The following is a 56,081-nucleotide window of genomic DNA, read 5'->3' on the forward strand; positions in this document are numbered from 1 at the left end:
TTCGTCGTGGTGTGCACCAGTCCGACGGTGAGCATCAGATCGTGCGCGGCGTCGAGGATCCGGACGCGGGTCGGCTTCTGCTCCATGCGTGCTCCAATCAAGCTTGACGAAGGGGTGAGTGTCCGCTCACTCTAGTGGTGAGTGAATACTCACCCACCCCTTCGCTCCTGGAGTGTGCGCGATGGAACTCACCGTATTCGGTGCCACCGGCGGTATCGGACAGCAGATCGTCCAGCAGGCACTGGACGCCGGCCACCGGGTGACGGCGGTGGTACGCGATCCGGCCCGGCTGACGGTGACCGGCGCGGGGCTGACCGTCGTCCGGTCCCGGCTCACCGACCCCGAGGACGCGGAACCGCTGCGCGCCGCGGTGGCCGGCCGGGACGCGGTGCTCTCCGGTCTCGGCGCGCGCTCCGTCAAGGACGCGGGCATCGCCGCCGTGCTCACCAGGCCGGTGCTGCGGGCCATGGAGGCGGCGGGTGTGCGCCGGCTGCTGGTGGTCAGTGCGGCCCCGCTCGCGCCGGACACCGGACAGGCCTCACTGCTGGACCGAGTGGCGCTGGGCGCGATCGGCGTCGTTCTCAAGAAGGTCTACACGGACCTGCGGGTGATGGAGGACGAGATCGCCCACAGCGCCACCGACTGGACATCGGTCCGCCCACCGAAGCTGACCGACAAGCCGCTGACCGGCACCTACCGGACCGTCATCGGCGGCAACCCGCGCGGCGGCCGATCCATCTCCCGCGCCGACGTGGCCCACGCCATGCTGGCGATGATCGACGACCCTGCGACCGTCCGGCAGGGGGTGGGGGTGGCCTATTGAGCCCACCGCCACCAGTTGTTCAGCGCCCGCCTACAGCTTCACGCCCACGGTCACCGGCTCGTTGACGAGCGTCACGCCGAACGCCCGGTGCACCCCCGCGACCACCTCGCGGGCGAGCGCCAGCAGGTCCTCGGTGGTGGCGCCGCCGCGGTTGGTGAGGGCCAGCGTGTGCTTGGTCGAGATCCGGGCGGGACCGGTGCCGTATCCCTTGGTGAAGCCGGCCTTGTCGATCAGCCAGGCCGCCGAGGTCTTCGTGTGGCCCTCCCCCGCCGGGAAGGCGGGCGGAGCGGCGTCCGGGCCGAGACGGTCCCGCACCCGGGCGCGGAAGGCGGCGAACCGGCGGTCGTCCAGGATCGGGTTGGTGAAGAACGAGCCCGCCGACCAGGTGTCGTGGTCCTCCGGGTCCAGCACCATGCCCTTGCCCGCGCGCAGCTTCAGTACGGTCTCCCGGACGGTCGCCGCCGGCACCCGGTCCCCCGCCTCGACCCCGAGGACGCGCGCCGTCTCCGGGTATTTGACCGGGGCGGAGAGGCCCCCGGCGTCCTCCAGCTCGAACCGGACCCTCAGCACGACGTAGCGGTCGGGCTCGGCCTTGAAGCGGCTGTGCCGGTAGGCGAACCCGCATGCGGTACCCGCCAGGGTCACCGTCCGGCCGGCGGTGCGGTCGTAGGCGACGACCTCGGTGATGGTGGAGGAGACCTCCTGGCCGTATGCGCCGACGTTCTGGATCGGGGTGGCGCCCGCCGAACCGGGGATCCCGGCCAGACACTCGATGCCCGCGAGTCCCGCCTCGACCGTACGCGCCACCGCGTCCGTCCACACCTCGCCGGCCGCCAGCTCCAGCGCCGTGCCGGACAGCTCGAAGCCCCGGGTGGCGATCCGCAGCGCGGTGCCCGCGAAGCCCCGGTCGCCGATGACCAGATTGGATCCGCCGCCGATCACCAGCAGCGGGGTGCCGCTCGCGTCGGCCGCGCGGACGGCTTCGATCACCTCGGCGTCGCTCTCCGCGGTGATCAGCCGGGTCGCGGGGCCGCCGAGCCGGAAGGTGGTCAGGGGGGCGAGGGGGGCTTCGTGGAGTTCCTGCACGGGCCAAGCGTACGAGAACGTCCCCGCCGGTCGGGGCGGGGCCGTTCTGTGATGAGCCGGGTCGCTCAGGCCACGACGAGCTCGCGCTCCTCGTCCGTTCCGGCCACTTCGTCGTGCGCCGCGCGCCGGCGCGGGATCAGCAGCGCCACGAGCGCCGCGACCGCGACCACCGCGGCGCCGATCCACAGGGCGGGGACCGTGCCGTCGGTGAAGGCGGCCGGCGACTCGTAACCGCCCCGCGCGGCGAAGACCGCGCCCAGGACCGCGACACCCAGCGCGCCGCCGACCTCGCGGAGCGCGTTGTTGGCACCGGACGCGATGCCCTGCTCGGCCGGGCGGACGCTGGACATCACCACGCTGGCGGCCGGGGCGAAGTACAGCGCCATGCCGACACCGCCGAGGATCAGCCCGGGCAGCTGGGCCGCGTACGACACGTCGGTGCTGGTCACCAGGGCGAAGTAGCCGAGTCCGGCGGCCTGCAGCGCCAGACCGGCGGCGACGACCGGGCGGCCGCCGATCCGGTCCGAGAGGATGCCGGCGAACGGCGCGACGATCAGCGGCATGCCGGTCCAGGGCAGCATCCGCAGTCCCGCCTCGGTGGGCGAGTAACCGGAGACGCCCTGGAAGAACTGGCTCAGCAGGAAGATCGATCCGAACATGCCGAGGAACATCAGCAGGCTGGCGACGTTGATCCCGAAGAAGGCGCGGTTGCGGAAGAGCCGCATCGGGAGCATGGGGTGCGCGTGGGTGAACCCGTGATGGATGAAACCGGCCAGCAGAGCGGCGCCGGCCAGCAGAGCGGTGAGGATCGTGGGGCTGCTCCAGCCGTCCGACTGGCCGTTCACCAGCCCGTAGACGATGCCGAAGAGACCTCCGCTGACGAGCAGCGTGCCGGGCACGTCGAGCCGGGCGTTCGGTGCGCGGGACTCGTCGAGGCGCAGCCGGGCGAGCGGGAGCAGCAGCAGGCCGATCGGCACGTTCAGCCAGAAGATCCACTGCCAGGACAGGTGCTCGGTGAGGCTGCCGCCGATCAGCGGGCCGCTGGCGACGGCCAGACCGGTGACCGCACTGAAGATGCCGAGCGCGGCGCCCCGCCGGGCGGCGGGCACGGCCGCGGTGAGCAGCGTGAGAGTGAGCGGCATCATGATCGCGGCGCCGACGCCCTGCACCGCGCGGGCGGCGATCAGCGGAGCGATCCCCGAGGCCAGCGCCGCCGCGGCGGAGGCGCCGGTGAATATGGTGAGGCCGGTGAGGAAGAGCCTGCGGCGGCCGAACCGGTCACCGAGGGACGCGCCGAACATGAGCAGGACCGCGAAGGTGAGCGTGTAGGCGTTCACCGTCCACTGAAGGTCGTCCAGCGCCCCGCCGAGATCCTTGCGGATGGAGGGCAGTGCCGTGGTGACGACGAGGTTGTCGAGAGCCGCCATGAATCCGGCGACGCTGGTGACGATCAGAGCCCAGGTGGCGCCTCCGCGCCGGGCCGCTCGCTCGTTCATTGCTCCCCCTGTGGGTTAGTTATCGATGACTAACTTTTTTGGTCATACGCGTACGGCCCCATTTAGTGCGATGGCGATCACTTCTTCGGCCGCGACGATTCGTAGCACCCGGACCAGACCGGGGCATCCGCCGGGAAGCCGAGTGACACCAGCGTGTTGATGAGCATGCCGTAGGCAAGGAAGGTGGTGGTCCCGTCCGTGTCGGCGCCGAGGACCAGATGGACCGTGTCGTACATCTCCGTCCAGGCGGCTCGCACCGCCGCACCGAACTCGTGATCGCCGGATGCCTCGGCGGAGGCCACCGCGACGTAGGTCTGCATCTGCATCAGCAGCTTGCCCGGATCGTCCGCGATCAGCGACTGATACGCCTCGCTCATGGCGTGCAGGGCGTCATCGCCCTCCAGCCCCTCGGACGCCTTGGCCAGGACTGCCGTGGTCTCTGCCATGCAACGACCGGAAGCTGCCAGGAAGATGGCCTCCTTGTTCGGGAAGAGCCGGAAGAGATACGGCTGCGACACACCCACCCGTTTGGCGATCGCCTCGGTGGAGGTGCCGTGGTAGCCGCCGCGCGCGAATTCGACCATCGCCGCGCGGATGACGCTCTCGCGTCGCTCTTCAGCGCTCATCCTGACCATGCGAGGAGGTTAGTGGCTAATTACTAACTTCGTCAAGACGTCCCCGGACGCCGCCCCCGGACGCCGTCGAGGGGCGTCCCGGCGGGACGCCCCTCGCACACACCCGCCCGCGGTCAGGCCAGCCGGACCACCGCACGGGACATGCCCAGCACCTTCTTGCCCTCGCTGACCGCCGTGAGGTCCACCCGCACCAGATGGTCGTCGAGCTTGGCCGCGACCTTCGCGCTGACCTCGATCAGCGCCCCCTTGTCGTCGTTGGGGACGACGACCGGCTTGGTGAAGCGAACGCCGTACTCCACCAACGCACCCGGATCACCGACCCAGTCCGTGACCACCCGAACCGCCTCGGCCATCGTGAACATCCCGTGCGCGATGACATCGGGCAGCCCGACCTCGACCGCGAACTTCTCGTTCCAGTGGATCGGATTGAAGTCACCCGACGCCCCCGCGTACCGCACCAACGTGGCGCGGGTCACCCGGAAGGACTGCGCCGGCAGCTCCGTGCCGACCTCGACACTCCCGTACGAAATCCTCGCAGTCATCGTCACGCCTCCCCGGCCGCTCGCGACACCAGTTTCGTCCACGCGGTCACGACGTGTTCGCCGGACTCGTCGTGCACCTCGCCACGGATGTCGATGATGTCGTTGCCCGCGAGCGACTTGATCGCTTCGATGGTCGACGTGATCGTCAGCCGGTCCCCCGCCCGCACCGGACGCCGGTACACGAACTTCTGATCGCCGTGCACCACCCGCGCGTAGTCCAGCCCCAGCTGCGGATCGTCGACCACCGCGCCCGCCGCCTTGAACGTGATCGAGAAGACAAAGGTCGGCGGAGCTATCACATCCGGGTGACCGAGCTTCCTCGCCGCGTCCTGATCGACGTACGCCGGATTACTGTCACCCACCGCTTCGGCGAACTCACGGATCTTCTCCCGGCCGACCTCGTACGGCGTGGTGGGCGGATACGTCCGCCCTACGAAGGACTGATCGAGCGCCATGGGCTCACTACCTCCTGAAGAGTTGTGCCGGGACACAGATGGGTTGTGCCGGGACACAGGAGAACACGTCGCACGCGCCGGACCGCGAAAACGACGCGAGGCCGCCCCCGAAGACGGGGACGACCTCATGCCTGTGCCTGTGGAGAAAGCGCCAGGTTCAGCGCGTTTCGCGGTGCGCGGTGTGCGAGTTGCAGCGCGGGCAGTGCTTCTTCATCTCAAGACGGTCCGGGTCGTTACGCCGGTTCTTCTTGGTGATGTAGTTCCGCTCCTTGCACTCCACGCAGGCCAGCGTGATCTTCGGGCGGACGTCGGTGGCAGCCACGTGAGTGCTCCTTGGACGGATGGACGGATGAACGCAAAAAAGAGTAGCCGATCGAAGGACCGACCCCACAATCGGCTACCGTGTGTAGCGGTGACCGGACTTGAACCGGTGACACAGCGATTATGAGCCGCTTGCTCTACCGACTGAGCTACACCGCTTTGATACGGAGTCCCTCACCCGAAGGTGAGGGCTACCGCACCAGAGCCCCAATACGGAATCGAACCGTAGACCTTCTCCTTACCATGGAGACGCTCTACCGACTGAGCTATTGGGGCGAGCGATGAAGACATTACACGCTCTGTCGCCGATCGCCCAAATCCTTATGAGGTGCCCACCAGGCACCCCCCTCCCACCTACCTCCGAGGCACCGGAAGGCACACCGGTACGACTATTTCGCCCCTCCTCGAACCCCGTACCCCCGCCCCCTAGGCTCGCCTCACGCTGCGTGACATCGCCCGTCACGCCCGGCCACAGCATCCAGGAGCGCGATGCCCGACAGCCAGCCGCGGCCTCCCGAGGGAGTCACCGCCGACACCACCGCGCTCCTGCTCCGCGGCGCCCGCCTCACCGACGGACGAACGGTGGACGTGCGGCTCAACAACGGCCGCATCGAAGCCGTCGGCACCGCCGGCAGCCTGACCACACCGCAGGCCCGCGGCTCCCACCTGGACCTCGACGGATTCCTGCTGCTCCCCGCCCCCGCCGAACCGCACGCCCACAGCGACACGGCCCTCACCGCCGACACCGGTCCGGCCACCGACCTCCCCGACATCCAGCGCCGCGCCACCGAGGCCGCCCTCCTCCAGCTCAGCCACGGCGCCACCGCACAGCGCAGCCACGTACGCATCGGCGACGTCCAGGGGCTCGGCCCGCTGGAAGCCGTACTCCAGGCCGGCCGCGCCCTGCACGGACTCACCGAGCTCAGTACCGTCGCCGTGCCCCGGCTGCTCACCGGCGTCGGAGGCGCCGACAGCCTCGCCATGCTGCGCGACGCCCTCAAAATGGGCGCCACCGCCGTCGGCGGCTGCCCCGACCTCGACCCCGACCCCACCGGCTACACCGAGCTCGTCCTCGAAGTCGCCGCCGAACACGGCTGCGCCGTGGATCTGCACACGGAGGGTGACGATCCCGCCCGCATCGCCCGGCTCGCCGCCATGGCCGGCGGCCTCCGCCCCGGCCTCACCCTCAGCCCCTGCGGCGGCCTCTCCCGGCTCCCGCACGACGCTGCCGTACGCACCGCGGGCCGGCTCGCCGCGGCGGACATCACGGTGACCGTCCTGCCCCAGGGCGGCTGCGCCGGCGTAGAACGCACCGGCATCGCTCCGGTGCGGCTGCTGCGCGCCGCCGGGGTACGGATCGCCGCCGGCAGCGGCGCCCTGCGCGACCGCGCCAACCCGGTCGGCCGCGGCGACCCGCTGGAGGCCGCCTACCTGCTCGCCTCACAGAGCGGACTCACCGCGCAGGACGCGTACGGGACGATCGCTGCGGCCGCGCGCCGGGCGATGGGCCTCACCGAGGTCCGCGTCGAAGCCGGCTTCCCCGCCGAGCTCATGGCCGTACGCGGCGAACGGCTCTCCGGCGTGCTGTCCCTCGCCTACAGCCGTATCGTCATCCACCGGGGACGCGTCGTCGCCCGGACCAGCGCGGTCCGCGAATACTGCGATCCGGCCGCCGCCACCCTCGAACTCCCGCGCCAGGGAAGGCCGGACACCGCACCCTGACGGAGCCCAGACCACCGTACCGGCCGATTCCGAGCGAGCCGGGCCGCTCCGGCGTACCGTCGGAATCATGCGCATTGTCATCGCAGGTGGACACGGACAGATCGCGCTGCGGCTGGAGCGGTTGCTCGCCGCGCGCAGTGACGAGGTCGCGGGCATCATCCGCGCCGCAGGTCAGGCCGACGACCTGAGAGCCGCCGGCGCCGAGCCGGTCGCACTCGACCTGGAATCGGCATCCGTGGACCAGGTCGCCGAAGTACTCCGCGGCGCCGACGCCGTGGTCTTCGCAGCCGGCGCGGGTCCCGGCAGCAGCGCCGAACGCAAGGACACCGTCGACCGCGACGCCGCGGTGAAATGCGCCGACGCCGCCGAACAGGCAGGCGTACGCCGCTATCTCATCGTCTCCTCCATGGGCGCCGACACCCACCACCGGGGCGACGGCGTATTCGACGTCTACCTGCGCGCCAAAGGCGCCGCCGACGAGGCCGTACGCGCCCGCACCACCCTCGACTGGACGGTCCTGCGCCCCGGCTCCCTGACCGACGACCCGGGCACCGGCCAGGTGCGCCTGGCCGCCGGCACCGGCCGCGGCTCGGTCCCCCGCGACGACGTGGCGGCTGTCCTGGCCGAACTGCTCGAGACCCCGGCCACCGCGGGCCTCACCCTGGACCTGATCAGCGGCTCGGTGCCGGTCTCGGTCGCGGTGAAGGACGTGGCGGGCAACTGACTCCGGGGGCGGGTCACCCGGGAAACGCAACAGCCCCTGACCAGAATTGCTGGTCAGGGGCTGTTTTCCGTGGCGGCGCCAGGGTTCGAACCTGGGTAGGCTGAGCCGGCAGATTTACAGTCTGCTCCCTTTGGCCACTCGGGCACACCGCCAAGGATTTGCTGCCGAGAGACCGCTTCGCGGCGGTGCCCGTGGCAACGACGTAAACGATACCCGATGACCAGGGGTGCTTCGCCACCCGATTGATCGGGGCTCGGAGCGCGGAGATGACTAGGCTTGCCACGGCGAGCCGGAGAACCGGCCGCACTCCCATAACGCACCCCGATACAAGGAGCCACAGGACATGGCCGACTCCAGTTTCGACATCGTCTCGAAGGTCGAGCGGCAGGAGGTCGACAACGCCCTCAACCAGGCCGCCAAGGAGATCTCGCAGCGCTACGACTTCAAGAACGTCGGTGCCTCGATCGACTGGTCGGGCGAGAAGATCCTGATGCAGGCGAACTCCGAGGAGCGCGTCACCGCGATCCTCGACGTTTTCCAGACCAAGCTGATCAAGCGCGGGATCTCGCTCAAGGCGCTGGACGCGGGCGAGCCGCAGCTGTCCGGCAAGGAGTACAAGATCTTCGCCTCGATCGAGGAGGGCATCTCGCAGGACAACGCCAAGAAGGTCGCGAAGGTGATCCGCGACGAGGGCCCGAAGGGCGTCAAGGCGCAGGTGCAGGGCGACGAGCTGCGGGTCAGCTCGAAGAGCCGGGACGATCTGCAGGCCGTGCAGGCGCTGGTGAAGGGCAAGGACTTCGACTTCGCCCTGCAGTTCGTGAACTACCGCTGATGTGACGGCTTCCGGGTGCCGCTGAAGGAGAGCGAGCGATGACGGGCCTGTTTCCGCGGACGCGGGCCGAGGTGGCGCCCGGGGCCGTGCACGTACCGGAGTGGCTGTCGCCCGAGCGCCAGCGGGAGTTGGTGAGGGTGTGCCGGGAGTGGGCGCGGGGGCCGGTGCCGCTGCGGCACACCCGGTTGCCCAACGGCGGCGTGATGTCGGTGCGGACGTTCTGCCTGGGCTGGCACTGGCAGCCGTACCGGTACTCGCGGACTGCCGACGACGTGAACGGTGCGCGGGTCGCGGCGTTCCCGCGGTGGCTGGTGGAGCTGGGACGCTCCGCGGTGGCCGAGGCGTACGGGGACGCGGGGGCGTATGTGCCGGATGCGGCGCTGGTGAACTTCTATGACGGCGACGCGCGGATGGGGATGCATCAGGACAAGGAGGAGCGGAGCGCCGCTCCTGTGGTGTCGTTGAGTCTGGGCGACACCTGCGTCTTCCGGTTCGGGAACGCGGAGGGGCGCGGGCGGCCCTGGACGGATGTGGAGTTGGTCTCCGGGGACCTGTTCGTCTTCGGCGGGCCGTCGCGGTTCGCGTACCACGGGGTGTCGAAGGTCCTCCCGGGCTCCGCCGGGCCGGAGTTGGGGTGGTCGGGCGGGCGGCTCAACATCACGTTGCGGGAGACGGGGCTCGGCTGACCGGCCCCGTTTCCGGGGCCGGTGCCGCCCGGCTCAGCGGCGCTGGCGTGAGTTCCCGAAGAGCAGCCGGTAGACGATCAGCAGGACCAGGGAGCCGCCGATGGCCGATACCCAAGTGGCGCCGTCGTAGAAGTGCTTGGAGACCGGGTGGTCGAAGAACTTCGCTCCGGCCCAGCCTCCGACGAAGGCTCCGGCGATGCCGATCAGTGTGGTGCCGACGAGTCCGCCCGGGTCGCGTCCGGGGAGCAGGATCTTGGCGATGGCCCCGGCGAGCAGGCCGAGGATGATCCAACTGATGATTCCCATGAGCAGAGCCTGCCTTCCGGACGGTCCTTTAAACGGTCCTGTTACTGGGTGGTTCTGTGAACAAGGACGTCAGAGGGGGTGCGCCGGTTGCGGGGACATGCGGTGAGGCGGCCGGCCCCTCTCGCCATGGGCAACAATGGCGCCGTGCACCCCACCGATCGGATCATCGTTGCCCTGGATGTGGACACCCGGCGGGCAGCCGAGAACATGGTTGATCGGCTGGGCGCGGAGTGTCGTTTCTACAAGGTGGGGCTGGAGCTGCTCACGGCGGCCGGGCCCGGGCTGGTCGAGCGCCTGGTGGCCGACGGCAAGGAGGTCTTCCTCGACCTCAAGCTCTTCGAGATCCCGAATTCCGTCGCCGGCGCGGTCCGCGCGGCCGGCGCCCTGGGCGTCTCCATGGTGACCGTGCACAGCATGGGCGGCACCGGGATCATGGCAGCCGCGGTGGCCGCGGCCGGTGATTTTCCGCGCCTTCGCGTGCTGGCCCTGACGGTCGTCACCAGCATGACGAGCGCCGATCTGGCGGCTGTCGGCATCTCGGCTTCGGCCGAGGATCAGGTGCTGCGGCTGGCCGGTCTGGCGGAGGGGGCCGGCTGTCATGGCGTGATCGCAGCGCCGCAGGAGGCCGGGGCGCTCCGGGGCCGGCTGGGGCCGCGTGCCCTGATCGTCACGCCGGGCGTCGTCCTCCCCGGGGAGTCCCGGGGTGACCATGCCCGCCCCGGGACTCCGCGCGCTGCCGTTGCCGCCGGCGCGTCGCATGTCGTGGTGGGCCGGGCGGTCACCCGTGCCGCGGACCCGGCGGCCGCGCTGCGGCTGGTCCGCGGCGACCTGCTCGTGCTCAATACTCCTGGCGCACGGTGAAGGGCTGGTCCGTGCGGACGATGTCCTTGCCGAGCGGCATCAGGGATACCGGGATGAGCTTGAAGTTGGCGAGGCCCAGCGGGATTCCGATGATGGTGACGCACAGCGCGATGCCGGTGAAGATGTGGCCGAGGGCGAGCCACCAGCCCGCGAGGATCAGCCAGAGGACGTTGCCGACGAAGGAGGCGCCGCCGGCGTCGTGCCGGTCGACGGCCATGTAGCCGAAGGGCCAGAGGGCGTAGCGGCCGATACGGAAGGCGGCCACGCCGAAGGGGATGCCGATGATCGTGACGCAGAGCAGGAGGCCCGCCAGCAGGTAGCCGAGGAACATCCAGAAGCCGCACAGAACGAGCCAGATGACGTTGAGGATGGTTTTCACGGGCGGGGACCTGCCATTCGCTCGAGTCGGGAGATGCGCTCCGCCATCGGCGGATGGGTGGAGAACATCTTGGACAGTCCTTGGCCGGGACGGAACGGGTTCGCGATCATCATGTGGCTCGCGGTTTCGATCCGGGGTTCGGGGGGCAGCGGCAGCTGCTTGGTGCCGGCGTCGAGTTTTCGCAGGGCGCCGGCGAGGGCGAGGGGGTCGCCGGTGAGCTGGGCTCCGGAGGCGTCGGCCTGGTATTCACGGGAGCGGCTGACGGCGAGCTGGATCACGGAGGCGGCCAGCGGACCCAGGATCATGATCAGCAGCATGCCGAGGAGGCCGGGGCCTTCGTCGTCGTCGGAGCGGCCGACGGGGATCAGCCAGGCGAAGTTGACGAGGAACATCACGACGGAGGCGAGCGCGCCTGCCACGGAGGAAATCAGGATGTCGCGGTTGTAGACATGGCTGAGTTCGTGGCCGATCACGCCGCGCAGTTCCCGCTCGTCGAGGATCTGCATGATGCCTTCGGTGCAGCACACGGCGGCGTTGCGCGGGTTGCGGCCGGTGGCGAAGGCGTTGGGCGCCTGGGTCGGGGAGATGTAGAGGCGGGGCATGGGCTGGCGGGCGGCGGTGGAGAGCTCGCGGACCGTGCGGTAGAGCGCGGGGGCTTCGAATTCGCTGACGGGGCGGGCGCGCATGGCGCGCAGCGCGAGCTTGTCGCTGTTCCAGTAGGCGTACGCGTTGGTGCCGATCGCGACGAGGACCGCGACGATCAGTCCGGTGCGGCCGAAGAAGCTGCCGATGACGATGATGAGGGCGGAAAGCCCCCCCAGGAGGACGGCGGTCCTCAGCCCGTTGTGCCGGCGGTGCACGGTACGCCCTCCAAGTGGTGCGGCAGGGGAACCCTTGCTCAGTGACTCAGTCCACTGTTCAGTGGACCCTCCCTCACTGGTCAACGCCAGGCGGGGAGAGCTGGTTCCCTGGTGCGCGCGGCCAGTCGGGTCGGCCGTACGGGGGGGTCAGCTCTGGGCAGGGACCTTCGCCATGCGCAGAGCTTCCTGCTCGGGCTCGACCTGGCTGGTGCAGTGGCCGCAGCGGGAGGCGATGGCCGGGATCTCCGTGTAGCAGTAGGGGCAGTCGCGGAGGGCGGCCTTGACGTCGAAGGGCTTGTCGGCGGTGAACCGGGACTGGATCTTGGCTACCGGGACGACCACGAAGAAGTAGAGGACCGCGGCGGTGACGAAGAAGGCGACGCCGGCGTTGATGAGCAGGCCGTATTTGAAGTGGGCGCCGTCCACGGTGAACTGGGCCTTGCTGAAGTCGCCCATGGCGGAGCTGGTGGCGAGGCCGATCAGTGGGGTGATGAAGGCGGTGCTGAGCGCGGTGACGACCGCGGTGAAGGCGGATCCCACGGCGAGGCCGATGGCCAGCGAGATGACGTTTCCGCGGAGGATGAAGTCTTTGAAGCCGCTCAGCACTGCTTGCTCCTCGATGCTCTGGTTCCTGGGTGACCGGCCTGTCCGGCGCGGGCCGGACGTCTTCCGGTGTCCCCGTGCCGTGCTCCCGCCGGCGGTCCGGTCGGACAGCGGGCGGGTGCCCGGCGCAAGACCGTAGCAAATCTCAGAAGAGGCTGCCGGACGCGAAGCGCAGGGCCAGCTGGGGGGCGCCGGAGAGGGCGATACCGGCGGCCGCGGCGAGGGTGACAGCGACGGTGAGAGGGGCCGGGGTGCGGAGCGCGGTGGACTCCGCGGGTGCGGCGGCCGGCTGCTGCTCGGGTGCGCGGAAGAGGATCGCTGTCCACTTCAGGTAGTAGTAGAGCGCGATCACGACGTTGACGGCCATGACGACGGCCAGCCAGCCGAGGCCCGCGTCGACGGCCGACTGGAAGACGACGACCTTGGCGAAGAGGCCGATGAGGCCGGGGGGCAGGCCTGCCAGGCAGAGCAGGAAGAAGGCCATCGCGAGGGCGGCGGTCGGGCGGGTGGCGTGCAGGCCGCGGTAGTCGGTGAGGCGGTTGCCGGGGCGGGTACGGGCGACCAGCGCGGCGACGCCGAAGGCGCCGAGGTTCACCACGGCGTACATCAGGGCGTACGCGACGGTGGAGCCGATCTCGTCGTTCGAGGTGTACGCGGCTGCGGCGATCGGCACCAGCAGGTATCCGGCCTGGGCGACGGACGACCAGGCGAGCAGCCGGACGGCGCTGTGGGCGCGGGAGGCGGACTGGCGCAGGGCGGCTACGTTGCCGACGGTCATGGTGAGGGCGGCTAGCGCGGCGACGGCGGGGCCCCAGGCGTCGGCGTAGTCGGGGAAGGCGATGACGGTGACGAGGATGAGTCCGGAGAAGCCGACCGCCTTGCCGATCACCGAGAGGTAGGCGGCGATGGGCAGGGGGGCGCCGACGTAGGTGTCCGGTACCCAGAAGTGGAAGGGGGCGGCGGCGGTTTTGAAGGCGAAGCCGACGAGGGTGAGGACGACTCCGGCCTCGGCGAGGGTGTTGAGTTGCGGGTCCACCTGGGCGGTGGCGATCCGGGTGAGGTGCAGGGTGCCGGTGGCCGCGTAGACGAAGCTGACGCCGAGCAGCATCACGGCTGTGGCGGTGACGGAGGAGAGGAAGAACTTGAGGGCCGCTTCGGCGGAGAGCCGGTTGCCGCGTCTGATGCCGACGAGAGCGAAGGCGGGCAGTGAGGCCACTTCGAGGGCGACGACGAGAGTGGCGAGGTCCCGGGACGCGGGCAGCAGGGCGGCGCCCGAAGCGGACGAGAGCAGCAGGAACCAGTATTCGCCGGCCGGGAGTTTGTCGCGGCCGGTTTCGTGGATGGACAGCAGTGCGGTGAGCAGTGCGCCGCCGATGACCAGGAGCTGGATGACGAGGGCGAAGTGGTCGGCCGTGTAGCTGCAGGCGCTGTTGCTGCCGGTGAGGCAGAAGGTGGCGTGGTGGCCGCTGCGCAGCGGCACCAGCATGAGGATCGCCGCCGCCAGCCCTGCGACGGTGGTCCAGCCGAGGAGCGGTTTGCGGTGTTCGGGTACGAAGAGGTCACCGACCAGGACGATCAGCGCGGTCGCCGCGACGATGGTGGGCGGGGCGATCGCGAGCCAGTCGACGGACTGGACGAGGGAGGTCATGCCTTGCCTCCAGCGAGGAGCTTCTGCACGGCCGGATCGGAGAGGCCGAGGAGGACTGCGGGCCACAGGCCGGCGAGGACGGTGAGGGCGACGAGGGGGGTCCAGGTCAGGGCTTCGTATCCCTGCACGTCCTGGATGCCGTGGGGCTGCGGGTCTTCCTTGGGGGTGGCTCCCATGCAGACGCGGCGGACCACGACCAGCAGGTAGGCGGCGGTGAGCAGGGTGCCGAAGGCTGCCACGGACATGAAGGTGAGGAAGGCGGGGCGGCTGAGGCCGTCGGCGGGGTGGAAGGCGCCGAACATGGTGAGCATCTCGCCCCAGAATCCGGCGAGCCCGGGCAGTCCGAGGGAGGCGACGGCGGCGAAGGCGAGGAGGCCGCCGAGGCGGGGTGCCCGGCCGTAGAGGGCGGCGCCGGTCGCCCCCGCGAGCGTGTCGAGGTCGACTGTGCCGTAGCGGTCCTTGAGGGCGCCGACCAGGAAGAAGAGCAGTCCGGTGATGAGGCCGTGGGCGATGTTGGCGAAGAGCGCGCCGTTGACTCCGGTGGGGGTCATCGACGCGATGCCGAGAAGCACGAAGCCCATGTGCCCGACGGAGGAGTAGGCGATGAGGCGTTTGAGGTCGCCCTTGGTGCCGGGCTTGGTGAGAGCCAGGCAGGCGAGTGATCCGTAGATGATGCCGGCGACGGCGAAGGCGGCCAGGTAGGGCGCGAAGGTGTGCATGCCTTCGGGGGCGATCGGCAGAGCGATGCGGACGAATCCGTAGGTGCCCATTTTGAGCATGACGCCGGCCAGCAGGACCGAGCCGACGGTGGGGGCCGCGGTGTGGGCTTCGGGGAGCCAGCTGTGCAGGGGCCACATCGGGGCCTTGACGGCGAGTCCGACGGCGATGGCGAGCACCGCGATGACCTGGGTGCTGTGGGTGAGGCCGCGGCCGTTGTCAGTGGCGAGTGCCACCATGTCGAATGTGCCGCTCTTCACGCCGATGAGGAGGAGGCCGAGCAGCATGACCACGGAGCCGAGGACCGTGTAGAGGATGAACTTCCAGGCGGCGGCCTGCTTCCGGGCACCGCCCCAGCGGGCGATGAGGAAGTACATCGGGATGAGGACCATCTCGAATGCCAGGAAGAAGAGCACCAGGTCGAGGACGGCGAAGGTGGCGAGGGTGCCGGACTCGAGGACCAGGATGAGCGCGACGAAGGCCTTCGGGGAGGGGCCCGCGGGCATGTTGAAGCGGCTGTAGAGCGCGCAGAGGAAGGTCAGCAGCGCGGTCAGCAGGAGGAGGGGGAGCGAGATGCCGTCGATGCCGAGGTGGATGTGGACGTGGAGTGCCGGGATCCAGCTGATGTCGGTGCCGGCCTGCATGGTCGACGGGTGGTCCCGGTCGAAGCCGAGCGCGAGGACGATCGCGGCGAGGAGGACGGCACCGGTGACGATCACGCCGTGGCGGAGCACGGCCCGGTCGGGTGACGTGCCCTTCAGCCCGGTGACGGGATCGGGCGCCGCGGAGCGGCTCGTTGAGGGGCGGTGGTCGGGTGACGGGCGGACCGGCAGGAGCGCCGCCACGGCACCGATGAGTGGGGCGGCGACGATGAAGGCCAGAAGGTACTGCATGACGGATGTGCTGATATCGATCATGGCTCACGATCCGGCGTAGGCGTTGGCAAGGGCGACGGCGGCGATCGCCAGGACGACGGAGCCGGCGAGCAGGGCGCTGAGGTAGGTCTGCAGGTTGCCGGTCTGTGCGCGGCGGACGGCGGCGCCCAGCCAGCGGGGCCCCGCGCTCGCGCCGCGGACGTAGGTGTCGATGACCTCGCGGTCAAGGAAACGGACCAGTTCGGCTGCGGCGACGACCGGGCGGACGAACAGCGCCGAGTAGAGGGCGTCGAGGTGGAAGCCGCTTGCGGCGTGCCGGTGCAGGGGGCCGAGCAGGAGCCGGCCGGGGTCGGCGGGGTCGGGGGCGGATGCGATGTTGCCGTACGCCGCGGTGTGGGTGGCGATGGCTTCCGCTTCGACGGTCGCCGGGTCGGCGTCGGGGTGGGCGGTGACGGCTGCGGTGCCCAGCGGTGGGAGGGCGGCGCCGGTGACGGCTTCGCGGTACTGCACGGCCCGCCAGGTGCCGTAGGTCATCAGGCCGCCGACCACGGCCACGCCGGTTCCCAGTACGGAAGTGGTGAGAGCGGGGGTGAGGTCGTTGCCGTCGAACCAGTCGGTGATGACGCCGGTGGTGAGGCCGAAGCCGATGGTGGGGATGGCGAGGACCCACAGGACGGCGTTCATCACGAGGGGCTGCTTGCCGTGCGCCGGGGCTTCCGCTCCCTTGCCCCGGAAGGCCAGCAGCCAGAGCCGGGTGGCGTAGGCGGCGGTCAGCAGGGCGGTGACGAGGCCGGAGACGAGGACGGTCCAGCCGGCCCCCGCGGGGGCGATGGCGCTGTCCCCGAGTGCGGTGTGCTCGGCGGCACCGAGGACGGACTCCTTGGAGAAGAATCCGGCGAAGGGTGGGATGGCGGCGAGTGCGAGCAGGGCGATGGTCATCGTCCAGAAGGCGTCGGGGACCCGTTTGGCCAGCTGGTCCATCCGGCTCATGGCGGCCAGCGAATTGGTGCCGGCGGCGTGGATGATCACGCCGGCGCCCAGGAAGAGCAGCGCTTTGAACGCGCCGTGCGACAGGAGGTGGAAGACGGCGGCACCGCGGTCGCCCACGGCCAGGGCGCCGGACATGTAGCCGAGCTGACCGATGGTGGAGTAGGCGAGGACGCGTTTGATGTCGTCCTGGGCGAGCGCGGCGAGCGCCGATCCGATCATGGTGACGGCTGCCATGACCGCAAGGACGATCATCGCGGCCGTGGACGCGGCGAAGACGGGCAGCAGCCGGGCCACGAAGTAGATGCCGGCGGCGACCATGGTGGCCGCGTGGATCAGCGCGGACACCGGAGTGGGGCCGGCCATCGCGTCGGGCAGCCAGGTGTGCAGCGGGAACTGTGCGGACTTGCCGGCGACACCGGCCAGGAGCAGCAGCGCGACCAGCGTGGGGTGGTGGAGCGCCCCGTCGTTGACCGTCTGCAGGATGCCGGTGATCCGGAATGTCCCGGCGTCGGTGGCGAGGGCGAAGAGACCGATCAGGAAGGGGACGTCGCCGAGTTTGGTGACCAGGAAGGCCTTGAGGGAGGCGGCGCGGGCTTCCGGCGTCTCCCAGTAGTGGCCGACGAGGAAGTACGAGCAGATGCCCATGACTTCCCAGCCGACCAGCAGCACCATCAGGTCGCCGGAGTAGACGACCAGCAGCATCGCGGCGGTGAAGAGGGAGACGATCGCCGCGTACGAGGGGTAGCGGGGGTCGTCCCGCAGGTAGCCCGTCGAGTAGATCTGCACGCAGCCGGCCACGATCACCACCAGTACGGCGACCAGGGCGGCGAAGCCGTCGATGTGCAGGGACAGGTCGATGGGGACGGAGCCGGTGGGCGTGAGCCTGGTGGCCGCGTCGATGGCGTGCCCACCCCCCTGGCGCACCGCGACGGTGATCGCGAGTGCCGCGGAGCCCAGTGTCGGCAGGATCGCCAGCGGGCGGGCGAGTCCGGGCGTGGTGCGGCCCAGCAGGAGTCCGGCGGCGGCCCCGAGGAAGGGCAGCAGGGGGACGAGGACGGCGAGGGTCGTCGTGGTCACGCGGCAGCCTCGGCCTTCTCCTCGTGGTCTTCGGGACCTGTGCCTTCCGCACTGTCGCGGAGTGTGTCGATGTCCGTGGTGCCCCGGCCCCGGTACACGGCGAGGACGATCGCCAGGCCGATGCCGATCTCGGCGGCGGCGATGGCGATGGTGAACAGGGTGAGCGCCTGGCCGGCGTGCAGTGTGTCGCGCAGCCAGACGTCGAAGGCGACCAGGTTGAGGTTGACGGCGTTGAGCATCAGCTCGACGGACATCAGGATCAGGATCACGTTGCGCCGGGCGAGGACTCCGTACAGCCCGGTGCAGAAGAGCAGTGCGGCGAGCACCGCGGGATAGGCGAGGTGCATCAGCGCTGCTGCTCCCTGCTGTTCTTGCGGGACAGGACGACGGCGCCGACGAGTGCCGCGAGCAGCAGCACGGAGAGTGCTTCGAAGGGCAGCACCCAGTGCCGGAAGAGGCTTTCGCCGGACACCTCGGTGGAGCCCTGGGCCGGGCCGTGCAGATCGACCCAGGTCGTGCGGAAGGCGTCGACGACGACCCAGACGAGGGAGCCGGCCGCAGCGGCGGCCACCACCAGGGCCACCCAGCGGTTCTCCGAGTCGGTGTCCGGGGAGCGGCCGATGGGCGCCTTGGTGAGCATCAGCCCGAAGAGCAGGAGGACGACCACCGAGCCGACATAGATCAGCACCTGCACCCAGGCGATGAACTCGGCCGTCAGCAGGAGGTATTCGACGGCGAGGCCACCGAGCGCCACGATCAGCCAGAGGGCGGCGTGCACCAGCTGCTTGGTCGAGACGGTGATGACGGCCGCGCCGAGGGTGGCGACGCCGACGAGCAGAAAGATGATCTCGACGCCGGTGGGCGACAGGAAGCCGGGGTGGGCCGCGGAGGCCACTGCTGCTGCGAGGGTCACGCGCCTCCCTCCGGCTCGTCGCCCGCCTGCACTTCACCGTTCTGCTGTTCGCCGGCGCGCGGTTCGCCGTTCTGCGGTTCGCCGGCCTGCTGCCGGGACTGCTCCTCGGCCTCGAGCTTGTCGGCCGTCTTGCGGGCGGCCGCGATCTCCTTCGGCTCCTCGGCGCCCGGCTCCAGTGCGGGCGGTGCGGGCACCGTCCACATCCACTCGCGGAGCTTGTCGCGCTCGTGGGTGAGCTCGTGGATGTCCGTTTCGGCGTACTCGAACTCCGGTGACCAGAACAGCGCGTCGAAGGGGCAGACCTCGATGCAGATGCCGCAGTACATGCAGAGCGCGAAGTCGATGGCGAAGCGGTCGAGGACGTTGCGGCTGCGCTCGCGCCCGCCGGGCGCGGCGGCCGGCATCGTCTCCTTGTGGGAGTCGATGTAGATGCACCAGTCGGGGCACTCACGGGCGCAGAGCATGCAGACCGTGCAGTTCTCCTCGAACAGCCCGATGACCCCGCGGGAACGCGGCGGGAGTTCGGGCTGGGCGTCCGGATACTGCGCGGTGACCGTCTTCCTGGTCATGGTGCGGAGGGTCACGGCCAGGCCCTTGGCCAGGCCTGAACCGGGGACGGGAGGCATTAGCTGATCGCCACCTTCACGATGCCGGTGAGCGCGATCTGCGCGAGAGCGAGCGGGATGAGCACGGTCCAGGCGAGCTTCTGCAGCTGGTCCTCGCGCAGCCGTGGGTAGGTCACCCGGAGCCAGATCACACCGAAGGCGAGGACAGCCGTCTTGAGCAGCATCCAGACCCAGCCGAGCCCGTCGCTGCCCCAGGGGCCGTGCCAGCCGCCCAGGAAGAGGACGGCGCTGAGAGCGCAGAGGACGACGATCCCGGCGTACTCGGCGAGCAGGAAGAGCGCGAAACGCAGGCCGGTGTACTCGGTGTACGCACCGAAGATGATCTCCGAGTCGGCAACGGGCATGTCGAAGGGCGGACGTTGCAGCTCGGCGAGGCCCGCGGTGAAGAAGACCAGGCCGCCGATGATCTGCCAGGGGATCCACCACCAGGCGAAGGCGTCGAGGATGCCCGGCAGCGAGACCGTGCCGGCCGCCATGGCCACCGAGGCGGCGGTGAGCAGCATCGGCAGCTCGTAGGCGAGGAGTTGCGCGGCGGTACGGAGCCCGCCGAGCAGGGAGTACTTGTTGGCCGACGCCCAGCCCGCCATCAGCGAGCCGAGCACGCCGACGCCCATCACCGCGAGCACGAAGAAGATCCCGGCGTCGACCACCTGCCCGACCGCGCCCTGCTGCGGTCCGATCGGGATCGCGACCAGCACCAGCAGGTACGGAAGCAGGGCGATGGCGGGCGCCAGTTGGAAGACCCGGCGATCGGCGTCGGCCGGAACGACGTCTTCCTTCTGAGCGAACTTCACGCCGTCGGCCATGAGTTGCGCCCAGCCGTGGAAGCCACCGGCGTACATGGGTCCCAGTCGGCCCTGCATATGGGCCATGACCTTGTGCTCGGTCTGCCCGACGACCAGCGGCAGCACGAGGAAGGCCAGGAAGACGATGATCAGCCGGATGGCGACGTCGATTACGTCGTTCACGCGGTATCGCCTCCGGCGGGGGTGTCGGGTCCTGGCCGGCCTTGCGGGCTGGGCTCGTCCGGGCGGGGCCCGGCGTCGGGGCCGGGCGCCGGGTCGGCCTTCGCCGTCTCCCCCGTGTCCGGGTCCGTGTCCGTGTCCGCGTCCGGGTCCGCGGGGCGCGGGGCGTCGTCGGTGGCCCCGGACGCGGGGCGGGCGTGGTGCCACGGCGCGTCCTCGCTGCGCGCGGGTCGCGCCGGAGCGGAGGCGGCGGGTGCACCGGTGCCACCGGAGTCCGTGGCCGGGGTGCTACCGGTGGCAGGCGTGCTCCCGGTGGCAGGCACGTCACCCACGGCGCCCGGCGCCCGGCTCTCCGGGGCCTCTGTGTCCGGGGCCGTGGCCTCCGGTGCCCGGGCCTCGGAGGCCGTGCCCCGGGTCGCCGAAGCCTGGCTCGCGGAGCCCTCGCTCACGCTGCGCGCCCGGCGTACCGGGCGGTCGCCCGCGGCCCGTGGCGTGCGGGCCGGGCGGGCCGGGGCCGGTGGGAGCTGGCCCTTCTGCGGGCCCCACTCGTTGGGGTCGGGGACGCCGGGCGGCAGCATCTGGCGGCGCTTCGCGCCACCGTGGGACGCGGTCGACTCGCCCGGTTCCTTCGCGCCGGGCCAGGCCTTCACGACCCGGGCCGCCAGCACGAAGTCCTTGCGCAGCGGGTGCCCCTCGAAACCCTCGGGCAGCAGCAGCGGGGTCAGGTGCGGGTGGTCGGTGAAGGAAACGCCGAACATCTCGTGGGTCTCGCGCTCGTGCCAGCTCGCGCCCGCGTAGACCCCCACGGCGGTCGGCAGCTCCGGCGCGGTGTGCGGGACGGTGGTGCGTACCAGCAGGCGGCGGACGGTGCGCCCGTCGAGCGCGACCACGTGGGCGCAGACCCGGAAGCCGGTGTCGGGTTCGTCGACCGCGCTCAGCCAGTCGAAGTACGTGCAGCCCAGAGCGTCCCTGGCGGTCTCCAGCGCGGCGATCCAGGAAGCCGCGGGGACGTCCACGGTCAGCAGGTCGTAGCTGTGCTCGGCGGTCGCTTCCTCGCCGAAGAGTTCGGTGACGGCCTCGGGCAGCCGGTCGTACGCGTTCATGGTCACCGCCCGGTTCCCGGCGCCGGCGGCGGGGTGACAAGGCCGCTGGTCAGCTGGGCGGCGGACGGGGTGGCGTAGCGCTCGCCCAGCGACTCGCGGGCGATCTTCTCCTGGAGTTTCAGGATGCCCTGGAGCAGCGCCTCGGGGCGCGGCGGGCAGCCGGGGACGTAGACGTCGACCGGGATGATCTGGTCGACGCCCTTGGTCACCGCGTACGAGTCCCAGTAGGGGCCGCCGCAGTTGGAGCAGGCGCCGAAGGAGATGACGTACTTGGGCTCGGGCATCTGCTCGTACAGCCGCTTGACCGCGGGCGCCATCTTGTCGGTGACGGTACCGGACACGATCATCAGGTCGGCCTGGCGCGGCCCCGGTGCGAAGGGGATCACGCCGAGCCGGATGAAGTCGTGGCGGGCCATCGAGGCGGCGATGAACTCGATCGCGCAGCAGGCGAGGCCGAAGTTGAAGACCCACAGGCTGTAGCGGCGGCCCCAGTTGAGGACCACCTTCATGGGCTCGGGGGCCAGCCGGGAGAGCACGCCCAGACGGCGCGGTTCGGGCAGGAACTCGGGGGTGGCGGGGGTCGTCACGTCCATTCGAGGACTCCCTTCTTCCATGCGTAGAGGAGTCCCACGGCCAGGAAGCCGAGGAAGATGAACATCTCCACCAGCGTGGTCGCCCCGTAGCCGTCGGCGGCGAAGACCGTCGCCCACGGGAAGAGGAAGATCGAGTCGACGGCGAAGATCACGTAGAGGAAGCCGTACACGTAGTAGCGGACCTGGGTGTGGGCCCAGCCCTCGCCGACGGGGTCGACTCCGCACTCGTAGGTCAGCAGCTTCTCCGGCGTCGGCACCACGGGCCGCAGCAGCCGTCCGGCTCCGAAGGCCACGGCGACGAACAGCACGCCGACGACCGCGAGCACCCCGACCACCGCGTACGTGTGGAAGTAACCCGTGTGATCCGCCGCTTGTTCCGCTGCTCGTTCCGCCGCGAGAACGGTCGGTCCCGGCACGTCCGCTCCTCGCTCCCTGGGCCCTGTCAGCCGCCTCGTCCGTCACATTCGCCACATTCGACGATCTGTACGCACGGGAGTCTAGGCCCTGTTAAAGACTCGGTAAGCAGCCGCATCCGGCATCGAGTGCGTCACGGGGCCCGGCGCGGGGTGGGGTTATCCCTACTTCGTCCCACCCAGCTGCCCCATGGCATCCGCGGCCCCGGCCCGGCAGGCTTGGCCGTATGACCGCGACCAACTCCCGCCGGCTCGACTCCGAGCAGCTGCCGCCCGTGCGCTTCGCCTTCGACCGGCACACCTGGAAGGAGATCGCCCATCTGCTGTCCAATCTACCTGCGGCGATCCTCGGATTTGTTTACGTGGTGTTCATGGTTGCGGTGGGGAGCGGTCTCGCGGTCACCGTGATCGGGCTGCCGCTGCTCGCCGCCGGGCTGCTGGGTGCGCGACAGCTCGGCAAGCTGGAGCGGGCCCGCGCGCGGGCGCTGCTCGGCGTACGGGTCGAAGAGCCGAGCCCCTTGGCCGTCAGGCGCGACGGCAATCTGCTGTCGCGGCTGTGGATGAGCCTGAAGGACCCGGTGGGCTGGCGGACGGTGCTGTACGAGTTCATCCGGCTGCCGTGGGGGGTGCTGACCTTCTCCCTGGTGATGCCGAGCCTCTTCGTGCTGTGGCCGGTACTGCCCTACATCGCGCGGGGGCTGACCAATGCCGACCGGGCGATGGTGCGCGGCCTGCTCTCCCCGTCCGACGAGCTGGAGCGCAGGATCGCGGAGCTGGAGTCGGACCGCGGGGTGGTCGTGGACACCGCGGCAGCGGACCTGCGGCGGATCGAGCGGGATCTGCACGACGGAGCGCAGGCGCGGCTGGTGGCGCTGGCCATGGGACTCGGGCTGGCGAAGGAGAAGCTGCTCGAGGATCCGGACGCGGCGGCGGTGATGGTCGGCGAGGCGCACGGCGAGGTGAAGCTGGCCCTGCAGGAGCTGCGTGACCTGGCCCGGGGCATCCATCCCGCGGTGCTGACCGACCGCGGTCTGGACGCGGCGCTCTCCTCGATCGCCTCGCGCTGCACGGCGCCGGTCAAGGTCAATGTCGATCTGACCGAGCGGCCGGCCCAGGCCATCGAGGGCATCGCCTACTTCACGGTCTCCGAGCTGCTGCAGAACATCAGCAAACACGCCCGGGCACGCTCCGCCTCGGTGGAGGTCTGGCGGTCCGCCGACCGGCTGCTGATCCAGGTCCATGACGACGGGCAGGGCGGGGCGAGCCTCGACGCCGGTACCGGCATGGCGGGGCTGGCCGACCGGCTGGGCGCGGTGGACGGGCTGTTCGTGCTCGACTCCCCCGTCGGCGGGCCGACCACGGTGACGGCCGAGCTGCCCTGGCGCGACCGCGGCTGAGCGGGGCGGTCCCGCCGGAACAGCCCGGGGTGGGGAAAACCCCCGGTCGAAGACGGTGCTGCACCTCATGGCCGCCGTCCGCCCTGCCCAGCACGATGGACCTGTACGACGGGACACACGGCGTACGCAGACCCAAGCGATCAGCCAGTCGAGCAGAAACGGACGACGCCATGGCCACGGATTACGGCATGCGAACGCGGGACCACCGGATGCCTGCGGCGCTACGTGCACCGTTCGAGGGCCGCACCTGGCGCGAGTTCGGTTATCTGATGCTGTCGCTGCCGATCAGCATCGTGCTCTTCACCTTCGGCATCACCTTGTTCTCGCTGGGCGTCGGCCTGGTGATCACCTTCCTCGGTATCCCGGTGCTGGCCGCGGGTCTCGCGATGTGCCGCGGTTTCGGGGCGCTGGAGCGGGCCCGTGCCCGGGCACTGCTGCGGGTCGACGTCGCAGCCCCCGCCCCGGTGCGCGCACGCACCGCCGGTCTGCTGCCGTGGGTGGGCGCGGTGCTGAAGAGCGGGGCCTCCTGGCGTCATCTGGTGTATTCGCTGGCGCACTTCCCGTGGGCCGTCTTCGCCTTCTGCGTCTCGCTGCCCCTCTGGTTGTACGGCTGGGCGATGTTCACCTATCCGCTGTGGCAGTGGGTCTTCCCGATGTACACCGGTCAGGGTGGCCTCCAGCTGTACGGGGACACCTCGCACCGCATCTACCTGGACAATCCCTTCGAGATCACCCTGACCAGCCTGTCCGGTCTGCTCCTCGTCCTGGCCACCCCGTGGGTGATCCGTGGTCTCAGCGCAGTCGACCGGCTGCTGGTCATCGGGCTGCTCGGTCCTTCGCGGCTGGACACCCGGGTGACCGAGCTGGAGTCGGACCGCGGGGTGGTGGTGGACACCGCGGCAGCCGATCTGCGGCGGATCGAGCGGGATCTGCACGACGGAGCGCAGGCCCGGCTGGTCGCTCTCGCGATGGACCTCGGGCTGGCCAAGGAGAAGCTGACGGCCGATCCGGAGGCGGCCGCCCGGATGGTCGACGAGGCGCACGGCGAGGTGAAGATCGCCCTGCAGGAGCTGCGTGACCTGGCCCGCGGCATCCACCCCGCGGTGCTGACCGACCGCGGTCTGGACGCGGCACTCTCGGCGGTGGCCTCCCGCTGCACGGTGCCGGTGCAGGTGGAGGTGGATCTGCCGGCCAGGCCCGCTGCCGCCATCGAGGGCATCGCGTACTTCACCGTGTCGGAGCTGCTGCAGAACGTCAGCAAGCACGCCCGGGCGACCCGCGCGAGCGTGGACGTCTGGCGGGTGGAGAACCGGATCATGCTGCAGGTCGCCGACGACGGAACAGGTGGCGCGGACACCACGGCGGGCAGCGGGCTGGCCGGGCTGGCCGAGCGGCTGGACGCGGTGGACGGGCTGCTGGTGGTGGACTCGCCGGCCGGTGGGCCGACCACCGTGACGGCCGAGCTGCCCTGGCGCGACTGATCGGGTCGGCGAGCTCGTCACTGCCGGCACCGCCGCGAGGCAAGTCGTACCCGTTACTTGCTCTCGCGCCGCCCACTCGGCGCCCGATACTGGGATGCTGGGACGGACGGGGCGGGAACTAGGGAAAACGGGGGCTTCAGCGTCGTGGAGGACAGAGTGCGGGTGGTCATCGCCGAGGATTCAGTGCTGCTTCGAGAGGGCCTGACCCGGTTGCTGACCGACCTCGGTCATGACGTCGTCGCCGGCGTCGGGGACGCGGATGCGCTGATCAAAACGATCCAGGACCTGGCGGCGGAGGCTGCGCTGCCGGACGTGGTGGTCGCGGACGTACGGATGCCGCCGACCCACACCGACGAGGGCGTCCGGGCGGCGGTGCGGCTGCGCAAGGAGTACCCGGGGATCGGGGTGCTGGTCCTTTCGCAGTACGTCGAGGAGCAGTACGCGACCGAACTGCTGGCCGGGTCCAGCCGGGGCGTCGGCTATCTGCTGAAGGACCGGGTCGCCGAGGTCCGGGAGTTCGTCGACGCCGTGGTCCGGGTGGCCCAGGGCGGGACGGCGCTCGACCCGGAGGTGGTGGCGCAGTTGCTGGGCCGCAGCCGCAAGCAGGACGTGCTGGCCGGGCTGACGCCACGCGAGCGGGAGGTACTGGGGCTGATGGCCGAGGGCCGTACCAACTCCGCGGTCGCCCGGCAGCTGGTGGTGAGCGACGGGGCGGTCGAGAAGCACGTCAGCAACATCTTCATGAAGCTCGGGCTCTCCCCGAGTGACGGGGATCACCGTCGGGTGCTCGCGGTACTGACCTACCTGAACTCCTGAAGCGGCGAGAGCGTGACGGGAGGGGGCCGTCCGGCCGCCGACGTGCGGCTCCGGCGCGCGCCCGGCGGGCCCACCGGCGACCTCATGGAGTCGCTGTCGAAGAACGGGGGGTAGTGGAAACGTGACAAAAGCGGGCAAAAAAACGTCTCAAAAAGACGTCCAGCATATGAGCCTTCCCGGGAAGGCCACCCTTACCGACGTAGGGTGGTCCCCGGTGTGCCCGGCGGGCCGGGCGCGTCGGAGCAGCCGCCTCGAGGGAGGTCCAGTTCAGTGACCAGCCAGGTCAGTAGCCCAGCCGAGCAGGCCGACGGAGCCGATGAGGCCGCAGTCGGGGAACAGCGCGCCCCGCTTGCGAGTGACCAACTGCCGGAGAATTCGCCGCCCCCGCAGCAAGCCGAGGCCAAAGAGGTACGCCGTCTCAACCGAGTGATCATCCGGTTCGCCGGGGACTCGGGTGACGGGATGCAGCTCACCGGAGACCGTTTCACCTCGGAGACGGCGTCGTTCGGGAACGACCTGTCGACGCTGCCGAACTTCCCCGCGGAGATCCGCGCCCCCGCAGGCACCCTGCCGGGTGTTTCGTCGTTCCAGCTGCACTTCGCGGACCACGACATCCTGACGCCGGGTGACGCGCCGAACGTGCTGGTGGCGATGAACCCGGCAGCGCTCAAGGCGAACCTCGGCGATGTGCCACGCGGGGCGGACATCATCGTGAACACCGATGAGTTCACCAAGCGCCCGATGGCGAAGGTCGGCTATCAGACGTCGCCGCTGGAGGACGGTTCGCTGGAGGCGTACCAGGTTCACCCGGTGCCGCTGACGACGCTGACGATCGAGGCGCTGAAGGAGTTCGGGCTGCCCCGCAAGGAGGCCGAGCGGAGCAAGAACATGTTCGCGCTCGGGCTGCTGTCGTGGATGTACCACCGTCCCACCGAGGGCACCGAGCACTTCCTGCGGACGAAGTTCGCCAAGAAGCCGCAGATCGCCGAGGCGAACGTCGCGGCCTTCCGCGCCGGGTGGAACTTCGGCGAGACCACCGAGGACTTCGCGGTCAGCTACGAGGTGGAGCCCGCCACCGCGGCGTTCCCCACCGGGACCTACCGCAACATCTCCGGGAACCTGGCCCTGTCCTACGGTCTGATCGCCGCGAGCCTCCAGGCCGACCTGCCGCTCTACCTCGGCTCGTACCCGATCACCCCGGCCTCCGACATCCTGCACGAGCTGTCGCGGCACAAGAACTTCGGCGTGCGCACCTTCCAGGCCGAGGACGAGATCGCCGGGATCGGCGCTGCGCTCGGCGCGGCCTTCGGCGGTTCGCTGGCCGTGACCACCACCTCGGGTCCCGGGGTGGCGCTCAAGTCGGAGACGATCGGTCTGGCGGTGTCGCTGGAGCTGCCGCTGCTGGTCGTCGACATCCAGCGCGGCGGACCCTCGACCGGGCTGCCCACCAAGACCGAACAGGCCGATCTGCTGCAGGCCATGTACGGGCGCAACGGCGAGGCCCCGGTCCCGGTGGTCGCACCGAGGACCCCGGCCGACTGCTTCGACGCGGCCATGGACGCGGCCCGGATCGCCCTCACCTACCGGACCCCGGTCTTCCTGCTCTCCGACGGCTACCTCGCCAACGGCTCGGAGCCCTGGCGGATCCCGGAGATCGACGAACTCCCCGACCTGCGGGTGCAGTTCGCCACCGGACCCAACCATGAGCTGGCCGACGGCACCGAGGTCTACCACCCGTACAAGCGGGACCCCGAGACCCTCGCCCGCCCCTGGGCGGTGCCCGGCACCCCGGGGCTCGAGCACCGTATCGGCGGCATCGAGAAGCAGGACGGCACCGGCAACATCTCCTACGACCCGGCCAACCACGACTTCATGGTCCGCACCCGCCAGGCCAAGATCGACGGCATCCGGGTCCCCGACATCGACGTCGACGACCCTCACGAGAACACGCGCACCCTGGTGCTGGGCTGGGGCTCCACCTACGGCCCGATCACCGCGGCCGTCCGGCGGCTGCGCGCCGCGGGCACACCCATCGCACAAGCCCATCTGCGGCACCTCAACCCCTTCCCCGGCAACCTGCGAGAGGTCCTCGCGCGGTACGACAAGGTGGTGGTGCCGGAGATGAACCTCGGCCAGCTCGCCTCGCTGATCCGGGCCAAGTACCTGGTCGACGCGATCTCGTACAACCAGGTCAACGGAATGCCGTTCAAGGCCGAGCAGCTCGCAGACGTTCTCAAGGAGGCCAACGATGCCTGAGTCCCTGAAGCTGGTCCCCAAGGCCGAGGCCAAGCAGTCCATGAAGGACTTCAAGTCCGATCAGGAAGTGCGCTGGTGCCCCGGCTGCGGCGACTACGCCGTGCTCGCCGCCGTGCAGGGATTCATGCCCGAACTCGGCCTGGCGAAGGAGAACATCGTCTTCGTCTCCGGGATCGGCTGCTCCTCCCGCTTCCCGTACTACATGAACACCTACGGGATGCACTCCATCCACGGCCGCGCCCCGGCCATCGCCACCGGACTCGCCTCCTCCCGGCGGGACCTCTCCGTGTGGGTCGTCACCGGCGACGGCGACGCGCTGTCCATCGGCGGCAACCATCTCATCCACGCGCTGCGCCGCAACGTCAACCTCAAGATCCTGCTGTTCAACAACCGGATCTACGGGCTGACCAAGGGCCAGTACTCACCCACCTCCGAGCTCGGCAAGATCACCAAGTCGACGCCGATGGGCTCGCTCGACTCGCCGTTCAACCCGGTCTCGCTGGCCCTCGGCGCCGAAGCGTCCTTCGTGGCCCGCACCGTCGACTCCGACCGCAAGCACCTCACCAGCGTGCTGCGCGCCGCCGCCGACCACCCCGGCACGGCGCTGGTGGAGATCTACCAGAACTGCAACATCTTCAACGACGGCGCCTTCGAAGCCCTCAAGGACAAGGAGCAGGCCGAGGAGGCGGTGATCCGCCTCGAACACGGACAGCCGATCCGCTTCGGCACCGAGGCAGCACCCAAGGGGGTCGTGCGCGACCCCGCGACCGGCGACCTGGAAGTCGTCGCCGTCACGCCGGAGAACGAAGCCCGGATCCTGGTCCACGACGCCCACACCGCGTCCCCGACCACCGCCTTCGCGCTCTCCCGCCTCGCCGACGCCGACACCCTGCACCACACTCCCATCGGGGTGCTGCGCGATGTCGAACGGCCGGTCTACGACACCCTGATGGCCGACCAGCTGGAGACCGCCGTCGAGCAGAAGGGCAAGGGCGACCTCGCCGCCCTGCTCGCCGGCGGCGACACCTGGACGGTCGCCGGCTAGTACCGCACCCGCCCCCTGGGCCCGGTCCTGCTGTGGTCAGGACCGGGCCCTGTCGTATGTCTCGCGGGCCGTGAGCACCTCGTCGAGCCGCCGCTCGGTCCAGCGCGCCAGCCCCCACACCTGCTCGGCGGCCTCCCGCCCCAGCGCGGTCAGGGCGTAATCCACCCGCGGCGGGATCACCGGCTTGGCGTCGCGCGCCACGAAGCCGTCGCGCTCCAGCGTCCGCAGCGTCTGGGTGAGCATCTTCTCGCTGACTCCGCCGACCTCACGGCGCAGCTCGCCGAAGCGGTACGAGCGCTCCAGCAGGGCGGCGAGCACCAACACGCCCCAGCGGCTGGTGACATGTTCCAGCACCACCCGCTCCGGGCACATCGGACGGTCGACATCGGGCTTCGGGGTGGTTACGGCCATGCCGGTACCTTACTTCAAAGTGGGTACTTTCGTTTGGTTAGCGCTCTCCCTACAGTGGTGCGCGGACCGTACAGAGAACATCCGCAGGGAGAAAAATCATGGGTATCGTCGTCACCGGAGCCACCGGAGCGCTTGGCCGGCTCGTCATCGACGAGCTGCTGACCAAGGTCCCCGCCGACCAGGTCACCGCACTCGTCCGCAACAAGGAGAAGGCCGCGGAGCTCGCGGCGCGCGGCGTCGAGCTGCGGATCGCCGACTACGACGAGCCCGCCACGCTGGCCGGTGCCTTCCGGGCCGGCGACCGGGTGCTGCTGATATCGGCCAGCGAGGTGGGCCGCCGCATCCCGCAGCACACCGCGGTGATCGAGGCGGCAAAGGCGGCGGGCGTCGCCCAGCTCGCGTACACCGGCATTCTGGGCGGCCCGGACGCCGACTTCCAGCTGGCCGCCGAGCACAAGGTGACCGAGCAGCTGATCCTCGACTCCGGGCTGCCCCACACCTTCCTGCGCAACGGCTGGTACAGCGAGAACTACACCGCCAACCTCGCCCCGGTCCTCGAGCACGGCGCGGTGGTCGCCAACGCGGGCGAGGGGCGGGTCGCCTCCGCCGCCCGCGCCGACTACGCGGCCGCCGCGGCCGCCGTGCTGATCTCGGACGGCCACCTGGGCAAGGCGTACGAGCTGAGCGGCGACACCGCCTGGTCGTTCGCCGAGTACGCCGCCGAGGTCGCGAAGGCCACCGGCAAGGACATCACGTACACCGAGGTCCCGGGCGCCGTGCACCAGGAGATCCTGGTCGGCGCCGGTCTGCCGGACGCCTTCGCGGCGATCCTGGTGGACGTGGACTTCGCCATCGGGCGTGGCCTGCTGGCCGGTACCAGCGGCGATCTGGCCGCACTCATCGGCCGCCCCACCACCCCGATCGCCGCCACCATCGCGGACGCTCTCGCCTGACCGCTCCATCCCGCGCTGCACGGTCATGGCCGGTCATGACCGTGCAGCGATACGGACATGACAGCCGGCCTCCTCTGCCGTTACCTTCGTCTGGTTGTCGGACGAGATGCAGGGAGGGCCCGTGAAGGGGACCAGCGAACGGGCAGGGTTCCTGAACGGCGTGGCCGCCTACGCGATGTGGGGGCTCGTCCCGATGTTCTGGCCGCTGCTCAAACCGTCCGGCGCCATCGAGATCCTCGCCCACCGCATGGTGTGGTCGCTGGGTGTCGTGCTGATCGCCCTGCTGGTCATGCGCCGCTGGGCCTGGATCGGCGAACTGGTGCGCACTCCGCGCAGGCTGGGACTGGTCGCGGTGGCCGCGGTGGTCATCAGCATCAACTGGGGCGGCTACATCTGGGCGGTGAACGACGGCCAGGTCGTCGAGGCCTCGCTCGGCTACTTCATCAACCCGCTGGTCACCATCGCGATGGGCGTCCTGCTGCTCGGCGAGCGGCTGCGCCCCGCCCAGTGGGCGGCCGTCGGCACCGGTGTCGCCGCCGTGCTGGTGCTGGCCATCGGATACGGCAAGCCGCCGTGGATCTCGCTGATGCTGGCCTTCTCCTTCGCGACCTACGGACTGGTCAAGAAGAAGGTCAACCTCGGCGGTCTCGAGTCGCTGGCGGCCGAAACGGCCGTCCAGTTCCTCCCCGCCCTCGGCTATCTGCTCTTCCTCGCAGCACACGGCGACGCCACCTTCGGCACCCCGGCGCACGGCGCACTCCTCGCGTCCACCGGACTGGTCACCGCCATCCCGCTGGTCCTCTTCGGAGCGGCGGCGATCCGGGTGCCGCTGTCCACGATGGGCCTGCTGCAGTTCCTGACGCCGGTGTTCCAGTTCGGACTGGGCATCCTCTACTTCCACGAGGCGATGCCGCCGGAGCGGTGGGCGGGCTTCTCGCTGGTGTGGCTGGCGCTGACCGTACTCACCTGGGACGCGCTGCGAAACGCGCACCGGACGCGGGCCGAGGCGGTACGGCTGAAGACCGAGGCGCGGAACACGGGTGCGCCCACCGCCATGGAGACCACCCGCACGGACCCCGCCGCCGCGAACCCGCCCAGCACCGAATCGGCCGGCTGAGACCGAGTCAGGTCGCGCGCAGTGCCCTCAGCACATGGGCGATCAGGTCGGCGATCCTGGCCGGATCGTGCGGTTCCCTGCGCAGGGTGTGGCGGTAGTAGAGCGGCCCGTAGAGCAGCTCCACCGCCATCGCCAGGTCGGTGTCGGCGGGGAGCGCGCCCTGCGCCTGCGCACTGCGCAGGCGTGCCGTGCACGACTCGAGCCGCGGCCCGATGAACTGCTCCTGGACAGCTCTGGCCAGCTCGTCGTCATACTGGAGCTCGGTGAGGATCCCGGCGTACGCCGGCCCCAGCGGCGGGTAGGCGAGCAACCGCACCACGGCGGTCATCTGGGCCAGCAGATCCGCCGCCAGATCCCCCGTGTCGGGGAACGGCTTGGTCCGGATGACAGCGTTGTCCACCGCCTCCAGCAGCAGCGCGCCCTTCGAAGGCCACCACCGGTAGATCGTTTTCTTGCTCACCCCGGCCCGCGCGGCGATCCCCTCGATCGTGACACGGGCGTATCCCCGTTCGGCGCAGAGTTCCAGCGCGGCCGAGAGAATGGCCTGCTGCGATTTCTCGCTGCGGCGCGCGGGGTTGGGGACCAGGGGCACCTTAGTAGTCTATTCCGGAAGCTCTGGGGCGGACTATACGTAGCGTGTTGACAGCGGAAGGTGGACGGCCGAGAATAATCGCCGGGGAAACGGTACGTGTCGTGTCGAGCCGCGTCGGGGGACGGCTTCTCGGTACGGCACGTGCCCTCCTCCCGTGCTGTGACCCTCGTGCTGTGATCCTGGGTGCCGACATCCTCAGGCCGCGATGTCCTTCGCCGTGAACCGGGCCCAGGCCGCCGAGCCGAACACCACCGCGTACAGCCCCTGCAGACCGAGGTTCCTGATCACCTGGTCCCAGTAGACCGGTGCGCGCAGCAGGTCCGCGAAGGACAGCCAGTAATGCGGGAAGAGATAGGGCTGGATGGCGTGCAGCTGCGGGATACCGTCCAGGATCTGCACGGTGATCAGCAGCCCGACCGTCGCTGCCATCGCGGCGATGCCGCTGTTGGTGAGCGTGGAGATGAACAGGCCCAGCGCAGCCACCCCGATCAGTGAGCCGGCCACGACCACCGCGATGAGCAGAGCGCGGCCCAGCCCGTCCAGGAACGAGATCTGGGTGCCGGAGATCGTCGTCACCTCGCCCAGCGGGAAGAGCAGCGCACCCACCACGAGCGCCGCGACGGCCACCACCAGGGTCGCGACCAGGCAGAAGGCCAAGGTGCAGGTGTACTTGGCGAGCAGCAGCCGGGTCCGGCCGGCCGGCGCCACCAACAGGTAGCGCAGCGTGCCCGCGCTCGCCTCGCCCGCGATCGCGTCACCTGCGATGACTCCGATCGCCATCGGCAGGAAGACCGGCAGGGTCGCCGCGAGGGCCGCGAACACCAGGAAGAGACCGTTGTTGGTGATCTGGGTGAGGAACGCGGGACCCGCACCGCCGCCGTCGACCGTCGAGCCGTTGTCGGCCTGCCACTTCACGGCGATCCCGATGAGCACCGGCATCGCGGCCAGCACCGCGAGCAGGACGAGGGTGCGGCGGCGCCGGAAGGTGATGGTCAGCTCCGACCGGAACAGCCCCAGCGACCAGCGCGGCTTCACCGCGCCGGTCGCCGGCACCGCGGCCGCCGCCGCGTGCTCCGGATCGGCTTCAGCCTGCGACATCGAAGCCCTCCCCGGTGAGTGCGACGAAGGCGTCCTCCAGCGAGGCCCGCTCGACCCCGAAGGCCCTGACCCGGACGTCCGCCCTGACGAGTGCGGCATTCAGGTCGGCCGGTTCGGTCTCGTCGGACGGAAGTTCACCGCTGACCCGGTTCTCGGCGACGACCACGTCGCGGACGCCCAGTTCCTTGAGCACCCTCGCCGCCTCGCCCGGATCCGGTGTGGTGACCATGAGACGACCGCGGGTCGCCAGGTCGCCCACCGGGCCCTGGGTGATCAGCCGTCCCTGTGCCATCACGGCGGCGTGCGTGCAGACCTGTTCGATCTCGTCGAGCAGGTGCGAGGAGAGGAACACGGTGGTGCCGTCACCCGCGAGTTCCCGGACCAGGATCCTGATCTCCCGCATGCCCTGCGGATCCAGTCCGTTGGTCGGCTCGTCCAGCACCAGCAGCCGCCGGGGCTGAAGCAGCGCCGCGGCCAGCCCGAGCCGCTGCTTCATCCCGAGCGAGTACGCCTTGGCCTTCTTCCCCGCCGCCGGCCCGAGCCCGACCCGGTCCAGCGCGGCCTCGACCCGGGCACGCCGGGTGCGGGGGTCGGCCTCCGGGTCGGCGGAGTCGTAGCGGACCAGGTTGTCGCGCCCGGAGAGAAATCCGTACAGCGCCGGCCCCTCGATGAGCGCGCCCACCCCGGGCAGCACGGTGCGGGCGGCGCGGGGCATCGGCTGCCCCAGCAGCCGGGCCGAGCCGGAGGTCGGCTCGATGAGCCCCAGCAGCATCCGGATGGTGGTGGTCTTGCCGGACCCGTTCGGCCCGAGAAACCCGAAGACGCTGCCCCGGGGGACGGTGAGGTCGAGGTGATCCACGGCCAGCCCCCCGTCGCGGAAACGCTTGGTGAGGGCGTGGGTTTCGATCACCGCCTCTGCGGTGGCGGCTGCCTGCATGGGGATCCTCGGGTCGAGGTGGCCTCACACTCCCCCGGACTCCGTCCGGGGGTACCCCCAGGCCGGGCTGGTTCTGGCTGACGTCGGCCATATCCAGCCCGTCCGGCGTGTGAGGAGCGGGGTCCGGGGCGGAGCCCCGGCTACTTCGCGGCGTCAGCGGCCCGCACCAGCGCGTCCTTGTTCACCGTCCCCACGAACACCTTGCCGTCGTCCGTGATCAGCGCGTTCACCAGCCGGGTGTGGAACACCATGCCCGAGCCGAACTTGCCGCTCACCTTGTCACCGAGCGAGTCCAGGAAGCCCTGCGCCGCGGCCGGCACGTCGCCCTTCTTCCCGGCGGCCCCGGAGCCCAGCGCCCCGAGCCCCTGGCCACTGCCCGTGTCGAGCCGGGCCACCGACGTCCAGCCCTTGCCGATGACGTTCAGACCCTTGAAGCCGTCCGGAACGGCGGGCGTCGGGTCGCTCTTCGGCGCCTGGCGGGTGTCGCCCTCGGTCACCTTCGCGCCCTTGGGCGGCGTGAACGTGAAGGCGGATGCGGCCGGTTTGCCGAAGTCGACCTTGGTGAAGCCCACGTCGATCGCGGCCTTGCCTCCCCCGCTCGGGGTGAGGGTGAACCGCAGCGGGGTGCCGGTCTTCGCGTCGACCGCGACCCGGATGGAACCGATCGTCGAGCCGGACTGCTTCGGCTTGATGAGCAGCTGGTAGGCATCCCGGCCCGCCACCTGGGCCGTGCCGTCGACGCTCACCGAGGTGGTCGGACCGGCGGCCTTCAGCGCCTCGTCGGCGAACGCCTTCGGCGTGGTCGGCAGCTTGTCGGTACCGGCCTTCGGTGTGTCCCGGGCCGGCTGCTCGGCGGACTTCTCGTGGTACGCCTGGTTCGACTTGCTGTCGTAGGCCCAGAGTTGCCGGCCGTTGTGGATCACGCTGTACTCGGCGGCGGAGTCCAGGATGGAAACCCGCTGCTTGTCGGGGCCGTCGGCCGCCACCCGCAAGGTGTGCGTACCGGAAGCGAGTTCCATCAGTTTGCCGTCCGGTGCGGCGCTCGCGCCGCCCTTGTCGCCGCTGCCGCTCGCGCCGCCCGGGAGGAACGATCCGGCCATTCCGCCGAGCGAGGGCAGACCGAGGTCCGTGCTGACCTTGACGGTGCCGGAGAGCTGCTGGGTGTCCGACGCGGCGATCTTCTCGACCAGTTGCTGTGCGGTGATCTTCGGCAGACTCGGATCGCCCGAGCTGGCGAGCGCCGGGACGAGACCGATCGTCACCGCCGCGACCCCCGCGACCGCGACCGGTACGAGATAACGCGTCGCCTTCCGGCGGCCCGCGACCAGGTCCCTGGCCTCTTCGGTGTCCTGTGCGCTGTCGTTCGGTGCCATGTGTGCCCTACCTCCGTGGTCGGCGGCGATCCGTCCGCGTGCGTGCGTCCACCCCGCGCCGCCATTCTCACCCGAATTGGTGGGGTGTGGTGCTATCCATCTCACCAAAATGCCCGCCGGTAGGCGTCAGCCCCCGGGAGCAACTCCACGTACTGCTCCGGTATGACAGCGGGCCCCCGGGGGGCCGTCCGTCCCGTAGGGGCTCACCCGTTCGGCGCGTCCCCGGTACGGTCACCCGATCGGGCGTCAGCAAGCAGCTGTCAGCCCACCCGGTGCACCACGGCACCGCAGAGCTCCTCGAGGGCGGTCTTCGCGGAACACTCGCGCAGCGGCGCCAGTGACGCCCTGGCCTCCTCGGCGTACCGCACGGTGTCCCGGCGGGCCTGTTCCAGTGCCGGATGCGTCCGCATCAGGCGCAGCGCCTCGGCGCACCGGGCGTCGTCCGTGAGGTCTCCGTCGAGCAGTTCGACCAGAGCCAGGTCGTCCGGCCTGGCATGTGCGGAAGCCTGGGCGCGCAGATGGAGTACCGGGAGTGTCGGAATGCCCTCGCGCAGGTCCGTACCCGGCGTCTTGCCCGACTCGTGGCCGTCGCTGGCGATGTCCAGGACGTCGTCGGCCAGCTGGAACGCCGTGCCGAGCCGCTCGCCGTACTGGGTGAGGATGTCCACGACCCCCTCGTCGGCGCCGGACATCATCGCGCCGAAACGCCCGGAGACCGCGACCAGCGAGCCGGTCTTGCCGGCGATCACGTCGAGGTAGTGCCCGACCGGGTCGCGGCCGTCCTGCGGTCCCGCGGTCTCCAGGATCTGGCCGGTCACCAGTCGCTCGAAGGCCTCGGCCTGGATCCGCACCGCCTCGGGGCCGAGGTCGGCCAGGATGTGGGAGGCCCTGGCGAAGAGGAAGTCTCCGGTCAGGACGGCGACGGAGTTGTCCCAGCGGGCGTTGGCGCTGTCCACCCCGCGCCGGACATCCGCCTCGTCCATCACGTCGTCGTGGTACAGCGTCGCCAGATGGGTCAGCTCGACCACCACGGCGGAGGGCACGACGCCGGGTGCGTAGGGATCTCCGAACTGCGCGGCCAGCATCACCAGGAGCGGACGGAAGCGCTTGCCCCCGGCGCGTACCAGATGCTGCGCGGCCTCGGTGATGAAAGGGACCTCGCTCTTGGTGGCGTCGAGCAGCCCGGCCTCGACGGCCGCCAATCCCGCCTGGACATCGGCCTCAAGTACCTGGTCCCGCACGCTCAGCCCGAACGGCCCGACGACGGTCACGAGGGGATCTCCTGTCTGCTGACGATCACACGGATTGTCGATGTGTCGCTGTCCGCACTCAAGTCAGCGTATCCGGTCGGCTTTCGATCACCATGAGCGCCTGCCCGCCCATCTCGAGCACAGACCGAGGGCGGCCGGTATGTTCGAAATGAGCAGATTTGAAGTGGAGTATTTCATTTGTCAGGAACCGAGCTCCGCCTCCGGACCGACTTCCCGTACGAGACGCGCCGCGAAGACGTGTGGATCCCCCTGACGGACGGCACCCAGCTGTACGCACGGATCTGGCGGCCGATCGCCGAGGAGCCGGTCCCCGCGCTGCTCGAATACCTCCCTTACCGGCTCAGCGACTGGACGGCGCCGCAGGACTGGCAGCGGCACCCCTGGTACGCGGGCCACGGCTACGCCTCCGTACGGGTGGATGTCCGCGGCCACGGGAACTCCACCGGTCTGGCGGGCGACGAGTACGACGCGCAGGAGCTGGCCGACGGGGTCGCCGTGGTCGAGTGGCTGGCCGAGCAGCCCTGGTGCACGGGCCGGGTCGGCATGTTCGGGATCTGCTGGGGCGGCTTCAACTCGCTGCAGATCGCGTCGCTGGCGCCGGAACCGCTGAAGGCGGTCGTCGCGGTCTGCTGCTCCGACGACCGCTACGACAACGACGTGCACTACATGGGCGGGTCGGTGCTGGCCATCGACATGCACGCCTGGGCGGCGACGATGCTCACCCACGTGTCGCGCCCGCCGGACCCCGCCCGGGTCGGATCGGTGTGGCGGGACATGTGGCTCAACCGGCTGGAGTCAGTCGACCCCTTCCTGCACACCTGGCTCGCCCATCAGACCCGGGACGCCTACTGGAAGCACGGCAGCGTCTGCGAGGACTACTCGTCCGTTCGGGCGCCGGTCCTGGCGGTGGGCGGCTGGCACGACCCCTACCGGGACGCCGTGCTGCGCCTGGTGGAGCAGCTGGATCCGTCCCGGGTCCGCGGCCTGATCGGGCCGTGGTCGCACCACTACCCGGACAAGGGCCGGCCGCCGGGCCCGGCGATCGGCTTTCTGCAGGAGACGCTGCGCTGGTGGGACCACCATCTGAAGGGTGAAGAGACCGGGGTGATGGCGGAACCCCTGCTGCGTTGCTGGATCAGCGAATCGCACCCGCCGGCCACCACCTATCCGGAGTTGCCGGGCCGCTGGGTCAGCGAACCGTCCTGGCCGTCCCCGCACGTCACGCCGGTCTCCTACGCCCTGCAGGGCGAGCCGATGCCGGTCAACTCGCCGCAGCACACCGGCCTGGACGCCGGACGCTTCTACCCGTACGGCAACGAGTCCGATCTGCCGCCCGACCAGCGGGAAGAGGACGCGAAATCCGTCTGCTTCGAATTCCCGGTCCGGCAGGCGCCGATCGAGATCCTGGGCCGGCCCTCGGTCCATCTGACCGTGCGCTGCACCGTGCACACCGGGCAGGTCATCGCCCGCCTCTGCGACGTGGCACCGGACGGCTCGTCCACGCTGGTCACCCGCGGCGCCCTCAACTTCTCCGCCCGGCACAGCCGCAGCCGCTCCGACGCCTGGGAGCCCGGCAGCACCGAACCCGTCGCCTTCGAGCTGAACGCCATCGGCCACACCTTCCCGCCGGGCCACCGCATCCGGCTCGCGGTCTCCTCGGCGTACTGGCCCTGGATCTGGCCCCAGCCGGACTCGGCGAAGGGCTGGACCCTCGATCCCGCGGCTTCCACCCTGGAGCTGCCGATCCGCGCGCCGGTCACCGAGGACCACATCACCTTCGACATCCCCGAGGAGTCCCCGCCGCTTCCGGTGATCCGCCCCGACCGCGCCCGCCATGACCGGCCGCAGCGCCGGGTCGTCCGCGACGTGGCGGAGCGCACCTGGCGCCTGGAGGTGGACCCGCAGTACGGAGGCACCCGGATCTATCCGGACGGCCTGGAGTACACCGAGGACGTGCTCGACACCTACACCATCCACGAGACGGATCCGCTGTCCGCGCACACCCACTCCGACTGGGCCGTCAGACTGCACCGCCCGGAGACGGGCTGGGACGTGCGGATCGAGACGCACTCCGACATCACCTGCGACGCGCAGGACTTCATCACGTCGAACGAGGTGGTGTGCCGGGAAGGGGACACCGTGGTGTTCCAACGGTCCTGGGCCAAGCGGATCCCGCGCACGGCGGGGTGACGGGAACGGGATGACCGGGCATGGGCAACGGGGTGACGGCAGTGGGGTGACGGGGCGCGGGCGGTGGGGTGACGGGCCTCGCGCAACCGCCGCCGCCGTCGACGTAACGTGTCCTTACCCGGACCCGAAAGCGAGGCAGCACCCATGCCCGAGCAGAGCCCGCTCGACCTGCCCGAAGGCGATCCCTTCGGCCCGCACAATCTGCCCTACGGCGTCTTCTCCACCCCCGAAGAGCCCGACCGGCGCCGGGTGGGCGTGCGCATAGGCGGTCATGTACTGGACGCGGGAGCGGCAGCGCTCGCGCTGGGGTCTCCGTACAGCAGGCTGCTCGCCCACCCCACCCTCAACCCGCTGCTCGCCGCGGGCCGTACCGCCTGGCGCGACGTACGGCGGGCGCTCACCGCCTGGGTCACCGTCCCGGCGCACCGCGCGGACATCGAGCCGTTGCTGCATCCGCTGGCGTCCGTCACGCTGCACCTCCCCTACGAGGTTGGCGACTACGTCGACTTCTACGCCAGCGAGCACCACGCCACGAACGTGGGCAGGATCTTCCGGCCCGACTCGGCGCCGCTGACCCCCAACTGGAAGCATCTGCCGATCGGTTACCACGGCCGCTCGGGCACGGTGGTCGTGTCGGGCACGGAGGTGGTCCGTCCCGCAGGCCAGCGCAAGGCGCCGTCCGAGCCTGCCCCGGTCTTCGGCCCCTCGGTCAAGCTCGACATCGAGGCGGAGGTCGGCTTCGTCGTCGGTGTGCCGTCCGAGCGGGGCAGGCCGGTCGCGCTGGCCGACTTCCGCGAGCACGTCTTCGGCATCCAGCTCCTCAACGACTGGTCCGCGCGCGACATCCAGGCCTGGGAGTACGTCCCGCTCGGCCCCTTCCTCGGCAAGTCCTTCGCCACCTCGGTCTCGGCCTGGGTCACCCCGCTGGAAGCCCTGGACGCTGCCCGGATCGCCCCCCCGACCCGTGAACTCCCGCTGCTGCCCTATCTCGACGACGCAACAGCCGACGAACCCGGTGGCCTGGACCTGCACCTGTCGGTGACGGTGAACGGGCATCAGGTGTCGCAACCGCCGTTCGCCGGCATGTACTGGACGGCCGCGCAGATGCTGGCCCACACGACGGTCAACGGAGCGTCGCTGCGCACCGGCGACCTCTTCGGGTCCGGCACGGTCAGCGGACCGGACCCGGACCAGCGCGGCTCGCTCCTCGAACTCACCTGGAACGGCACCGAACCGCTCGACCTGCCGCAGGGCAAGCGGACATTCCTGGAGGACGGCGACGAGGTCACTCTGGCGGCCTGGGCGCCCGGCCCCGACGGCACCAGGGTCGGCATCGGCGAGGTGACGGGAAGGGTCGTGCCGTCACCATGAGCCAGACGGAGCCGACCCTCCCCGAGGAACTCCTGCTGCTCGCCCTGGACCCGCAGCGGGGCAAGCCGTACTGCCGCAACCGTTTCCTTCAGTACGGGATGGCCGGCGCGGCCCTGGCCGAACTCGAACTCCAGGGCCGGGTCACCGGGTCGCGCGGCCGGGTGCAGGTGACCAACCCGCTCACGCCGCCCGACCCGCTCCTCGCTCAGGTGCTGGCGACCTTGCGGGCCCCGGACAAACGCCGGTTCGCCGGCGGCGTCGGCACCCGGAGCTGGATCCGGCGCACCGGTCGGCAGGTGGAGGGCCTGTACCTGGACCATCTGGTCAAGTACGGCGTGCTGCGCCGCGAGACGCACCGCTTCCTGGGCCTGTTCCCCTACCACCGCCATCCGGCGGGCCCGGACAGCTGGGCTCCGCACGCCCGGTCCCGCTTCGCCGCGGCGGAGGCAGCCGGCTTCCCGGACCGCCGGAGCCGACTGCTGGCCGGCTTCGCGGCGGCGACGGGACTGGCCCGGACGATCGCCCACGGGGGCAGGCCCTCGCGGGCGGCGATGCGGGTGTTCGTACGGGAGGAGTGGGCGCCGCAAGCGGTGCACCGCAATGTCGTGCAGGACAAGTCGAACCAGGCAGGCGGGGGCTGAAGCGGGCGCCGCACCGGGCGCCGCCGCTCAGGCCGGTTCGGCGGCGCCCGGGTCCGCCAGCACCTCCAGCACGCCCTCCCCGTAGGTCGCCAGCTTCTTCTCGCCCAGACCCGCGATCCCGCCGAGCTCGGAGAGCGACGCGGGCCGGACGGTGGCGATCTCCCGCAGCGTCGCGTCGTGGAAGATCACATACGCCGGCACGCCCTGCTCCTTGGCCTGCCTGCCGCGCCAGGCGCGCAGCGCCTCGAAGACCGGGACCGCCTCCTGCGGCAGGTCCGCGGCGGCAGCCTTCGCCTTCCGCTCACTCTTGGCGGCCCTCGCCGCCACCGGCTTCTCGGGCTCCTTGCGCAGCCGGACCTCCCGCTCCCGGGCCAGCACCGAGCCGCTGGCCGGGGTCAGCACCAGCGTGCCGTACTCACCCTCGACGGCCAGCAGGCTCTGGGCCAGCAACTGCCTGACCACGCCCCGCCACTGACCCTCGGACAGGTCGTCCCCAACGCCGAAGACCGAGAGCTGGTCGTGGTCGAACTGGATGACCTTGGCGGTCTTGCGGCCGAGCAGGATGTCGATGATCTGACCCGTCCCGAACTTCTGCCGGCGCTCGCGCTCCAGCCGGACCACCGTGGAGAGCACCTTCTGCGCGGCCACCGTCCCGTCCCAGGTCTCCGGCGGACTGATGCAGGTGTCGCAGTTCCCGCAGGCGGGGGCGACCGCCTCCTGGCCGAAGTACTGGAGGAGCCGGCCCCGCCGGCAGTCGGCCGTCTCGCAGAGCGCCAGCATCGAGTCGAGATGGGCTGCGGCCCGGCGGCGGAAGGTGTCGTCACCCTCCGAGCCCTGGATCATCTTCCGCTGCTGGACGACGTCCTGCAGCCCGTAGGTCATCCAGGCGGTCGACGGCAGTCCGTCGCGACCGGCGCGACCGGTCTCCTGGTAATAGCCCTCGACCGACTTGGGCAGGTCGAGGTGGGCCACGAACCGCACGTCCGGCTTGTCGATACCCATCCCGAAGGCGATGGTCGCCACCACCACCAGGCCCTCCTCGCGCAGGAAGCGGGACTGGTGCACGGCGCGGGTGCCGGCGTCCAGGCCCGCGTGGTAGGGCACCGCCTCGATGCCGTTGTCGCAGAGGAATGCGGCGGTGCGGTCGACGGACGCGCGCGAGAGGCAGTAGACGATGCCCGAGTCCCCCGCGTGCTCCTCCTTCAGGAAGGCGAGCAGCTGTTTCTTCGGGTCGTTCTTCGGCACGATCCGGTACTGGATGTTGGGCCGGTCGAAGCCCGCCACGAAGTGCCGGGCGTGCGGCATGCCGAGCCGCTGGGTGATCTCCTGATGGGTGGCCCGGGTGGCGGTGGCCGTCAGGGCGATCCTCGGCACGTCGGGCCAGCGCTCGCCGAGCATCGACAGGGCCAGGTAGTCGGGCCGGAAGTCGTGGCCCCACTGAGCCACGCAGTGTGCCTCGTCGACTGCGAAGAGTGAGATCCTGGCCCGGCCCAGCAGCGCGACGGTGGCCTCGACCCGCAGCCGCTCCGGCGCCAGGTAGAGCAGGTCCAGTTCCCCGGCGAGCAGCTCGGCCTCCACCGTGCGCCGCTGGTCGAGGTCCTGGGTGGAATTGATGAAGCCGGCCCGGACCCCGAGCGCGCGCAGCGCGTCCACCTGGTCCTGCATCAGCGCGATCAGCGGCGAGATGACCACACCCGTGCCGGGTCTGACCAGGGCGGGGATCTGATAGCAGAGCGACTTACCGCCACCGGTCGGCATCAGCACCACGGCGTCCCCGCCGTCCAGCACCTGCCGGATGATCGCTTCCTGCTCGCCGCGGAAGGCGTCATACCCGAAGACCCGGTGCAGAGTCTCCAGGGCTTCACCCCGTGCACCCGCCGCTTCGCGCTGTGCAGCCGCCGCTTCGCTGTGTGTGCGCTCCGCCACCGCCTCGCCGCTCCCGCTCATCGTGTCGTCCCCCGTCGTACTCGTCCCTTGCCCGTCCCGCCGGTCACTCCAGCCACGATAGGGTCCCGCACCGACATCACCCGACGCTCCGGCCACCGACCGGCTCACGAAGTGAGACGGAAGATGGGACCCGTCGTGGCAGATCTGCCACAGCGGGCCGCAAAATCCCAGTTCAGACCCCCTGCCCGGAGTTCAGCCGGTGGCGCAACACTGCTGCAACACCAGTGGTGACCAACCGTCGGTATGGTCCACCGCATGCCAGCCGAACGCATCCCTGAGCACGCCGCGCCGGTCTCCGCCGCGCGTCGGCGGCGGCTGCGCGCGGACCAGGCACGACAGCTCGCCGACCTGCTGCGCCGCCAGGTACTCACGGGCGGCTTTCCCGGTGGCGTACTGCCGCTGGAGAACGTCATCGGCGCCGACTACCGGATGTCCCGCAATACCGTCCGACAGGCGCTCGACCTGCTGCGCGCGGAGCAGCTCGTCGAGCGGCAGCCGGGCGTCGGCACCGTCGTGGTCTGCGAGAAGTACTCGCACGGCCTGAACAGACTGCAGGGGCTCGCCGAGACCCTGCTCGAGCACGGGCAGGTCACCAACGAGGTGCGCACCGTGTGTCCGGTCCCCGCGCCCGCCCCGGTCGCCGGAAGGCTGGGGGTTCCCGAGCACGCCGACGTGCTCTACATCGAGCGGCTGCGCCGCCTCAACGGACTGCCGCTCTCCCTCGACCTCACCTACATCCCGATGGACATCGGGTCCGGGCTGCTGGGCTGCGACCTGGAGAACACAGACGTCTTCCGGCTCCTGGAAAGGCTCACCGGACAGACGCTGGGCACCGCCGAGATCACCCTCGAGGCCGTCAATGCCGACGCGCACTCGGCCGCCGTACTGCACGCCCCGCGCGGCGCCGCCGTGCTGATGCTGGAACGACTCACCCACCTCTCCGACGGCCGGCCCGTCGACCTGGAGTTCATCCGCTTCCGCGGTGACCGGATCTCCATGAGCGGGCTGCTCCACCGCACCCACTGACCGCCCTCGCACCCCTTTCCAGGAGACAGCTGTGCCTCTGGTCCCCCAGCGCGGCGACGTACCCGTGACCATCGACGAGTCGAAGTGCATCGACGGCTGCACGCTGTGCGTCGAGATGTGCCCTCTCGACTCCCTCGCGATCCATCCGGACAGCGGCAAGGCGTACATGCACGTGGACGAGTGCTGGTACTGCGGCCCGTGCGCCGCCCGCTGTCCCACCGGTGCGGTCTCGGTGAACATGCCCTACCTGCTCCGGTGAAAGGCGCCGACCCCCATGCGACGTAAAGCGATTCCCTTGATCCCACTGCTGGTCACCGCCCTGCCCCTGGCGCTGGTGGCGGGCTGCGGCGGGACGGCCAACGCTGGCGACAGCCGTACGGTGAACGTCACCGTCGGATACCAGTCCAAGACCATCAACACGGTGACCGCGGGCACCCTGCTGCGCTCGCTCGGCTCCTTCGAGAAGGAACTGACTGCCCAGGGCAAGCGCGACGGCATCACCTACAAGGTCGACTGGCAGGACTACGCCACCGGCGCGCCGATCACCGCCCAGATGACCGCGGGGAAGATCGACATCGGATCGATGGGTGACTTCCCGCTGCTGATCAACGCCGCCCGCGGCAGACAGCTGAACCGCCCGACCAGGCTCGTCTCGGTCACCGGTTACAACCTGCGCGGCGGCCTCAACACCATTGTCACCAAGCCCGGTTCGAAGCTCACCTCGCTGGCGGACCTGCGCGGCAAGAACGTTTCCACCAGCATCGGCTCGGCGGCGGACGGCACACTTGTACGGGCGCTCCAGCGGGCGGGCATCAACTCCGAGAAGGACATCCACAAGCTCAACCAGCAGCCGGCCGTCGGGGCTTCCGCCCTCCAGGCGGGCAGTGTGGACGCTCTCTCGCAGTTCGTGGCCTGGCCGGGGCAGCTGGCGTTCGAGAACAAGGCGACGGCCCTGTACGACGGGGCGACGCTGAATCTGCCGACCTTCCACGGGGTCACCGCCAGTGAGAGCTTCGCGAAGAAACGCCCCGCCGTACTGAAGGCCTTCCTGCGCGCACAGATCACCGCGACCGACTATCTGCGCCAACACCCGGTGCAGGCCGCGGAAAAGGTCGCATCGGCGACCGGCCTGCCCGCCGAGGCCGTCTACCTCTACAACGGCGCGAACGGCATCGCCACCTTCGACCCGACCATCAAGCCACAGCTCGTCGCTGCCCTCAAGAAGGACGTCTCGATCCTCGAGGCCGAGGATCTGGTCGGCGACGTGGACGTCGACGGCTTCGTCGACGACCGTTATGTGAAGGCCGCTTACGGAGCCGGATACGCGAAGCAGCTCGCCGCCACCGGCCCCACGCCGCACAGCGAGGTCTGGCTGAAGGGTGCCACCCGGACCGAGCGGTTCGACTCACCTGCCCTGGCCCTCCGTTATGCGGCGCAGCACCCCGGACGGGTCCGCGCGACCTACGTACCCGACGCCACCACGGGCACCCTCTGGTTCGCCGACCACGCGGTCTGGGTACGGGACGGCGCCCAGCTGAAGCCGTTCGTCACAGCCGCGACGGCCCATTCCTACACAGCGGCTCATCCCGGCGCCCAGCAGGTCTCCTACGCCGCGGCGCGGGCGCAGGCTGGGAGGGCGTCATGAGGCGATATGCGCTGCGCGCGCTGTCGCTGGCGGTGGCGCTGGGGCTGTGGCAGCTGCTGACCAGTCGGCACATCAATCTGTGGCTGCGCTTCGAACAGTTCCCGACGGTGGTGGACGTCACCAGGGAGTTCGGTCACCGGCTGTCCAGCGACACGTACTGGACGGACCTCACCGACAGCCTCACCCGCATCGTCCTCGGCTTCGTCCTCGCAGCCGTCGCCGGCGTCACCGTCGGTACGGCCGTGGCCCGCTCCCGTACCGCCGCCGACCTGCTCGGACCGGTACTGGAAGTGCTGCGTCCCATTCCGGCCATCGCCCTGGTACCGGTGGCGATCCTGATGTTCCCCAGCAACGAGCAGGGCATCGTCTTCATCACCTTCACCGCGGCCTTCTTCCCCGTCATGGTCTCCACCCGGCATGCGGTCGGCGCACTTACCCCGGTCTGGGAGGAGGCCGTCCTGACCATGGGCGGCGGGCGCAGCCGGGTGCTGGCATCGGTGGTGCTGCCCGGCGCGCTCCCCGGAATCTTCAGCGGCCTCTCGGTCGGGATCGGCGTCTCATGGATCTGCGTGATCTCGGCGGAGATGATCTCCGGCGAGTACGGGGTCGGTTACCGCACCTGGCAGGACTACACGGTGGTGAACTACCCCGGGGTCTTCGTCGGCATGGCGAGCATCGGCCTGCTGGGCTGGCTGACATCGACGGCTGTCGAGCAACTGGGGCGGCGGTTCACGGGGTGGTTGCCGCGGGTGGAGTCCGGGGCGCGGGCCACTGACCAGGTGGCGCCGTCCCGGCGTCCCCGCGGAGGCGGGGACCGGGGCGGTGCTCCGGGGCGGGAAGGGGCCGGTAGGGGAAAGCCCCGCGCAGCGGCCCACCGCACCCCCACCGACCAGGAGGCGTAACCCATGACCACATCGCCGGAAACGGTCCTCTCCCCCGCGAAGACCACCCACCGCGGCGCCCACCTCGCCCTGAAGGACGTCACCCTGGGCCGCCCCACCGCCCCCGTCATCGACCATCTCGCCCTCGACATCCAGCCCGGTGAGATCCTCACCGTCGTGGGCCCGTCGGGCTGCGGCAAGTCCACCCTGCTGCGCACGCTCGCCGGACTGCTCCCGCCGCTCGGCGGGACCGTCACCCAGGACGGCCGCCCGGTCACCGGGCCATCCGCCGACCGGGCGCTGGTGTTCCAGGAGGACGCCCTGCTGCCCTGGCGCACCCTGCGCGCCAACATCGAACTTCCGCTGGCGATACGGGGGGTGAAGCAGCCTGAGCGCCGCGAACGCGCCGCCCACTGGTTGGACCGCGTGGGCCTTGCCGAGCGCGCCCAGCACCTGCCGCACCGGGTCTCCGGCGGTCAGCGCCAGCGCGTACAGCTCGCCCGGGCGCTGACCGGCGAACCACGCGCCGTACTGATGGACGAGCCGTTCGGCGCGCTCGACGCGCAGACTCGCGCGGGGATGCAGCAGTTGCTGGTCGATGTACTCAGCGGCACCGGCGCGACCGTCGTGTTCGTCACCCATGACGTGGACGAGGCGCTGTTCCTCGGCGACCGGGTCGCGCTGCTCGGCACCGGCCGGGTGCTCGACGTGCCCGCCCCGCGCGACCGCGGCGCTCACGACGCCGGCCCGACCGTGGCGCTGCGTCGTACCGTTCTCGACTCCCTCGGCACCCGAGCCGGCAACTGAACCGGCAACTGATCCGGCACTTGAGAGGCCCCCACCATGCAGATCCCCGAACTCACCGAAGCCGAGGAGCTGTCCTGCGACGTCCTGGTCATCGGCGGCGGCACGGCCGGCACCATGGCGGCGCTCACCGCGGCCGAACAAGGCGCCCAGGTCCTGCTCCTGGAGAAGGCCCACGTCCGGCACTCCGGTGCGCTGGCCATGGGCATGGACGGCGTCAACAACGCGGTGATCCCCGGCCGCGCCGAACCCGACGACTACGTCGCGGAGATCACCCGCGCCAACGAGGGCATCGTCGACCAGTCCACAGTCCGCCAGACGGCGACCCGCGGCTTCGCGATGGTGCAGCGCCTGGAGTCGTACGGCGTGAAGTTCGAGAAGGACGAGCACGGTGAGTACGCAGTCCGGCAGGTGCACCGCTCGGGGTCGTACGTGCTGCCCATGCCCGAGGGCAAGGACGTCAAGAAGGTCCTCTACCGGCAGCTGCGGCGGCGCGAGATGCGCGAGCGGATCCGGATCGAGAACCGGGTCATGCCGGTACGCGTCCTGACCGGCGACGACGGCCGGGCCCTCGGCGCAGCGGCCTTCAACACCCGTACCGGACAGTTCGTCACGGTGCGGGCCGGGGCCGTCATCCTGGCCACCGGTCCGTGCGGCCGGCTCGGACTGCCCGCCTCCGGTTATCTCTACGGCACGTACGAGAACCCCACCAACGCGGGCGACGGCTACGCCATGGCGTACCACGCGGGCGCCGAGCTCACCGGCATCGAGTGCTTCCAGATCAACCCGCTGATCAAGGACTACAACGGCCCGGCCTGCGCCTACGTCGCCAATCCCTTCGGCGGCTACCAGGTCAACCGGCACGGCGAGCGCTTCGTGGACTCCGACTACTGGTCGGGCCAGATGATGTCCGAGTTCGCCGCGGAGGTGGCGGGCGACCGCGGGCCGGTCTATCTCAAGCTCAGCCATCTGCCCGAGGAGTCGGTCACCGCCCTGGAGTCGATCCTTCACTCCACCGAGCGTCCGACCCGCGGCACCTTCCATGCCAACCGGGGCCACGACTACCGCACCCATGACATCGAGATGCACATCTCGGAAATCGGCCTGTGCAGTGGCCATTCCGCCTCCGGGGTGCGGGTGGACGACCGGGCCAGGACCACCGTGCCCCGGCTGTATGCCGCCGGTGACCTGGCCTGCGTCCCGCACAACTACATGATCGGCGCTTTCGTCTTCGGCGACCTGGCGGGCGGCGACGCCGCCCGCTACCGGGTCTACGAGGGAGAACTGCCGCAGGACCAGCTGCGGGCGGCGCACGAGTTGATCTACCGGCCGCTGCGCCACCCGGAAGGGCCGCCGCAGCCCCAGGTCGAGTACAAGCTGCGCAGGTTCGTGAACGACTACGTCGCCCCGCCCAAGTCGGGTGCCCGGCTCTCGCTCGCCGTCGAAACCTTCGAACGGATGCGGGCCGACCTCGCGGAGATGGGTGCGCAGACCCCGCACGAGCTGATGCGCTGCGCCGAGGTCGGCTTCATCCGCGACTGCGCGGAGATGGCCGCCCGGTCGTCACTGGCCCGTACGGAGTCCCGCTGGGGGCTGTACCACGAGCGCACCGACCACCCGCGGCGCGACGACGAGGAGTGGCTGCACCATTTGGATCTGCGCAAGTCGGCCACCGGTGCGATGGAGTTCACCGCGCGGCCGGTCGAGCCGTATCTGGTGCCGGTCGACGACTTCGCTCCGGCGGGCGGCGCGGCCCGGTTGATCGGCGAGGTCCATCCGCTCCCGGTCGCCACGGCGGGACCGCGCGAACTGGCCCCGGTGGGCTCCGGCAGCCCCGCCCTCGCGGCTCCCCCGCCGCTGCGGGGACCGGACCCGGCCGATGCGCTCTCCTCCCACACTCCCCGCATCCTCGAGCTGCACGCCCTGGCCGAGGAGGGGCCCGAGCTCGGCGATCTACGGCCGTATCTCGCCGACCCGGACCCCGCGGTCCGCGCGGCGGCGGTGGCGGCGGTCACCGAGACCGTTCCGGCAGGTGCCGGCCCGGCGCTCGCCGCCACCCTGGCCGACGAGGACCCGGCGGTCCGGGCGGCGGCCGCCGCCTCACTGCTGGAGCTGGTCGAAGTCCTTCCCGCGACGCCGGACCTGGGCACGCCGCTGGCCGCCGCGCTCACCAACGGCGACCCCCGGGTACGCACCACCTCGCTGGAGGTGCTGCGCACGCTGCGGCTGGGCGATACCGCGCTCTTCGGCGCGGCGCTCGCGGACCCCGTCATCGATGTACGGATCGAGGCGGTACGGGCGCTGGTCTCGGTGGATGCGGTCGACGACCTGGCGGGCGCGGTCGGCGACCCGTCCCGTGAGGTGCGGGTGACCGTCGCCAAGGGCCTGGGCGCCACCGCCGCCGGACCACACCGCCTCGAGCCGCTCACCCGTGACCCCGACGCACTGGTCCGTGCCGCCGCCTTCGAGTCCCTGGCGACGACCGGCTGCCCGGCCCCGCTGGCGGTCGCCGCCCGCGACGCACTGGGCGACCTGGCCTGGCAGGTACGGGCGGGAGCGGCCACCGGCCTGTCCTCGGCGGACTCAGCGCTGGCCGTGCCGGCCCTGGCGAAGGTTCTGCAGGATGCCAACGCCGATGTCCGCAAGGCCGCCGTGCTGGCCCTTCTCCGGCACACCACCGCTGAGGAGGCCCGAACCGCCCTCGCCGGAGCAGTCCACGACCCGGACGCCGACGTCCGCGCCTACGCGGGCCGGGCAACCGCGGCGTAGTCCCACCCGCAAAAGCGCCGGGCGGCCTGGTCTCCCAGGCCGCCCGGCGGTGCGATCCGCGCCGCCCCTACCGGGCGAACACGCTCGCCTGACCCGCCAGATCCAGGAAGTACTGCGGGGCGACCCCGAGCACCACCGTGACCGCGGCGCCGACCGCGATCGTGGCCATGGTCAGCGGCGAAGGAACCGCCACCGTGGGCCCTTCCACCTTCGGTTCGCTGAAGAACATCAGCACGATGACGCGGATGTAGAAGAACGCGGCGATCGCCGACGAGATCACACCGACCACGACGAGCCCGCTGGCCCCGCCATCGGCTGCCGCCTTGAAGACCGCGAACTTCCCGGAGAAACCGCTGGTCAGTGGGATACCGGCGAAGGCGAGCAGGAAGACCGCGAAGACCGCGGCCACCAGGGGTGAACGACGTCCGAGCCCGGCCCACTTGGAGAGATGGGTCGCCTCACCGCCCGCGTCCCGTACCAGCGTGACCACGGCGAACGCGCCGATCGTCGTGAAGGAGTACGCGACCAGGTAGAAGAGCACCGAGCTGACGCCGTCCGGAGTGGTCGCGATGACACCGGCCAGGATGAAGCCGGCGTGCGCGATCGAGGAGTAGGCGAGCAGCCGCTTGATGTCGGTCTGGGTGATCGCGACGACCGCTCCGCCCAGCATCGTGATGATCGCGACGCCCCACATGACGGGACGCCAGTCCCACCGCATCCCCGGCAGCACCACGTAGAGCAGCCGCAGCAGCGCTCCGAACGCGGCGATCTTGGTGGCCGTCGCCATGAAACCGGTGACCGGGGTCGGGGCGCCCTCGTAGACGTCCGGGGTCCACATATGGAACGGCACGGCGCCGACCTTGAAGAGCAGCCCCATCAGGACCATCGCGCCGCCGATGAGCAGCAGGGCGTCGTTGCCCATGGTGTCGGCGAGCGCCGGGTCGACGTTCTGCACGGTTCCGTTGACCACGTCCGCGATCCGGGCGTAGGAGACCGAGCCCGAGTAGCCGTAGAGCAGCGCGATCCCGAAGAGCAGGAAGGCGGACGAGAAGGCACCGAGCAGGAAGTACTTCACCGCCGCTTCCTGCGACATCAGCCGCTTGCGACGGGCGACGGCGCAGAGCAGGTAGAGCGGCAGCGAGAAGACTTCCAGCGCCACGAAGAGCGTCAGCAGATCGTTGGCGGCCGGGAAGACCAGCATGCCGCCGATCGCGAAGAGCACCAGCGGGAACACCTCGGTGGTGGTGAAACCCGCCTTGACCGCCGCCTGTTCGCTTTCGCTGCCCGGTACGGACGCGGCCTGCGCGGCGAAGGAGTCGACCCGGTTGCCGTGCGCCGCGGGGTCGAGCCTGCGCTCGGCGAACGTGAAGACCGCGAAGATCGCGACCAGCAGGATGGTGCCCTCCAGGAACAGGGCGGGCCCGTCGACCGCCACCGCCCCCATCGCCGCGATGTGCGCCTTGGTCGAGCCGTATCCGCCGGCCGCCAGTGCGACGACGGCGGCGAAGGACGCGGCGAGCGCGACCACCGTCAGGAACACCTGGGCGTAGTAACGGCTCCGGCGCGGCACGAATGCCTCGACCAGCACACCCAGCAGTGCGGCACCGAGGACGATCAGCGTGGGTGAGAGCTGCGCGTACTCGATGTGCGGGGCCGGGATCTTGGACGCGGGGTCGACCGCCCCCATCATCCACAGGCTGTGGACAGCTGATGCGCTCACTTCGCGGCCTCCACTGCGGGCACGGAAGGACGGGGGTCCTTCTTCTGGACATCGGACATCGTGTGTTTCACGGCCGGGTTGACGATCTCCGTCACCGGCTTGGGGTAGACGCCGAGGAAGACCAGCAGCGCGATCAGCGGCAGTACCACGACCAGCTCACGGACCTTGAGGTCCGCCATGCCCCGCACCGTCGCCCTGACCGGGCCCGTCATCGTCCGCTGGTAGAGCACCAGCACGTAGATCGCGGCCAGCACGATGCCGATGGTCGCGATGATCCCGGCGGCCGGATAGGCGCTGAACGTACCGACCAGGACCAGGAACTCACTGACGAAGGGGGCGAGCCCGGGGAGCGACAGGGTGGCGAGGCCACCGATCAGGAAGGCGCCGGCGAGCACCGGCGCCACCTTCTGCACCCCGCCGAAGTCGCCGATGAGCCGCGAACCCCGGCGCGAGATCAGGAAGCCGGCCACCAGCATCAGGACAGCGGTGGAGATCCCGTGGTTGACCATGTAGAGCGTCGCGCCCGACTGGCCCTGGGTGGTGAGGGCGAAGATGCCCAGCACGATGAAGCCGAAGTGGGAGATCGACGCGTAGGCGATCAGCCGCTTGATGTCCCGCTGGCCGACCGCGAGCAGCGCGCCGTAGATGATGCTGATCAGTGCCAGGACCAGGATCACCGGGGTCGCCCACTTGCTGGCGTCCGGGAAGAGCTGGAGGCAGAAGCGCAGCATCGCGAAGGTGCCGACCTTGTCGACCACCGCGGTGATCAGCACCGCGACGGGTGCGGTCGACTCCCCCATGGCATTGGGCAGCCAGGTGTGCAGCGGCCAGAGCGGCGCCTTCACCGCGAAGGCGAAGAAGAAGCCGAGGAAGAGCCAGCGCTCGGTGCCGGTCGCCATGTGCAGCGAGCCGCCGGCCCGTGCGGCGACGATGTCCTGGAGCGAGAAGCTCCCCGCCACCACGTAGAGGCCGATGACCGCGGCCAGCATCAGCAGGCCGCCGACCAGGTTGTAGAGCAGGAACTTGACGGCTGCGTACGAGCGTTGGGCGGCCGCCGCCTCGTCGCTGCCCGCGTAGGCCCGGTCGCCGAAGCCTCCGATGAGGAAGTACAGCGGGATGAGCATCGCTTCGAAGAGGATGTAGAAGAGGAAGACGTCGGTGGCCTCGAAGGAGAGGATCACCATCGCCTCGACGGCCAGGATCAGGGCGAAGAACCCCTGCGTCGGCCGCCAGCGTGAGCTGTGCGTCTCCAGGGGATCGGCGTCGTGCCAGCCGGCCAGGATGACGAACGGGATGAGCAGGGCGGTCAGGGCGAGCATCACCACGCCGATGCCGTCCACACCCAGGTCGTAGCGCACGCCGAAGTCGCTGATCCAGGCGTGTGATTCGGTGAGCTGGTAGCGGGCCCCGCCGGGCTCGAACCGGGCCAGCTGGACGACGGCCAGCGCCAGCGTGCCGAGCGAGACCAGCAGCGCCAGCCACTTCGCGGCGGTGCGCCGGGCGGCCGGGACCGCGGCGGTGGCGATCGCACCGGCCGCCGGGAGCGCGGCCGTTACCGTAAGCAGTGGAAAGGACATCAGTTCAGACCGCCCTCATCAGCAGGGTCGCGGCGACGAGAATCACTGCGCCGCCGAACATCGAGACCGCGTAACTGCGGGCGTAGCCGTTCTGCAGTTTGCGCAGCCGGCCGGAGAGCCCGCCGAACGAGGCGGCCGTGCCGTTGACGACTCCGTCGACCAGCGAGTGGTCGAGGTAGACCAGCGACCGCGTGAGGTGCTCGCCGCCGCGGACCAGGACCACGTGGTTGAAGTCGTCCTGGAGGAGATCGCGCCGGGCCGCCCGGGTGAGCAGCGAGCCGCGCGGGGCGGTTGCCGGGACCGGCTTGCGGCCGTAGACCAGCCAGGCGATCGCGACGCCGATGACCAGAACGACCATGGTGGCGGCGGTGACCGTGCCCGCGCCGACCGGAGAATTGCCCTCCGCATGGCCGGTAACGGGCTCCAGCCAGTGCAGGAAGCGGTTCCCGATGCCGAAGAAGGCGCCGGCGAAGACCGAACCGAAGGCCAGGATGATCATGGGGATGGTCATCGACCTGGGCGCCTCGTGCGGGTGCGGCTCGCTGTGCTCGCCGCGTTCCTCGGCAGCGGGCTCGACGCTCGGCTCGGCGGGCGATGCGGTGGCCCGGTTGTGCCAGCGCTCCTCGCCGAAGAAGGTCATCAGCATGACCCGGGTCATGTAGAACGCGGTGATCCCGGCGCCCAGCAGGGCCGCGCCACCGAGGATCCAGCCCTCCGTACCACCCTTGGCGAAGGCCGCCTCGATGATCTTGTCCTTGGAGAAGAAGCCGGAGAGCCCGGGGAAGCCGATGATCGCGAGATAGCCGAGCCCGAAGGTCACGAAGGTCACCGGCATGTACTTCCGCAGGCCGCCGTACTTCCGCATGTCCACTTCGTCGTTCATGCCGTGCATGACCGATCCGGCGCCGAGGAAAAGACCGGCCTTGAAGAAGCCGTGGGTGACCAGGTGCATGATCGCGAAGACGTAGCCGATCGGACCGAGACCCGCGGCCAGGATCATGTACCCGATCTGCGACATGGTCGAGCCCGCCAGGGCCTTCTTGATGTCGTCCTTCGCACAACCGACGATCGCACCGAAGAGGAGCGTCACCGTACCCACCACGACGACCGCCAACTGCGCGTCGGGGGCGGCGTTGAAGATCACCCCGGAGCGGGTGATGAGATACACGCCCGCGGTCACCATGGTCGCCGCGTGGATCAGGGCCGAGACCGGGGTCGGGCCCTCCATCGCGTCACCGAGCCAGGACTGCAGCGGCACCTGCGCGGACTTTCCACAGGCGGCCAGCAGCAGCATCAGCCCGATGGCGGTGAGCTTGCCCTGTGAGGCGTCCCCCGCCGAGTGCAGCACCGGCCCGAAGGCGAAGGTGCCGAAGGTGGTGAACAGCAGCATGATCGCGATCGACAGACCCATGTCGCCGACGCGGTTGACGATGAACGCCTTCTTGGCGGCGGTGGCCGCGCTCGGCTTGTGCTGCCAGAAACCGATCAGCAGGTAGGACGCCAGGCCGACGCCCTCCCAGCCGACGTAGAGCAGCAGGTAGTTGTCGGCGAGAACCAGCAGCAGCATGGCCGCCACGAAGAGGTTCAGGTAACCGAAGAAGCGGCGGCGCCGCTCGTCGTGCTCCATGTAACCGATCGAGTAGATGTGGATCAGGGTGCCCACACCGGAGATCAGCAGCACGAAGGTCATCGACAACTGGTCGAGCTGGAAGGCGGCATCGGCCTTGAAGCCGGCCACCGGAACCCAGCTGAACAGATGCTGGTGCAGGGTCCGGTCGTCGGCGCCCTTGCCCAGCATGTCCGCGAAGAGGATCGCGGCGATCACGAACGACACGCCGGCGAACAGCGTGCCGAGCCAGTGGCCCACGCCGTCCAGCCGCCGCCCACCGCAGAGCAGCACCGCCGCTCCGAGCAAAGGCGCTGCAATCAGCAGCGCAATCAGGTTCTCCACTGTTCAGCGACCCCTTACAGCTTCATCAGGCTGGCGTCGTCGACCGAGGCCGAGTGGCGGGAACGGAAGAGCGACACGATGATCGCGAGCCCGACCACGACCTCGGCAGCGGCAACGACCATCGTGAAGAAGGCGATGACCTGGCCGTCGAGATTGCCGTGCATACGGGAGAAGGCGACGAACGCGAGGTTGCAGGCGTTGAGCATCAGCTCCACGCACATGAAGACCACGATCGCGTTCCGCCTGATCAGCACTCCGGCCGCGCCGATGGTGAACAACAGCGAGGCGAGATAAAGGTAGTTGACCGGATTCACTTCGTCGCCTCCTCGTCCTCGCGGTCCCGGCCGTGATTGCGGCCGCCGTTCCGGTCGCCGTTCCGGTCCTGGCCGTGGTCGCGGTCGTAAGCGGCGTCACGGTCGTCGGCGAGGCCCACATCGTGGCCGTGTCCGGAGGTCCGGCCGAGCCGCTCCTCGGAGCTCCGCTCCAGGGCCTTGAGGTCGGCCAGGGCTTCCTGGGACACATCGCGGATCTGACCCCGCTGACGCAGCGTCCGCATGACGG

55 protein-coding genes and 3 tRNA genes (2 of these 58 cut by a window edge) are annotated in these 56,081 nt (G+C 70.2%); 22 read left to right on the forward strand and 36 right to left on the reverse strand.

Features of this window, described 5'->3' with window-relative positions:
* On the reverse strand, positions 1–86 hold the 5' portion of the coding sequence (locus AB0436_RS23820; RefSeq protein ID WP_366469939.1) for a TetR/AcrR family transcriptional regulator. It extends 514 nt beyond the left edge of the window; only the first 86 of its 600 coding nucleotides appear in the window; it begins with the start codon at positions 84–86; the stop codon falls past the left edge of the window.
* A 95-nt stretch (positions 87–181) separates the two neighbouring features.
* On the opposite strand from AB0436_RS23820, the gene AB0436_RS23825 reads away from it, so the two are divergent.
* A complete protein-coding gene (locus tag AB0436_RS23825; protein WP_366469940.1) occupies positions 182–823 on the forward strand; it encodes an NAD(P)H-binding protein in 642 nt (213 codons plus the stop codon).
* A gap of 30 nt (positions 824–853) precedes the next feature.
* On the opposite strand, the gene AB0436_RS23830 is transcribed toward AB0436_RS23825, so the two are convergent.
* The 8 genes from AB0436_RS23830 to AB0436_RS23865 form a co-directional block, all read right to left on the reverse strand.
* Positions 854–1,909, reverse strand: a complete 1,056-nt coding sequence (locus AB0436_RS23830) for a UDP-N-acetylmuramate dehydrogenase (protein ID WP_366469941.1) — start codon at positions 1,907–1,909, stop codon at positions 854–856.
* Between the two features lie 65 nt (positions 1,910–1,974).
* Positions 1,975–3,405 (reverse strand): MFS transporter, encoded by a 1,431-nt coding sequence (locus AB0436_RS23835; RefSeq protein WP_366469942.1) that lies wholly within the window; start codon positions 3,403–3,405, stop codon positions 1,975–1,977.
* Positions 3,406–3,482: 77 nt separating this feature from the next.
* The gene (locus AB0436_RS23840) at positions 3,483–4,040 is read right to left on the reverse strand and encodes a helix-turn-helix domain-containing protein (RefSeq protein ID WP_366469943.1); all 558 of its coding nucleotides are present in this window, start codon (positions 4,038–4,040) and stop codon (positions 3,483–3,485) included.
* Positions 4,041–4,153: 113 nt separating this feature from the next.
* Positions 4,154–4,582 (reverse strand): MaoC family dehydratase, encoded by a 429-nt coding sequence (locus tag AB0436_RS23845; RefSeq protein WP_366469944.1) that lies wholly within the window; start codon positions 4,580–4,582, stop codon positions 4,154–4,156.
* A gap of 2 nt (positions 4,583–4,584) precedes the next feature.
* On the reverse strand, positions 4,585–5,037 hold the full coding sequence (locus AB0436_RS23850; protein WP_366469945.1) for a MaoC family dehydratase N-terminal domain-containing protein: 453 nt from the start codon (positions 5,035–5,037) through the stop codon (positions 4,585–4,587).
* 157 nt (positions 5,038–5,194) lie between these two features.
* Positions 5,195–5,359, reverse strand: a complete 165-nt coding sequence (rpmG, locus tag AB0436_RS23855; protein WP_006604855.1) for a 50S ribosomal protein L33 — start codon at positions 5,357–5,359, stop codon at positions 5,195–5,197.
* Positions 5,360–5,444: 85 nt separating this feature from the next.
* Positions 5,445–5,517 (reverse strand) — tRNA-Met (locus AB0436_RS23860).
* Between the two features lie 44 nt (positions 5,518–5,561).
* Positions 5,562–5,634 (reverse strand) — tRNA-Thr (locus tag AB0436_RS23865).
* Positions 5,635–5,847: 213 nt separating this feature from the next.
* Between AB0436_RS23865 and AB0436_RS23870 the strand changes: the two genes are divergently transcribed.
* The gene (locus tag AB0436_RS23870) at positions 5,848–7,080 is read left to right on the forward strand and encodes a hydrolase (protein WP_366469946.1); all 1,233 of its coding nucleotides are present in this window, start codon (positions 5,848–5,850) and stop codon (positions 7,078–7,080) included.
* 67 nt (positions 7,081–7,147) lie between these two features.
* Positions 7,148–7,804, forward strand: coding sequence for an SDR family oxidoreductase (locus tag AB0436_RS23875; protein ID WP_366469947.1), 657 nt, complete (start codon positions 7,148–7,150; stop codon positions 7,802–7,804).
* A gap of 70 nt (positions 7,805–7,874) precedes the next feature.
* Here AB0436_RS23875 and AB0436_RS23880 read toward each other — a convergent pair.
* Positions 7,875–7,956: transfer RNA gene (locus tag AB0436_RS23880), tRNA-Tyr, on the reverse strand.
* Between the two features lie 191 nt (positions 7,957–8,147).
* On the opposite strand from AB0436_RS23880, the gene AB0436_RS23885 reads away from it, so the two are divergent.
* Together AB0436_RS23885 and AB0436_RS23890 are read left to right on the forward strand one after the other, a co-directional pair.
* A complete protein-coding gene (locus tag AB0436_RS23885; RefSeq protein WP_366469948.1) occupies positions 8,148–8,636 on the forward strand; it encodes a YajQ family cyclic di-GMP-binding protein in 489 nt (162 codons plus the stop codon).
* A gap of 38 nt (positions 8,637–8,674) precedes the next feature.
* Positions 8,675–9,322, forward strand: coding sequence for an alpha-ketoglutarate-dependent dioxygenase AlkB (locus AB0436_RS23890; RefSeq protein WP_366469949.1), 648 nt, complete (start codon positions 8,675–8,677; stop codon positions 9,320–9,322).
* Positions 9,323–9,355: 33 nt separating this feature from the next.
* On the opposite strand, the gene AB0436_RS23895 is transcribed toward AB0436_RS23890, so the two are convergent.
* Positions 9,356–9,628: a GlsB/YeaQ/YmgE family stress response membrane protein gene (locus tag AB0436_RS23895; RefSeq protein WP_366469950.1), complete on the reverse strand. Its 273-nt coding sequence runs from the start codon at positions 9,626–9,628 to the stop codon at positions 9,356–9,358.
* A 144-nt stretch (positions 9,629–9,772) separates the two neighbouring features.
* On the opposite strand from AB0436_RS23895, the gene pyrF reads away from it, so the two are divergent.
* Positions 9,773–10,489 (forward strand): orotidine-5'-phosphate decarboxylase, encoded by a 717-nt coding sequence (pyrF, locus tag AB0436_RS23900; protein ID WP_366469951.1) that lies wholly within the window; start codon positions 9,773–9,775, stop codon positions 10,487–10,489.
* Here the strand turns inward: pyrF and AB0436_RS23905 are convergent.
* From AB0436_RS23905 to AB0436_RS23965, 13 genes are all read right to left on the reverse strand, one after another.
* A complete protein-coding gene (locus AB0436_RS23905) occupies positions 10,467–10,868 on the reverse strand; it encodes a YccF domain-containing protein (protein ID WP_366469952.1) in 402 nt (133 codons plus the stop codon). The two genes, pyrF and AB0436_RS23905, sit on opposite strands and share 23 nt — an antisense overlap.
* A complete protein-coding gene (gene htpX, locus AB0436_RS23910) occupies positions 10,865–11,728 on the reverse strand; it encodes a zinc metalloprotease HtpX (RefSeq protein ID WP_366469953.1) in 864 nt (287 codons plus the stop codon). The genes AB0436_RS23905 and htpX overlap by 4 nt, the downstream gene beginning before the upstream one ends.
* A gap of 147 nt (positions 11,729–11,875) precedes the next feature.
* Entirely contained in the window at positions 11,876–12,334 is a 459-nt protein-coding gene (locus AB0436_RS23915; RefSeq protein WP_366469954.1) for an MscL family protein, read from the reverse strand.
* Positions 12,335–12,476: 142 nt separating this feature from the next.
* The gene (locus tag AB0436_RS23920) at positions 12,477–13,979 is read right to left on the reverse strand and encodes an NADH-quinone oxidoreductase subunit N (RefSeq protein ID WP_366469955.1); all 1,503 of its coding nucleotides are present in this window, start codon (positions 13,977–13,979) and stop codon (positions 12,477–12,479) included.
* Positions 13,976–15,589 (reverse strand): NADH-quinone oxidoreductase subunit M, encoded by a 1,614-nt coding sequence (locus AB0436_RS23925; RefSeq protein ID WP_366470046.1) that lies wholly within the window; start codon positions 15,587–15,589, stop codon positions 13,976–13,978. The genes AB0436_RS23920 and AB0436_RS23925 overlap by 4 nt, the downstream gene beginning before the upstream one ends.
* A gap of 27 nt (positions 15,590–15,616) precedes the next feature.
* Complete coding sequence (locus AB0436_RS23930; RefSeq protein ID WP_366469956.1) at positions 15,617–17,638, reverse strand: NADH-quinone oxidoreductase subunit L; 2,022 nt, start codon at positions 17,636–17,638, stop codon at positions 15,617–15,619.
* The gene (gene nuoK / locus AB0436_RS23935; RefSeq protein ID WP_365851818.1) at positions 17,635–17,985 is read right to left on the reverse strand and encodes an NADH-quinone oxidoreductase subunit NuoK; all 351 of its coding nucleotides are present in this window, start codon (positions 17,983–17,985) and stop codon (positions 17,635–17,637) included. The genes AB0436_RS23930 and nuoK (AB0436_RS23935) overlap by 4 nt, the downstream gene beginning before the upstream one ends.
* Entirely contained in the window at positions 17,985–18,551 is a 567-nt protein-coding gene (locus AB0436_RS23940; protein WP_366469957.1) for an NADH-quinone oxidoreductase subunit J, read from the reverse strand. The genes nuoK (AB0436_RS23935) and AB0436_RS23940 overlap by 1 nt, the downstream gene beginning before the upstream one ends.
* Complete coding sequence (locus tag AB0436_RS23945; RefSeq protein WP_366469958.1) at positions 18,548–19,177, reverse strand: NADH-quinone oxidoreductase subunit I; 630 nt, start codon at positions 19,175–19,177, stop codon at positions 18,548–18,550. The genes AB0436_RS23940 and AB0436_RS23945 overlap by 4 nt, the downstream gene beginning before the upstream one ends.
* Positions 19,177–20,145, reverse strand: a complete 969-nt coding sequence (locus tag AB0436_RS23950; protein WP_365851821.1) for a complex I subunit 1 family protein — start codon at positions 20,143–20,145, stop codon at positions 19,177–19,179. Before AB0436_RS23950 ends, AB0436_RS23945 begins: the two co-directional genes overlap by 1 nt.
* Complete coding sequence (locus tag AB0436_RS23955; protein WP_366470048.1) at positions 20,142–21,245, reverse strand: NADH-quinone oxidoreductase subunit C; 1,104 nt, start codon at positions 21,243–21,245, stop codon at positions 20,142–20,144. The genes AB0436_RS23950 and AB0436_RS23955 overlap by 4 nt, the downstream gene beginning before the upstream one ends.
* 2 nt (positions 21,246–21,247) lie before the next feature.
* A complete protein-coding gene (locus AB0436_RS23960; protein WP_365851822.1) occupies positions 21,248–21,838 on the reverse strand; it encodes an NADH-quinone oxidoreductase subunit B family protein in 591 nt (196 codons plus the stop codon).
* Positions 21,829–22,254, reverse strand: coding sequence for an NADH-quinone oxidoreductase subunit A (locus AB0436_RS23965; RefSeq protein WP_366469959.1), 426 nt, complete (start codon positions 22,252–22,254; stop codon positions 21,829–21,831). Before AB0436_RS23965 ends, AB0436_RS23960 begins: the two co-directional genes overlap by 10 nt.
* A gap of 224 nt (positions 22,255–22,478) precedes the next feature.
* On the opposite strand from AB0436_RS23965, the gene AB0436_RS23970 reads away from it, so the two are divergent.
* The 5 genes from AB0436_RS23970 to AB0436_RS23990 all read left to right on the forward strand — a co-directional run bounded on the left by AB0436_RS23970 (position 22,479) and on the right by AB0436_RS23990 (position 29,246).
* Positions 22,479–23,648, forward strand: coding sequence for a sensor domain-containing protein (locus tag AB0436_RS23970; protein WP_366469960.1), 1,170 nt, complete (start codon positions 22,479–22,481; stop codon positions 23,646–23,648).
* A gap of 170 nt (positions 23,649–23,818) precedes the next feature.
* Entirely contained in the window at positions 23,819–25,129 is a 1,311-nt protein-coding gene (locus tag AB0436_RS23975; protein ID WP_366469961.1) for a sensor domain-containing protein, read from the forward strand.
* A gap of 156 nt (positions 25,130–25,285) precedes the next feature.
* The gene (locus AB0436_RS23980; protein ID WP_366470049.1) at positions 25,286–25,945 is read left to right on the forward strand and encodes a response regulator transcription factor; all 660 of its coding nucleotides are present in this window, start codon (positions 25,286–25,288) and stop codon (positions 25,943–25,945) included.
* A gap of 270 nt (positions 25,946–26,215) precedes the next feature.
* Positions 26,216–28,201, forward strand: a complete 1,986-nt coding sequence (locus AB0436_RS23985) for a 2-oxoacid:acceptor oxidoreductase subunit alpha (protein ID WP_366469962.1) — start codon at positions 26,216–26,218, stop codon at positions 28,199–28,201.
* Positions 28,194–29,246 carry a 2-oxoacid:ferredoxin oxidoreductase subunit beta gene (locus tag AB0436_RS23990; protein WP_366469963.1) on the forward strand — a complete coding sequence of 351 codons (1,053 nt, stop codon included), beginning with the start codon at positions 28,194–28,196 and terminating at the stop codon, positions 29,244–29,246. The genes AB0436_RS23985 and AB0436_RS23990 overlap by 8 nt, the downstream gene beginning before the upstream one ends.
* 36 nt (positions 29,247–29,282) lie before the next feature.
* Here AB0436_RS23990 and AB0436_RS23995 read toward each other — a convergent pair whose 3' ends face one another.
* Positions 29,283–29,657 (reverse strand): helix-turn-helix domain-containing protein, encoded by a 375-nt coding sequence (locus tag AB0436_RS23995; protein ID WP_366469964.1) that lies wholly within the window; start codon positions 29,655–29,657, stop codon positions 29,283–29,285.
* A 98-nt stretch (positions 29,658–29,755) separates the two neighbouring features.
* Between AB0436_RS23995 and AB0436_RS24000 the strand changes: the two genes are divergently transcribed.
* Both AB0436_RS24000 and rarD read left to right on the forward strand, forming a co-directional pair.
* A complete protein-coding gene (locus AB0436_RS24000) occupies positions 29,756–30,610 on the forward strand; it encodes an SDR family oxidoreductase (protein WP_366469965.1) in 855 nt (284 codons plus the stop codon).
* Between the two features lie 121 nt (positions 30,611–30,731).
* Positions 30,732–31,727: an EamA family transporter RarD gene (gene rarD, locus AB0436_RS24005; RefSeq protein ID WP_366469966.1), complete on the forward strand. Its 996-nt coding sequence runs from the start codon at positions 30,732–30,734 to the stop codon at positions 31,725–31,727.
* 7 nt (positions 31,728–31,734) lie between these two features.
* Here rarD and AB0436_RS24010 read toward each other — a convergent pair whose 3' ends face one another.
* From AB0436_RS24010 to AB0436_RS24030, 5 genes are all read right to left on the reverse strand, one after another.
* Complete coding sequence (locus AB0436_RS24010; RefSeq protein ID WP_366469967.1) at positions 31,735–32,319, reverse strand: TetR/AcrR family transcriptional regulator; 585 nt, start codon at positions 32,317–32,319, stop codon at positions 31,735–31,737.
* 195 nt (positions 32,320–32,514) lie between these two features.
* Positions 32,515–33,417 carry an ABC transporter permease gene (locus AB0436_RS24015; RefSeq protein ID WP_366469968.1) on the reverse strand — a complete coding sequence of 301 codons (903 nt, stop codon included), beginning with the start codon at positions 33,415–33,417 and terminating at the stop codon, positions 32,515–32,517.
* Complete coding sequence (locus tag AB0436_RS24020; RefSeq protein ID WP_366469969.1) at positions 33,404–34,354, reverse strand: ABC transporter ATP-binding protein; 951 nt, start codon at positions 34,352–34,354, stop codon at positions 33,404–33,406. The genes AB0436_RS24015 and AB0436_RS24020 overlap by 14 nt, the downstream gene beginning before the upstream one ends.
* A 140-nt stretch (positions 34,355–34,494) precedes the next feature.
* On the reverse strand, positions 34,495–35,727 hold the full coding sequence (locus AB0436_RS24025; RefSeq protein WP_366469970.1) for a DUF2092 domain-containing protein: 1,233 nt from the start codon (positions 35,725–35,727) through the stop codon (positions 34,495–34,497).
* A gap of 260 nt (positions 35,728–35,987) precedes the next feature.
* Complete coding sequence (locus tag AB0436_RS24030; protein ID WP_366469971.1) at positions 35,988–36,998, reverse strand: polyprenyl synthetase family protein; 1,011 nt, start codon at positions 36,996–36,998, stop codon at positions 35,988–35,990.
* A 177-nt stretch (positions 36,999–37,175) separates the two neighbouring features.
* On the opposite strand from AB0436_RS24030, the gene AB0436_RS24035 reads away from it, so the two are divergent.
* From AB0436_RS24035 to AB0436_RS24045, 3 genes are all read left to right on the forward strand, one after another.
* On the forward strand, positions 37,176–39,188 hold the full coding sequence (locus AB0436_RS24035) for a CocE/NonD family hydrolase (RefSeq protein ID WP_366469972.1): 2,013 nt from the start codon (positions 37,176–37,178) through the stop codon (positions 39,186–39,188).
* 144 nt (positions 39,189–39,332) lie between these two features.
* A complete protein-coding gene (gene fahA / locus AB0436_RS24040; RefSeq protein ID WP_366469973.1) occupies positions 39,333–40,559 on the forward strand; it encodes a fumarylacetoacetase in 1,227 nt (408 codons plus the stop codon).
* A complete protein-coding gene (locus AB0436_RS24045; protein WP_366469974.1) occupies positions 40,556–41,200 on the forward strand; it encodes a GPP34 family phosphoprotein in 645 nt (214 codons plus the stop codon). The genes fahA and AB0436_RS24045 overlap by 4 nt, the downstream gene beginning before the upstream one ends.
* Positions 41,201–41,227: 27 nt before the next feature.
* Here the strand turns inward: AB0436_RS24045 and recQ are convergent, their stop codons facing one another.
* Positions 41,228–43,147, reverse strand: a complete 1,920-nt coding sequence (gene recQ, locus AB0436_RS24050) for a DNA helicase RecQ (protein ID WP_366469975.1) — start codon at positions 43,145–43,147, stop codon at positions 41,228–41,230.
* A gap of 255 nt (positions 43,148–43,402) precedes the next feature.
* Here recQ and AB0436_RS24055 point away from each other — a divergent pair, with 255 nt between their 5' ends.
* From AB0436_RS24055 to AB0436_RS24080, 6 genes are read left to right on the forward strand one after another with little or no spacing between them, the layout of a single operon-like run.
* The gene (locus AB0436_RS24055; RefSeq protein ID WP_366469976.1) at positions 43,403–44,173 is read left to right on the forward strand and encodes a GntR family transcriptional regulator; all 771 of its coding nucleotides are present in this window, start codon (positions 43,403–43,405) and stop codon (positions 44,171–44,173) included.
* A 31-nt stretch (positions 44,174–44,204) separates the two neighbouring features.
* Positions 44,205–44,432, forward strand: a complete 228-nt coding sequence (locus tag AB0436_RS24060) for a ferredoxin family protein (RefSeq protein ID WP_366469977.1) — start codon at positions 44,205–44,207, stop codon at positions 44,430–44,432.
* A gap of 15 nt (positions 44,433–44,447) precedes the next feature.
* On the forward strand, positions 44,448–45,818 hold the full coding sequence (locus AB0436_RS24065; RefSeq protein WP_366469978.1) for an ABC transporter substrate-binding protein: 1,371 nt from the start codon (positions 44,448–44,450) through the stop codon (positions 45,816–45,818).
* Positions 45,815–46,720, forward strand: coding sequence for an ABC transporter permease (locus tag AB0436_RS24070; protein WP_366469979.1), 906 nt, complete (start codon positions 45,815–45,817; stop codon positions 46,718–46,720). The genes AB0436_RS24065 and AB0436_RS24070 overlap by 4 nt, the downstream gene beginning before the upstream one ends.
* Before the next feature lie 3 nt (positions 46,721–46,723).
* Complete coding sequence (locus AB0436_RS24075; protein ID WP_366469980.1) at positions 46,724–47,506, forward strand: ABC transporter ATP-binding protein; 783 nt, start codon at positions 46,724–46,726, stop codon at positions 47,504–47,506.
* Positions 47,507–47,542: 36 nt separating this feature from the next.
* The gene (locus tag AB0436_RS24080; RefSeq protein WP_366469981.1) at positions 47,543–50,272 is read left to right on the forward strand and encodes a fumarate reductase/succinate dehydrogenase flavoprotein subunit; all 2,730 of its coding nucleotides are present in this window, start codon (positions 47,543–47,545) and stop codon (positions 50,270–50,272) included.
* Positions 50,273–50,339: 67 nt separating this feature from the next.
* Here the strand turns inward: AB0436_RS24080 and nuoN are convergent, their stop codons facing one another.
* The 5 genes in view from nuoN to AB0436_RS24105 are tightly spaced (at most 14 nt apart) and all read right to left on the reverse strand, a layout consistent with a single transcriptional unit that may run on beyond the window.
* Positions 50,340–51,992, reverse strand: coding sequence for an NADH-quinone oxidoreductase subunit NuoN (gene nuoN, locus AB0436_RS24085; protein WP_366469982.1), 1,653 nt, complete (start codon positions 51,990–51,992; stop codon positions 50,340–50,342).
* The gene (locus tag AB0436_RS24090; protein ID WP_366469983.1) at positions 51,989–53,569 is read right to left on the reverse strand and encodes an NADH-quinone oxidoreductase subunit M; all 1,581 of its coding nucleotides are present in this window, start codon (positions 53,567–53,569) and stop codon (positions 51,989–51,991) included. The genes nuoN and AB0436_RS24090 overlap by 4 nt, the downstream gene beginning before the upstream one ends.
* Positions 53,570–53,573: 4 nt before the next feature.
* The gene (nuoL, locus tag AB0436_RS24095; protein WP_366469984.1) at positions 53,574–55,520 is read right to left on the reverse strand and encodes an NADH-quinone oxidoreductase subunit L; all 1,947 of its coding nucleotides are present in this window, start codon (positions 55,518–55,520) and stop codon (positions 53,574–53,576) included.
* A 14-nt stretch (positions 55,521–55,534) separates the two neighbouring features.
* Positions 55,535–55,834: an NADH-quinone oxidoreductase subunit NuoK gene (gene nuoK / locus AB0436_RS24100; RefSeq protein ID WP_250299134.1), complete on the reverse strand. Its 300-nt coding sequence runs from the start codon at positions 55,832–55,834 to the stop codon at positions 55,535–55,537.
* Positions 55,831–56,081: the 3' end of an NADH-quinone oxidoreductase subunit J gene (locus tag AB0436_RS24105; RefSeq protein WP_366469985.1), read on the reverse strand. It continues 679 nt past the right edge of the window; 251 of the gene's 930 nt are visible here — the last part of the coding sequence; the start codon falls outside the window, past its right edge; the stop codon is at positions 55,831–55,833. Before AB0436_RS24105 ends, nuoK (AB0436_RS24100) begins: the two co-directional genes overlap by 4 nt.

The organism is Streptomyces sp. NPDC051322, from assembly GCF_040689485.1.
Lineage (GTDB): Bacteria > Actinomycetota > Actinomycetes > Streptomycetales > Streptomycetaceae > Streptomyces.

What these genes read in the sequence shown, in the direction of transcription:
- nuoK (WP_365851818.1), bottom strand. Translation starts at nt 17,985, where the DNA reads ATGCACCTCGCCTATCCCGCGGTGCTCGCCGCACTGCTCTTCTGCACC.
- AB0436_RS24020 (WP_366469969.1), bottom strand. Translation starts at nt 34,354, where the DNA reads ATGCAGGCAGCCGCCACCGCAGAGGCGGTGATCGAAACCCACGCCCTC.
- AB0436_RS23995 (WP_366469964.1), bottom strand. Translation starts at nt 29,657, where the DNA reads ATGGCCGTAACCACCCCGAAGCCCGATGTCGACCGTCCGATGTGCCCG.
- recQ (WP_366469975.1), bottom strand. Translation starts at nt 43,147, where the DNA reads ATGAGCGGGAGCGGCGAGGCGGTGGCGGAGCGCACACACAGCGAAGCG.
- AB0436_RS24045 (WP_366469974.1), top strand. Translation starts at nt 40,556, where the DNA reads ATGAGCCAGACGGAGCCGACCCTCCCCGAGGAACTCCTGCTGCTCGCC.
- AB0436_RS23975 (WP_366469961.1), top strand. Translation starts at nt 23,819, where the DNA reads ATGGCCACGGATTACGGCATGCGAACGCGGGACCACCGGATGCCTGCG.
- AB0436_RS23890 (WP_366469949.1), top strand. Translation starts at nt 8,675, where the DNA reads ATGACGGGCCTGTTTCCGCGGACGCGGGCCGAGGTGGCGCCCGGGGCC.
- AB0436_RS23875 (WP_366469947.1), top strand. Translation starts at nt 7,148, where the DNA reads ATGCGCATTGTCATCGCAGGTGGACACGGACAGATCGCGCTGCGGCTG.
- AB0436_RS23840 (WP_366469943.1), bottom strand. Translation starts at nt 4,040, where the DNA reads ATGGTCAGGATGAGCGCTGAAGAGCGACGCGAGAGCGTCATCCGCGCG.
- AB0436_RS24000 (WP_366469965.1), top strand. Translation starts at nt 29,756, where the DNA reads ATGGGTATCGTCGTCACCGGAGCCACCGGAGCGCTTGGCCGGCTCGTC.
- AB0436_RS23920 (WP_366469955.1), bottom strand. Translation starts at nt 13,979, where the DNA reads ATGACCTCCCTCGTCCAGTCCGTCGACTGGCTCGCGATCGCCCCGCCC.
- AB0436_RS23960 (WP_365851822.1), bottom strand. Translation starts at nt 21,838, where the DNA reads ATGGACGTGACGACCCCCGCCACCCCCGAGTTCCTGCCCGAACCGCGC.
- AB0436_RS24075 (WP_366469980.1), top strand. Translation starts at nt 46,724, where the DNA reads ATGACCACATCGCCGGAAACGGTCCTCTCCCCCGCGAAGACCACCCAC.
- AB0436_RS23945 (WP_366469958.1), bottom strand. Translation starts at nt 19,177, where the DNA reads ATGCCTCCCGTCCCCGGTTCAGGCCTGGCCAAGGGCCTGGCCGTGACC.
- AB0436_RS23870 (WP_366469946.1), top strand. Translation starts at nt 5,848, where the DNA reads ATGCCCGACAGCCAGCCGCGGCCTCCCGAGGGAGTCACCGCCGACACC.
- AB0436_RS24090 (WP_366469983.1), bottom strand. Translation starts at nt 53,569, where the DNA reads ATGTCCTTTCCACTGCTTACGGTAACGGCCGCGCTCCCGGCGGCCGGT.
- AB0436_RS24025 (WP_366469970.1), bottom strand. Translation starts at nt 35,727, where the DNA reads ATGGCACCGAACGACAGCGCACAGGACACCGAAGAGGCCAGGGACCTG.
- AB0436_RS23955 (WP_366470048.1), bottom strand. Translation starts at nt 21,245, where the DNA reads ATGAACGCGTACGACCGGCTGCCCGAGGCCGTCACCGAACTCTTCGGC.
- AB0436_RS23990 (WP_366469963.1), top strand. Translation starts at nt 28,194, where the DNA reads ATGCCTGAGTCCCTGAAGCTGGTCCCCAAGGCCGAGGCCAAGCAGTCC.
- AB0436_RS24080 (WP_366469981.1), top strand. Translation starts at nt 47,543, where the DNA reads ATGCAGATCCCCGAACTCACCGAAGCCGAGGAGCTGTCCTGCGACGTC.
- AB0436_RS24015 (WP_366469968.1), bottom strand. Translation starts at nt 33,417, where the DNA reads ATGTCGCAGGCTGAAGCCGATCCGGAGCACGCGGCGGCGGCCGCGGTG.
- AB0436_RS24055 (WP_366469976.1), top strand. Translation starts at nt 43,403, where the DNA reads ATGCCAGCCGAACGCATCCCTGAGCACGCCGCGCCGGTCTCCGCCGCG.
- AB0436_RS24065 (WP_366469978.1), top strand. Translation starts at nt 44,448, where the DNA reads ATGCGACGTAAAGCGATTCCCTTGATCCCACTGCTGGTCACCGCCCTG.
- AB0436_RS24070 (WP_366469979.1), top strand. Translation starts at nt 45,815, where the DNA reads ATGAGGCGATATGCGCTGCGCGCGCTGTCGCTGGCGGTGGCGCTGGGG.
- AB0436_RS23825 (WP_366469940.1), top strand. Translation starts at nt 182, where the DNA reads ATGGAACTCACCGTATTCGGTGCCACCGGCGGTATCGGACAGCAGATC.
- AB0436_RS23835 (WP_366469942.1), bottom strand. Translation starts at nt 3,405, where the DNA reads ATGAACGAGCGAGCGGCCCGGCGCGGAGGCGCCACCTGGGCTCTGATC.
- AB0436_RS23895 (WP_366469950.1), bottom strand. Translation starts at nt 9,628, where the DNA reads ATGGGAATCATCAGTTGGATCATCCTCGGCCTGCTCGCCGGGGCCATC.
- fahA (WP_366469973.1), top strand. Translation starts at nt 39,333, where the DNA reads ATGCCCGAGCAGAGCCCGCTCGACCTGCCCGAAGGCGATCCCTTCGGC.
- AB0436_RS23925 (WP_366470046.1), bottom strand. Translation starts at nt 15,589, where the DNA reads ATGCAGTACCTTCTGGCCTTCATCGTCGCCGCCCCACTCATCGGTGCC.
- AB0436_RS23885 (WP_366469948.1), top strand. Translation starts at nt 8,148, where the DNA reads ATGGCCGACTCCAGTTTCGACATCGTCTCGAAGGTCGAGCGGCAGGAG.
- AB0436_RS23850 (WP_366469945.1), bottom strand. Translation starts at nt 5,037, where the DNA reads ATGGCGCTCGATCAGTCCTTCGTAGGGCGGACGTATCCGCCCACCACG.
- AB0436_RS23845 (WP_366469944.1), bottom strand. Translation starts at nt 4,582, where the DNA reads ATGACTGCGAGGATTTCGTACGGGAGTGTCGAGGTCGGCACGGAGCTG.
- AB0436_RS23970 (WP_366469960.1), top strand. Translation starts at nt 22,479, where the DNA reads ATGACCGCGACCAACTCCCGCCGGCTCGACTCCGAGCAGCTGCCGCCC.